This is a genomic window from Curvibacter sp. GW821-FHT01G03, from assembly GCF_059422285.1.
The window spans coordinates 1-55,119 of sequence record NZ_JBWKWP010000028.1; the positions used below are offsets into that span (position 1 = coordinate 1).

The 55,119-nt window shown below is 64.8% G+C and carries 42 protein-coding genes and 2 tRNA genes; 23 read left to right on the forward strand and 21 right to left on the reverse strand.

Translation table 11 applies throughout. The features are described from left to right. From AC07VS_RS26820 to AC07VS_RS26900, 17 genes are all read left to right on the forward strand, one after another. The coding region (locus AC07VS_RS26820) for an EF-Tu C-terminal domain-related protein (protein WP_494750434.1) at positions 1-106 on the forward strand (106 nt) is incomplete at its 5' end. Between the two features lie 9 nt (positions 107-115). Next, a tRNA-Trp gene (locus tag AC07VS_RS26825) sits at positions 116-191 on the forward strand. Between the two features lie 89 nt (positions 192-280). Next, the gene (secE, locus tag AC07VS_RS26830; protein ID WP_027477536.1) at positions 281-664 is read left to right on the forward strand and encodes a preprotein translocase subunit SecE; all 384 of its coding nucleotides are present in this window, start codon (positions 281-283) and stop codon (positions 662-664) included. Then, positions 664-1,251 carry a transcription termination/antitermination protein NusG gene (gene nusG, locus AC07VS_RS26835; protein WP_492350711.1) on the forward strand — a complete coding sequence of 196 codons (588 nt, stop codon included), beginning with the start codon at positions 664-666 and terminating at the stop codon, positions 1,249-1,251. Before secE ends, nusG begins: the two co-directional genes overlap by 1 nt. A gap of 127 nt (positions 1,252-1,378) precedes the next feature. After that, positions 1,379-1,810: a 50S ribosomal protein L11 gene (rplK, locus tag AC07VS_RS26840; RefSeq protein WP_019577992.1), complete on the forward strand. Its 432-nt coding sequence runs from the start codon at positions 1,379-1,381 to the stop codon at positions 1,808-1,810. Then, positions 1,810-2,505: a 50S ribosomal protein L1 gene (gene rplA, locus AC07VS_RS26845; RefSeq protein ID WP_492350712.1), complete on the forward strand. Its 696-nt coding sequence runs from the start codon at positions 1,810-1,812 to the stop codon at positions 2,503-2,505. The genes rplK and rplA overlap by 1 nt, the downstream gene beginning before the upstream one ends. Before the next feature lie 243 nt (positions 2,506-2,748). After that, entirely contained in the window at positions 2,749-3,267 is a 519-nt protein-coding gene (gene rplJ / locus AC07VS_RS26850) for a 50S ribosomal protein L10 (RefSeq protein WP_027477533.1), read from the forward strand. Between the two features lie 39 nt (positions 3,268-3,306). Further along, positions 3,307-3,681 (forward strand): 50S ribosomal protein L7/L12, encoded by a 375-nt coding sequence (rplL, locus tag AC07VS_RS26855; RefSeq protein WP_492350713.1) that lies wholly within the window; start codon positions 3,307-3,309, stop codon positions 3,679-3,681. Between the two features lie 288 nt (positions 3,682-3,969). Further along, a complete protein-coding gene (gene rpoB / locus AC07VS_RS26860) occupies positions 3,970-8,082 on the forward strand; it encodes a DNA-directed RNA polymerase subunit beta (RefSeq protein WP_492350714.1) in 4,113 nt (1,370 codons plus the stop codon). Positions 8,083-8,102: 20 nt separating this feature from the next. Then, the gene (rpoC, locus tag AC07VS_RS26865; protein WP_492350715.1) at positions 8,103-12,320 is read left to right on the forward strand and encodes a DNA-directed RNA polymerase subunit beta'; all 4,218 of its coding nucleotides are present in this window, start codon (positions 8,103-8,105) and stop codon (positions 12,318-12,320) included. A gap of 104 nt (positions 12,321-12,424) precedes the next feature. Continuing rightward, positions 12,425-13,003, forward strand: coding sequence for a LemA family protein (locus tag AC07VS_RS26870; protein ID WP_492350716.1), 579 nt, complete (start codon positions 12,425-12,427; stop codon positions 13,001-13,003). Beyond that, the gene (rsmB, locus tag AC07VS_RS26875) at positions 13,000-14,391 is read left to right on the forward strand and encodes a 16S rRNA (cytosine(967)-C(5))-methyltransferase RsmB (protein WP_492350717.1); all 1,392 of its coding nucleotides are present in this window, start codon (positions 13,000-13,002) and stop codon (positions 14,389-14,391) included. Before AC07VS_RS26870 ends, rsmB begins: the two co-directional genes overlap by 4 nt. 94 nt (positions 14,392-14,485) lie before the next feature. Beyond that, positions 14,486-14,989, forward strand: a complete 504-nt coding sequence (locus AC07VS_RS26880; RefSeq protein ID WP_494752493.1) for a DUF4390 domain-containing protein — start codon at positions 14,486-14,488, stop codon at positions 14,987-14,989. Then, positions 14,986-17,262: a sensor histidine kinase gene (locus tag AC07VS_RS26885; RefSeq protein WP_494752494.1), complete on the forward strand. Its 2,277-nt coding sequence runs from the start codon at positions 14,986-14,988 to the stop codon at positions 17,260-17,262. Before AC07VS_RS26880 ends, AC07VS_RS26885 begins: the two co-directional genes overlap by 4 nt. A 35-nt stretch (positions 17,263-17,297) precedes the next feature. Beyond that, positions 17,298-17,963 (forward strand): response regulator, encoded by a 666-nt coding sequence (locus tag AC07VS_RS26890; RefSeq protein ID WP_492350720.1) that lies wholly within the window; start codon positions 17,298-17,300, stop codon positions 17,961-17,963. 51 nt (positions 17,964-18,014) lie between these two features. Beyond that, positions 18,015-18,090: transfer RNA gene (locus AC07VS_RS26895), tRNA-Phe, on the forward strand. Positions 18,091-18,298: 208 nt separating this feature from the next. Beyond that, the gene (locus AC07VS_RS26900; RefSeq protein ID WP_492350365.1) at positions 18,299-18,676 is read left to right on the forward strand and encodes a hypothetical protein; all 378 of its coding nucleotides are present in this window, start codon (positions 18,299-18,301) and stop codon (positions 18,674-18,676) included. 19 nt (positions 18,677-18,695) lie between these two features. Here the strand turns inward: AC07VS_RS26900 and AC07VS_RS26905 are convergent, their stop codons facing one another. The 8 genes from AC07VS_RS26905 to AC07VS_RS26940 all read right to left on the reverse strand — a co-directional run bounded on the left by AC07VS_RS26905 (position 18,696) and on the right by AC07VS_RS26940 (position 27,463). Then, entirely contained in the window at positions 18,696-20,441 is a 1,746-nt protein-coding gene (locus AC07VS_RS26905; protein WP_494752495.1) for a methyl-accepting chemotaxis protein, read from the reverse strand. 216 nt (positions 20,442-20,657) lie between these two features. Next, the gene (locus AC07VS_RS26910; protein WP_492350367.1) at positions 20,658-21,422 is read right to left on the reverse strand and encodes an amino acid ABC transporter ATP-binding protein; all 765 of its coding nucleotides are present in this window, start codon (positions 21,420-21,422) and stop codon (positions 20,658-20,660) included. 53 nt (positions 21,423-21,475) lie between these two features. Beyond that, positions 21,476-22,126 carry an amino acid ABC transporter permease gene (locus tag AC07VS_RS26915; protein WP_492350368.1) on the reverse strand — a complete coding sequence of 217 codons (651 nt, stop codon included), beginning with the start codon at positions 22,124-22,126 and terminating at the stop codon, positions 21,476-21,478. A 12-nt stretch (positions 22,127-22,138) separates the two neighbouring features. After that, positions 22,139-22,795, reverse strand: coding sequence for an amino acid ABC transporter permease (locus tag AC07VS_RS26920; protein WP_492350369.1), 657 nt, complete (start codon positions 22,793-22,795; stop codon positions 22,139-22,141). A 209-nt stretch (positions 22,796-23,004) separates the two neighbouring features. Beyond that, complete coding sequence (locus AC07VS_RS26925; RefSeq protein WP_492350370.1) at positions 23,005-23,445, reverse strand: hypothetical protein; 441 nt, start codon at positions 23,443-23,445, stop codon at positions 23,005-23,007. Between the two features lie 171 nt (positions 23,446-23,616). Next, a complete protein-coding gene (locus AC07VS_RS26930; RefSeq protein ID WP_494752496.1) occupies positions 23,617-24,876 on the reverse strand; it encodes a phospholipase A in 1,260 nt (419 codons plus the stop codon). Continuing rightward, positions 24,873-25,355 carry a hypothetical protein gene (locus tag AC07VS_RS26935; protein WP_494752497.1) on the reverse strand — a complete coding sequence of 161 codons (483 nt, stop codon included), beginning with the start codon at positions 25,353-25,355 and terminating at the stop codon, positions 24,873-24,875. The genes AC07VS_RS26930 and AC07VS_RS26935 overlap by 4 nt, the downstream gene beginning before the upstream one ends. 50 nt (positions 25,356-25,405) lie before the next feature. After that, positions 25,406-27,463 (reverse strand): ATP-dependent helicase, encoded by a 2,058-nt coding sequence (locus AC07VS_RS26940; RefSeq protein WP_492350373.1) that lies wholly within the window; start codon positions 27,461-27,463, stop codon positions 25,406-25,408. A 193-nt stretch (positions 27,464-27,656) separates the two neighbouring features. Between AC07VS_RS26940 and AC07VS_RS26945 the strand changes: the two genes are divergently transcribed. Next, on the forward strand, positions 27,657-28,577 hold the full coding sequence (locus tag AC07VS_RS26945; protein WP_494752498.1) for an acid phosphatase: 921 nt from the start codon (positions 27,657-27,659) through the stop codon (positions 28,575-28,577). Between the two features lie 105 nt (positions 28,578-28,682). After that, positions 28,683-29,660, forward strand: a complete 978-nt coding sequence (locus tag AC07VS_RS26950) for an AEC family transporter (protein ID WP_494752499.1) — start codon at positions 28,683-28,685, stop codon at positions 29,658-29,660. Positions 29,661-29,677: 17 nt separating this feature from the next. On the opposite strand, the gene AC07VS_RS26955 is transcribed toward AC07VS_RS26950, so the two are convergent. From AC07VS_RS26955 to AC07VS_RS26985, 7 genes are all read right to left on the reverse strand, one after another. After that, entirely contained in the window at positions 29,678-30,430 is a 753-nt protein-coding gene (locus tag AC07VS_RS26955) for a M48 family metalloprotease (RefSeq protein WP_494752500.1), read from the reverse strand. A 178-nt stretch (positions 30,431-30,608) separates the two neighbouring features. After that, a complete protein-coding gene (priA, locus tag AC07VS_RS26960; RefSeq protein ID WP_494752501.1) occupies positions 30,609-32,720 on the reverse strand; it encodes a replication restart helicase PriA in 2,112 nt (703 codons plus the stop codon). Between the two features lie 1,452 nt (positions 32,721-34,172). Next, positions 34,173-35,315, reverse strand: a complete 1,143-nt coding sequence (gene hemE / locus AC07VS_RS26965; protein WP_494752502.1) for a uroporphyrinogen decarboxylase — start codon at positions 35,313-35,315, stop codon at positions 34,173-34,175. 136 nt (positions 35,316-35,451) lie between these two features. Further along, the gene (locus AC07VS_RS26970; RefSeq protein WP_494752503.1) at positions 35,452-35,772 is read right to left on the reverse strand and encodes a thioredoxin family protein; all 321 of its coding nucleotides are present in this window, start codon (positions 35,770-35,772) and stop codon (positions 35,452-35,454) included. A 32-nt stretch (positions 35,773-35,804) separates the two neighbouring features. After that, a complete protein-coding gene (locus AC07VS_RS26975) occupies positions 35,805-38,069 on the reverse strand; it encodes a protein-disulfide reductase DsbD family protein (protein WP_492350382.1) in 2,265 nt (754 codons plus the stop codon). A gap of 56 nt (positions 38,070-38,125) precedes the next feature. Further along, positions 38,126-38,881, reverse strand: a complete 756-nt coding sequence (locus AC07VS_RS26980) for an alanyl-tRNA editing protein (protein WP_492350383.1) — start codon at positions 38,879-38,881, stop codon at positions 38,126-38,128. Further along, entirely contained in the window at positions 38,878-39,843 is a 966-nt protein-coding gene (locus tag AC07VS_RS26985; protein WP_492350384.1) for a LysR family transcriptional regulator, read from the reverse strand. The genes AC07VS_RS26980 and AC07VS_RS26985 overlap by 4 nt, the downstream gene beginning before the upstream one ends. Before the next feature lie 113 nt (positions 39,844-39,956). Between AC07VS_RS26985 and AC07VS_RS26990 the strand changes: the two genes are divergently transcribed. Then, on the forward strand, positions 39,957-40,997 hold the full coding sequence (locus tag AC07VS_RS26990; protein ID WP_492350394.1) for a zinc-binding alcohol dehydrogenase family protein: 1,041 nt from the start codon (positions 39,957-39,959) through the stop codon (positions 40,995-40,997). Here the strand turns inward: AC07VS_RS26990 and AC07VS_RS26995 are convergent. The 3 genes from AC07VS_RS26995 to AC07VS_RS27005 all read right to left on the reverse strand — a co-directional run bounded on the left by AC07VS_RS26995 (position 40,953) and on the right by AC07VS_RS27005 (position 45,526). Beyond that, positions 40,953-44,030, reverse strand: coding sequence for a bifunctional diguanylate cyclase/phosphodiesterase (locus AC07VS_RS26995; protein WP_492350385.1), 3,078 nt, complete (start codon positions 44,028-44,030; stop codon positions 40,953-40,955). The genes AC07VS_RS26990 and AC07VS_RS26995 overlap by 45 nt on opposite strands. Then, a complete protein-coding gene (locus AC07VS_RS27000; protein ID WP_492350386.1) occupies positions 44,014-44,838 on the reverse strand; it encodes a transporter substrate-binding domain-containing protein in 825 nt (274 codons plus the stop codon). The genes AC07VS_RS26995 and AC07VS_RS27000 overlap by 17 nt, the downstream gene beginning before the upstream one ends. Before the next feature lie 214 nt (positions 44,839-45,052). Then, entirely contained in the window at positions 45,053-45,526 is a 474-nt protein-coding gene (locus AC07VS_RS27005; RefSeq protein ID WP_494658646.1) for an Lrp/AsnC family transcriptional regulator, read from the reverse strand. Between the two features lie 104 nt (positions 45,527-45,630). Here AC07VS_RS27005 and mdeB point away from each other — a divergent pair, with 104 nt between their 5' ends. Further along, the gene (mdeB, locus tag AC07VS_RS27010; protein WP_494752504.1) at positions 45,631-48,276 is read left to right on the forward strand and encodes an alpha-ketoglutarate dehydrogenase; all 2,646 of its coding nucleotides are present in this window, start codon (positions 45,631-45,633) and stop codon (positions 48,274-48,276) included. A 125-nt stretch (positions 48,277-48,401) separates the two neighbouring features. Here mdeB and AC07VS_RS27015 read toward each other — a convergent pair whose 3' ends face one another. After that, entirely contained in the window at positions 48,402-49,622 is a 1,221-nt protein-coding gene (locus AC07VS_RS27015) for a polyhydroxyalkanoate depolymerase (protein WP_494752505.1), read from the reverse strand. Between the two features lie 110 nt (positions 49,623-49,732). Here AC07VS_RS27015 and AC07VS_RS27020 point away from each other — a divergent pair, with 110 nt between their 5' ends. Then, on the forward strand, positions 49,733-50,389 hold the full coding sequence (locus AC07VS_RS27020) for a glutathione S-transferase (protein WP_494658643.1): 657 nt from the start codon (positions 49,733-49,735) through the stop codon (positions 50,387-50,389). Positions 50,390-50,444: 55 nt separating this feature from the next. Here the strand turns inward: AC07VS_RS27020 and AC07VS_RS27025 are convergent, their stop codons facing one another. After that, a complete protein-coding gene (locus tag AC07VS_RS27025) occupies positions 50,445-50,867 on the reverse strand; it encodes a cupin domain-containing protein (protein WP_494752506.1) in 423 nt (140 codons plus the stop codon). 275 nt (positions 50,868-51,142) lie between these two features. Between AC07VS_RS27025 and AC07VS_RS27030 the strand changes: the two genes are divergently transcribed. Further along, positions 51,143-53,473 (forward strand): xanthine dehydrogenase family protein molybdopterin-binding subunit, encoded by a 2,331-nt coding sequence (locus AC07VS_RS27030; protein ID WP_494658642.1) that lies wholly within the window; start codon positions 51,143-51,145, stop codon positions 53,471-53,473. A gap of 105 nt (positions 53,474-53,578) precedes the next feature. Here AC07VS_RS27030 and AC07VS_RS27035 read toward each other — a convergent pair whose 3' ends face one another. Then, positions 53,579-54,616 carry a porin gene (locus AC07VS_RS27035; protein ID WP_492350393.1) on the reverse strand — a complete coding sequence of 346 codons (1,038 nt, stop codon included), beginning with the start codon at positions 54,614-54,616 and terminating at the stop codon, positions 53,579-53,581. Positions 54,617-55,119 lie beyond the last annotated feature (503 nt).

Sequence of the window (55,119 nt, forward strand, 5' to 3'; positions counted from 1 at the left end):
TGTGAAGCTGATCAACCCCATCGCCATGGAAGAAGGTCTGCGTTTCGCCATCCGTGAAGGTGGCAAGACTGTGGGCGCCGGCGTGGTTGCGACCATTATCGAGTAATTGTCTCGGAGGGGTATAGCTCAATTGGCAGAGCGTCGGTCTCCAAAACCGAAGGTTGTAGGTTCGATTCCTACTGCCCCTGCCACCTGAAGGTGGCATCAAAAGCCCGTCAAGCCCTGACGGGCTTCTGTGTCTCAGGACACGCAACAAATTTGAAGCGGAATCCAGCCCATCATGGCAACTTCACAGGTTGAAACTGTCAACACAGGGGCCGACAAGGCCAAGCTCGTGGCTGCAGGCGCATTGGTGCTTGCGGCCTTGGTGGCGTTCTATCTGCTGACTCAACAGGGCGCGTTGGCGCAGTGGGCTGCACTGATTGTGGGTTTGGTCGCTGCAGGTGCTGTGTTCCTGACCTCGGAGTCGGGCCGCCAGTTGGTTGCATTCGGCCGAGAGGCTGTGCGTGAAGTGCGCAAGGTTGTCTGGCCTACCCGCAAAGAGGCCATTCAGATTACTGCGTATGTTTTTGGCTTTGTCGTGATCATGGCTTTGTTCTTGTGGTTCACCGACAAGACCCTTGAGTGGTTGTTCTACGACTTGATTCTGGGGTGGAAACGATAATGACTGACGCTGTTGACAACTCGGTGGCCCCGGTGGCTGCCACCCCCACCAATCCCGATCTGCGTTGGTATGTTGTCCATGCCTATTCGGGTATGGAAAAGGCGGTTGAACGCAACATCACAGAGCGTATCAACCGTGCTGGCATGCAGCACAAGTTTGGGCGCATTCTCGTTCCGACCGAAGAAGTGGTTGAAATGAAGAATGGCCAGCGCAAAACCACTGAGCGCCGCTTTTTCCCTGGCTACGTGCTGGTCGAGATGGTGATGGACGATGAGTCCTGGCATTTGGTGAAGCACACCAACAAGGTGACTGGCTTTGTGGGTGGGGCCAAGAACCGTCCTGCTCCAATCTCTGAAGAAGAAGTTCAGAAGATCGTCAGCCAGATGCAAGAAGGCACGGACAAGCCACGCCACAAGGTTGAGTTTGTGGTTGGCGAACTGGTTCGTGTCAAGGAAGGTCCTTTCACCGACTTCAATGGCTCGGTGGAAGAAGTGAACTATGAAAAGAGCAAGGTTCGTGTGTCTGTGACCATCTTTGGTCGTGCCACGCCTGTTGAGCTCGAGTTCACGCAGGTCGAAAAGACCTGAGTTTCTCCGGCTTGCCGGTTGTTGTGCCACCCGACTCGGTACAACGTCAAATTCAGAGTCGTTAACCCCGGGAAGCCATGTGCTGGTTGCTTGACCTGCATGGCGTTTGACCCGCAAGGAGTAAAGCATGGCGAAGAAAATCGTCGGTTTTGTGAAGCTGCAAGTGCCAGCTGGCAAGGCCAACCCGTCCCCACCGATCGGCCCGGCACTGGGTCAACGCGGCCTGAACATCATGGAGTTCTGCAAGGCGTTCAACGCTCAGACTCAAGGTGTTGAGCCAGGTCTGCCGCTGCCCGTGGTCATCACCGCGTTCGCTGACAAGAGCTTCACCTTCATCATCAAGACGCCGCCTGCGACGACTTTGATCAAGAAGGCCATCAAGCTGGACAAGGGCTCTGCTCGTCCGCACAGCGACAAGGTTGGCAAGATCACTCGCGCTCAGCTCGAAGAAATCGCCAAGACCAAGATGAAGGACATGAACGCAGCCAGCGTTGATGCCGCAATTCGTACCATCGCTGGTTCCGCACGCTCCATGGGCGTGACGGTGGAGGGTCTGTGATGACTAAGCTCACCAAAAAAGCAAAAGCCCTGCAAGGCAAGGTTGACAGCAACAAGCTGTACGCGCTGAACGACGCCATCACCCTGGTGAAAGAGCATGCTACCGCCAAGTTCGATGAGTCCATCGACGTGGCTGTGCAGCTTGGCATTGACGCTAAGAAGTCGGATCAAGTCGTTCGTGGCGCCGTGGTGCTGCCCAACGGTACCGGCAAGACCAAGCGTGTGGCTGTGTTCGCCCAAGGTGCCAAGGCTGAAGAAGCCAAGGCCGCTGGCGCTGACGTGGTTGGCATGGACGACCTGGCTGCCCAGGTGAAGGCTGGTGACATGCCCTTCGATATCGTGATTGCTGCCCCCGATGCCATGCGCATCGTCGGTACTCTGGGTCAGATCCTGGGCCCGCGCGGTTTGATGCCTAACCCCAAGGTGGGTACCGTGACCCCCGACGTTGCCACCGCTGTGCGCAACGCCAAGGCTGGTCAGGTGCAATTCCGCGTCGACAAGGCCGGTATCGTTCACTCCACCATCGGCCGTCGTTCGTTCGACACCGACAAGCTCCAGGGCAACCTGGCTGCTCTCGTGGATGCACTGAACAAGGCCAAGCCAGCGACCAGCAAGGGTGTTTACCTGCGCAAGGTTGCCGTGTCGTCGACCATGGGCGTGGGCGTTCGCGTCGACACCCAAACCATCGCAGCCTGATCGCTTCGAGCAAGAAATCGTCAGGGGACGTCAGTCCTCTGGTGTGGTGGGCCTGAGGTCTTGAAAGAGATCGCAGGGCCATCCAAGACCGCTGGTGTGGGGGCTGAAAGGCCATCACTTAATACCCGAGGGGCCAGCGCAGATGGCGATCCCGCTGCAGATGGAAATTTTCCAAAACAGTTGGTCGCTGCACTAAGGCGCGTCGAAGGAGTGATCCTGAGACGCATTTTGAAGGAGTAGACCTTGAGTCTGAATCGCAGTGAGAAAGAAGCGGTCATTTCCGAAGTGACCAGCCTCGCCGCTAAAGCTCAAACGCTCGTGATCGCGGAATACCGTGGCATCACGGTCGCTGACATGACCAAACTGCGCGTTGATGCTCGCAGCAAGGGCGTGAGCCTGAGTGTTCTGAAGAACACCCTGGCCCGTCGTGCTGTGGCTGGCAGCCAGTTTGACGTTGTCGCCGACCAGATGACTGGTCCGCTGATCTATGGCTTCTCCGAAGACGCTGTGGCTGCCGCTAAGGTGGTGGCCGATTTCGCGAAGACCAACGACAAGTTGGTGATTCGCGGCGGCGCTTTCGCAGGTAAAGCCCTGGATGTGAACGGCGTTAAGCAACTGGCCAACATTCCGTCGAAGGAAGTGTTGCTGGCCCAGTTGTGTGGCTTGCTGATGTCCCCGATCTCCCGCACCGCCGTGGTGCTGGGTGCTTTGGCGGCCAAAAAAGGCGAAGGCGCAACCGAAGAAGCTGCTGTGGCTGCTTGAGCCCACAGCAACCTTGAACCAATTGTTAGGAATTTAAAAATGGCATTCGATAAAGACGCATTTCTGACCGCTCTCGACAGCATGACGGTCCTCGAACTCAACGACCTGGTCAAGGCCATCGAAGAGAAGTTTGGCGTGAGCGCTGCCGCCATGGCCGCTCCTGCTGCTGGTGGCGGCGCTGCTGCTGCTGTCGTTGAAGAGAAGACCGAATTCAACGTCGTTCTGCTCGAAGCTGGCGCCAACAAGGTGTCCGTCATCAAGGCCGTGCGTGAAATCACCGGCCTGGGTCTGAAGGAAGCCAAGGACCTGGTCGACGGCGCTCCCAAGGCCGTCAAGGAAGGCATTGCCAAGGCCGACGCCGAAGCTGCCAAGAAGAAGCTGGAAGAAGCTGGCGCCAAGGTCGAACTCAAGTAATTGGGTCTCGCTCAGAGGCTGGAGTGCTCACAAAGGGCCTCCAGCCTTTGGTGCTTATTGGATGCGTCTCACAGAGCGCACCCAAAAGCTGCAGACTGGCAGCTTTTGAGTGTCTTCTGACCCCGACAGCAGAAGATGCCTTGGTCCGGGTGATGTGCAATGCATCGCCGTCAGCCATGGTTGGTAGTGGCCAACCGCCAAGCCCGCACGTGTGTGCCCAGCGTGCACCACCGTCCCGCGGGTCCAGTCGTCGAAGACCCAGGACTCATGTCTTTGCCCGGAGATTTCATGGCCTATTCATACACCGAACGCAAGCGAATCCGCAAAAGTTTCGGCAGCCGCGACAGCGTGCTCGAAGTGCCTTACCTGCTGCAGATGCAGAAGGATGCCTACACTGCATTCCTGCAAGCAGATGTTGCCCCCCAGAAACGCACCAACGAAGGTCTGCAGGCCGCTTTTCAGGCTGCCTTCCCCATCGTCTCGCACAACGGTTTCGTGGAGATGAAGTTTGTCGAGTACAACCTCGCCAAACCCGCGTTCGATGTTCGTGAATGCCAAACCCGTGGTTTGACCTTCGCATCGGCTGTGCGCGCCAAAGTTCAGTTGATCATTTACGACCGCGAATCTTCCAGCGCCCAGTCCAAGGTGGTCAAGGAAGTGAAGGAGCAAGAGGTCTACATGGGCGAAGTGCCCCTGATGACCGACAAGGGCTCGTTCATCATCAACGGCACTGAGCGCGTGATCGTGTCTCAGTTGCACCGTTCGCCTGGTGTGTTCTTCGAGCACGACAAGGGCAAGACCCACAGTTCGGGCAAGTTGCTGTTCTCGGCCCGCGTGATTCCTTACCGCGGCTCCTGGCTCGACTTCGAATTCGATCCCAAAGACCTGCTGTACTTCCGCGTGGACCGCCGTCGCAAGATGCCGGTCACGACTCTGCTCAAGGCCATCGGCCTGAACCCTGAGTCGATCCTGGCCAACTTCTTTGTCAACGACAATTTCCGCCTGATGGACAGCGGTGCACAGATGGAATTCGTGCCCGAGCGCCTGCGCGGCGAGGTGGCTCGTTTTGACATCACCGACAAGTCCGGCAAGGTGGTGGTGGCCAAGGACAAGCGCATCACGGCGCGCCACACCCGTGAGCTCGAGCAATCGGGCACCACCCATGTCAGCGTGCCTGAAGACTTCCTGATCGGCCGCGTTGTGGCTCGCAACATCGTGGACGGCGACACTGGCGAAATTCTGGCCAAGGCCAACGATGAGCTGACCGAAGCGCTGCTGAAGAAGCTGCGCAGCGCCGGCATCCTCGATCTGCAGTGCATCTACACGAATGAACTGGACCAAGGTCCGTACATCTCGCAGACCCTGCGCACGGACGAAACCAACGACGAGTTCGCTGCCCGTGTGGCCATCTACCGCATGATGCGCCCAGGCGAGCCGCCCACCGAAGACGCTGTGCAGGCTCTGTTTCAGCGCCTGTTCTACAACCCCGACACCTACGATCTGTCGCGCGTCGGGCGCATGAAGTTCAACGCCAAGATCGGTCGCGAAGAGTCGACGGGTCCGATGGTGCTGACCAACGAAGACATCCTGGCTGTGGTCAAGATCCTGGTGGATCTGCGCAACGGCAATGGCGAAGTCGACGACATCGACCACTTGGGCAACCGCCGCGTGCGTTGCGTGGGTGAACTGGCTGAGAACCAATACCGCACAGGTCTGGCTCGCATCGAAAAGGCCGTGAAGGAACGTCTGGGTCAGGCTGAGCAAGAGCCGCTGATGCCGCACGACCTGATCAACTCCAAGCCGATTTCCGCGGCTCTCAAGGAGTTCTTCGGTGCCTCGCAGCTGTCGCAGTTCATGGACCAGACCAACCCGCTGGCCGAAATCACCCACAAGCGCCGTGTGTCGGCCCTTGGCCCGGGTGGCTTGACCCGCGAACGCGCCGGCTTCGAAGTGCGTGACGTGCACGTGACCCACTACGGTCGCGTCTGCCCGATTGAAACGCCTGAAGGTCCGAACATCGGTCTGATCAACTCCCTGGCGCTGTACGCCCGCCTCAACGAGTACGGTTTCATCGAAACCCCGTACCGTCGCGTGGTGGACGGCAAGGTGACCGACCAGATCGATTACCTGTCGGCCATCGAAGAAGGCAAGTACGTGATCGCCCAGGCCAATGCCACTCTGGACGCCGAAGGCCGTCTGACGGGTGACCTGGTGTCGGCCCGTGAAAAGGGTGAATCGACCTTGCTGAGCGCCGAGCGCGTGCAGTACATGGACGTGTCGCCCGCCCAGATCGTGTCGGTCGCTGCCTCGCTGGTTCCGTTCCTCGAGCACGATGATGCGAACCGCGCTTTGATGGGTGCCAACATGTCGCGTCAGGCCGTGCCGGTGCTGCGTCCCGAGAAGCCCATGGTGGGGACCGGGATCGAGCGCGTGGCAGCTGTCGACTCGGGCACCGTGGTCACTGCCACCCGTGGTGGCGTGGTGGATTACGTCGACGCTACCCGCATTGTGGTGCGTGTGAACGACGACGAAGCCGTGGCCGGTGAAGTGGGTGTGGACATCTACAACCTCATCAAGTATCAGCGTTCCAACCAGAACACCAACATCCACCAGCGTCCGATCGTCAAGCGTGGCGACAAGCTGGCCAAGGGTGACGTGATTGCTGACGGTGCCTCGACCGACCTGGGTGAAATTGCCATCGGCCAGAACATGCTGATCGCTTTCATGCCCTGGAACGGCTACAACTTCGAAGACTCGATCCTGATCTCCGAACGCGTGGTGGCCGACGACCGCTACACCTCGATCCACATCGAGGAACTGGTGGTGATGGCCCGTGACACCAAGCTGGGCGCTGAAGAAATCACCCGTGACATCCCGAACCTGTCTGAACAGCAGCTGAACCGCCTCGACGAGTCGGGCATCATCTACGTCGGCGCCGAAGTGCAACCCGGCGACGTGCTGGTGGGCAAGGTCACCCCCAAGGGTGAAACCACGCTGACGCCTGAAGAGAAGCTGCTGCGTGCCATCTTCGGTGAGAAGGCTTCCGACGTGAAGGACACTTCGCTGCGTGTGGATCAGGGCTCGCAAGGCACCGTGATCGATGTGCAGGTGTTCACCCGTGAAGGCATCACCCGCGACAAGCGTGCCCAGCAGATCATTGACGATGAACTCAAGCGCTTCCGCCTGGACCTGAACGACCAGTTGCGCATCGTTGAGGCCGACGCTTTCGACCGTATCGAAAAGCTGCTCACCGGCCGCGTTGCCAATGGCGGCCCGCAAAAGCTGGCCAAGGGCACCAAGCTCGACAAGGCTTACCTGAGCTCGGTCGAGAAGTTCCACTGGTTCGATATCCGTCCGGCTGAAGACGAAGTCGCCACCCAGCTCGAATCCATCAAGAATTCGCTGGAGCAGACCCGTCACAGCTTCGACCTGGCTTTTGAAGAAAAGCGCAAGAAGTTGACCCAGGGCGACGAACTGCCTGCTGGCGTGCTGAAGATGGTCAAGGTGTACCTGGCCGTCAAGCGTCGTCTGCAGCCGGGTGACAAGATGGCCGGCCGTCACGGTAACAAGGGTGTGGTGTCCAAGATCGTTCCGGTCGAAGACATGCCCTACATGGCCGACGGCACCCCTGCCGACATCGTTCTGAACCCGCTGGGTGTGCCTTCGCGGATGAACGTGGGTCAGGTGCTTGAAGTCCACTTGGGCTGGGCCGGCAAGGGCATTGGCCAGCGCATCGGCAACATGCTGCAGGCTGAAAGCCGTCTGGCTGAACTGCGCAAGTTCTTCGAAGAGCTGTACAACGCACATGGCCGCAAGGAAGACCTGTCCCAACTGAGCGACCAAGACGTCATCGAGATGGCCGAGAACCTCAAGACTGGCGTGCCTTTCGCCAGCCCGGTGTTCGACGGTGCCGCCGAAGAGGACATCCGCGCCATGCTGAAACTGGCCTACCCGGACGACATCGCTGCCACCAAGGGCCTGACCGCTGCACGCACCCAGGCCAACCTGATCGACGGCCGCACAGGTGAACCGTTCGAGCGTCCGACCACCATCGGCTACATGCACTTCTTGAAGCTGCACCACTTGGTCGACGACAAGATGCACGCCCGTTCCACCGGCCCGTACTCCCTGGTCACGCAGCAACCGTTGGGCGGCAAGGCCCAGTTCGGTGGTCAGCGTTTCGGGGAAATGGAAGTGTGGGCGCTGGAAGCTTACGGCGCCGCCTACGTTCTGCAGGAAATGCTCACCGTCAAGTCCGATGACGTGCAAGGTCGTACCAAGGTGTACGAAAGCATCGTCAAGGGCGAACACGCCATCGAAGCCGGCATGCCGGAGTCGTTCAATGTGCTGGTCAAGGAAATCCGTTCCCTGGGCCTGGACATCGAACTCGAACGTTCTTAATTTGAAAAGGAAAGAGTCACATGAAATCGCTACTCGACCTGTTCAAGCAATTCACGCCCGATGAGCATTTCGATGCCATCCGCATCGGCATGGCTTCGCCTGAGAAGATCCGTTCCTGGTCTTTCGGTGAGGTGAAAAAGCCAGAAACCATCAACTACCGCACCTTCAAGCCCGAGCGTGATGGCCTGTTTTGCGCCAAGATCTTCGGCCCCATCAAGGACTACGAGTGCCTGTGCGGCAAGTACAAGCGCCTCAAGCACCGTGGCGTGATCTGCGAAAAGTGCGGCGTTGAAGTCACCCAGACCAAGGTGCGTCGTGAACGCATGGGTCACATCGACCTGGCCGCGCCTTGCGCCCACATCTGGTTCCTGAAGTCGCTGCCATCGCGTCTGGGCCTGGTGCTCGACATGACGCTGCGCGACATCGAACGCGTGTTGTACTTCGAAGCCTACGTGGTGACCGACCCCGGCATGACCCCGCTGAAGAAGTTCAGCATCATGTCCGAGGACGACTACGACGCCAAGCGCAAGGAATACGGCGATGAATTCATCGCCAAGATGGGCGCCGAAGGCATCAAGGATCTGCTGGAGGCGATTGACATCGACACCGAGATCGAACGCCTGCGCGGCGACCTGACCGGCTCTGAAGTCAAGGTCAAGAAGAACGCCAAGCGCCTCAAGGTGCTCGAAGCCTTCAAGAAGTCGGGCATCAAGCCCGAGTGGATGGTGCTCGAAGTGCTGCCCGTGTTGCCGCCGGACCTGCGTCCGCTGGTGCCGCTGGATGGTGGCCGTTTCGCCACCTCCGACCTGAACGACCTGTACCGCCGCGTCATCAACCGCAACAGCCGTCTGCGTCGCCTGCTGGAGCTGAAGGCCCCTGAAATCATCGCCCGCAACGAAAAGCGGATGTTGCAGGAAGCCGTCGACTCGCTGCTCGACAACGGCCGCCGTGGCAAGGCCATGACCGGTGCCAACAAGCGTGCTCTCAAGTCGCTGGCCGACATGATCAAGGGCAAGAGCGGTCGTTTCCGTCAGAACTTGCTGGGCAAGCGCGTCGACTACTCGGGTCGTTCGGTCATTACCGTGGGCCCGACCCTGAAGTTGCACCAGTGCGGTCTGCCCAAGCTGATGGCGCTGGAACTGTTCAAGCCTTTCATCTTCTCGCGCCTCGAGGCGATGGGCATTGCCACCACCATCAAGGCAGCCAAGAAGGAAGTTGAATCCGGCACGCCGGTGGTTTGGGACATCCTTGAAGAAGTCATCAAGGAACACCCGATCATGCTCAACCGTGCGCCTACGCTGCACCGTCTGGGCATCCAGGCCTTCGAACCCATCCTGATCGAAGGCAAGGCCATTCAACTGCACCCGCTGGTCTGCGCGGCCTTCAACGCCGACTTTGACGGTGACCAGATGGCTGTCCACGTCCCGCTGTCGGTGGAAGCCCAGATGGAAGCCCGCACGCTGATGCTGGCCTCCAACAACGTGCTGTTCCCCGCCTCGGGCGAACCCTCGATCGTGCCCTCGCAAGACGTGGTGCTGGGTCTGTACTACACGACCCGTGACCGCATCAACGCCAAGGGCGAAGGCCTGGTGTTCTCCGATGTGCCCGAAGTGCAACGTGCCTTTGATGCAGGCCAGGTCGAGCTGACCGCCCGCGTCACCGTGCGTATCACCGAGTGGAACAAGGACAAGGCCACCGGCGAATTCGTGCCTGACACCAAGCTGGTCGAGACCACTGCTGGCCGCGCACTGCTGTCCGAGATCCTGCCCAAGGGCCTGCCTTTTGCCAACATCAACAAGGCGCTCAAGAAGAAGGAAATCTCGAAGCTGATCAACGTCTCCTTCCGCAAGTGCGGTCTGAAGGAAACCGTGGTCTTCGCCGACAAGCTGCTGCAAAACGGTTTCCGTCTGGCCACCCGCGCCGGCATCTCGATCTGCATCGACGACATGCTGGTGCCACCAGAGAAGCAAGGCATCATCGAGCGCTCCGAGCGCGAGGTGAAGGAGATCGAACAGCAGTACGTCTCCGGTCTGGTGACCGCTGGTGAACGCTACAACAAGGTGGTGGACATCTGGGGCAAGTCGGGTGACGAAGTCTCCAAGGTCATGATGGCCCAGTTGGCCAAGCAAAGGACCATTGACCGTCACGGCAAGGAAGTCGATCAGGAATCGTTCAACTCGATTTACATGATGGCTGACTCCGGCGCCCGTGGTTCTGCCGCCCAGATCCGTCAGCTCGCAGGGATGCGGGGTCTGATGGCCAAGCCTGACGGCTCCATCATCGAGACCCCCATCACGGCGAACTTCCGTGAAGGTCTGAACGTGTTGCAGTACTTCATCTCCACCCACGGTGCCCGTAAGGGTCTGGCGGATACGGCGCTGAAGACGGCTAACTCGGGTTACCTGACCCGTCGACTGGTCGACGTGACGCAGGATCTGGTGGTCACCGAAGACGACTGCGGCACCACCAATGGTTCGCTGATGCGCGCCATCGTCGAAGGCGGTGAAGTCATCGAATCGCTGCGTGACCGTATCCTGGGCCGCACCGCTGCTGAAGACGTGCTGCACCCGGAAACCCGCGCTGTGCTGGCTGTGGCTGGCAGCATGCTGGACGAAGACCTGATCGAAGACCTCGAAGCCGCTGGCGTCGACGAAGTGAAGGTTCGCACCGCCCTGATCTGCGAAACCCGCTACGGTCTGTGCGCCAGGTGCTATGGCCGCGACTTGGGCCGTGGCGGCCTGATCAACCTCGGCGAAGCCGTGGGTGTGATTGCTGCCCAGTCCATCGGTGAGCCGGGTACCCAGCTGACCATGCGTACCTTCCACATCGGTGGCGCCGCTTCGCGTGCTGCCATCGCCTCCAGCGTGGAAGCCAAGTCCAACGGCATCATCGGCTTCAATGCCACGATGCGCTACGTGAGCAACACCAAGGGTGAACTGGTGGTGATTGCACGTTCGGGTGAAATCATCATCCAGGACGAGCATGGCCGCGAGCGTGAACGCCACAAGGTGCCTTACGGCGCGACCCTGACGGTGAAGGCCGACCAGACCATCAAGGCTGGCACCATCCTTGCCAATTGGGATCCGCTGACCCGCCCGATCATCACCGAGTTCGCCGGTCAGGTGAAATTCGAGAACGTCGAAGAGGGTCTGACCGTTGCCAAGCAGGTCGACGAAGTGACCGGTCTGTCCACCCTGGTGGTGATCGATCCCAAGCGTCGTGGCTCGGCCAAGGTGGTGCGTCCGCAGGTCAAGCTGATTGATGCCCAAGGCCAGGAAGTCAAGATCCCGGGCACCGACCACTCGGTGACCATCGGCTTCCAGGTCGGCGCTCTGATCCAGGTGCGCGACGGCCAGGACGTGGGTCCTGGCGAGGTGCTGGCCCGTATCCCAATCGAAGGTCAGAAGACCCGCGACATCACCGGCGGTCTGCCGCGTGTGGCCGAACTCTTCGAAGCCCGTACCCCCAAGGACAAGGGCACCCTGGCCGAAATGACCGGTACCGTGTCGTTCGGCAAGGAAACCAAGGGCAAGGTCCGTCTGCAGATCACCGATCCGGAAGGCCGTGTGTTCGAAGAGCTCGTGCCCAAGGAAAAGAACATCCTGGTGCACGAAGGCCAGGTGGTCAACAAGGGCGAATCGATTGTGGACGGCCCGGCCGACCCGCAAGACATCCTGCGCCTGCTGGGCATGGAAGAGCTGGCCCGCTACATCGTCGACGAAGTGCAGGACGTGTACCGCTTGCAAGGCGTGAAGATCAACGACAAGCACATTGAAGTGATCGTTCGCCAGATGCTGCGTCGTGTGGTCGTCGAGAACACTGGCGAGTCGAACTACATTGCCGGCGAGCAAGTCGAGCGCTCGGAAATCCTCAACACCAATGAGGCCCTGCAGCGCGACAACAAGGTGCCTGCCACCTACAGCAACCTGTTGCTGGGGATCACCAAGGCCTCGCTGTCGACCGACTCCTTCATCTCGGCCGCGTCGTTCCAGGAAACGACCCGCGTGCTCACCGAGGCTGCCATCATGGGCAAGCGCGACGAGCTGCGTGGCCTGAAGGAAAACGTCATCGTGGGTCGCCTGATCCCGGCCGGTACCGGTTTGGCTTACCACCAGGCTCGCAAGGCCAAGGACGCCATGGACGAAGCCGAGCGCCGCTCCATTGCAGAAGCCGAAGCCGCTGATCTGGCTGCCAGCCAGGACGCCAGCGCCGAAGCCGAGGGTGCTGCCTCGGAGTAATCACGCTCTTTGACGCGTGAGCGATCAGCGCCCCAGCCCCATTCAACGATGGGACTGGGGCGTTTTTCATCTGACACTAGCCTTTGGAATGCGTGGAGCCTGCCATGTCCTTGGAAGGGTTGCTTGACCTGCCGATCGGGGTCTGGATCACGGTTGCCGTGCTCCTGTTCTGGGCCGTCGGTGCCTACAACCGCCTGGTGCGCCTGCGTGTGGCCGCCGTTCAGGCATTCAGTTTGCTTGAGTCGCAGTGGCTCAAGCACCTGGCATGGATCGAAGTGCAATGGCTGCACAGCCCCCAAGATGCGCCGGCCCCCGCAGCGGCCGCCGACGCCGCCGAACAGGGGCGGCCCGATTTGCACATCCTCCAGCCCGCCGTGGCCCAGTTTCGCGCCTGCCTGCAGGCGGCCAAGCTCGGTCCCCTGAACTCTGAGCCGCTGGGCTCACTGTCATCCGCCTGGACCGTCTTTCGCATGGCGATCCGACAGGTGCTGGCCGATGACGACGCTGGCGTGCCGCGCCTGCCCCAGGTGCTGAGTGCCCACTGGGAACAGATGCTGCTTCAGGATCAGGCCGCCGTGGATGTTTTCAACGAAGCGGTGCAACGGTACAACCAAGCCATCCGCCAGTTTCCGGCGATATTGCTGGCCTGGGTTTTTGCCTACAGGGCAGCACGGTCTTTATGACAAGCAACTACAAAAAAATTGATTTGAATGCCAGCCTGAAGTCAGGCGACTACAGCGGCTCCGTCCCTCTGTGGCAGCAGCTGCAGGCCGTCGCCGTGGCCTTGGCCGAGGTTCGCTCAGGCGCCTCGGCCACCACGGCCATCGAGGCGGTGCCAGCCGAGTTGCGTCCGGGCGTGCAGGCGCTGCTGTTCCATGTGCTGCGCTGGCTGGGCCAGGCTGAAGCCTTGCGACGCAAGCTCGCCCCGCGAAACCCCCCGGCGCTGGCCGATGCCCTGTTGTGCACGGCGCTGGCCTTGGGCTGGCGCGAGCAGGACGCCCCCTACGAAATGTTCACGCTGGTCGATCAGGCCGTCGAGGCGGCCAAGCGCCTGCCGGCCATTCGGCCCCAATCGTCCTTCATCAATGCCTGCCTGCGCCGATTCCTGCGTGAGCGCGATGCCTTGGTCGAGGCCACAGCCCGCGAACCGATGGCGCAATGGAACCATCCACGATGGTGGATCGACCGCCTGCGTCAGGATCACCCCCGTCACTGGCAGGAGATCCTGCGCACCAATGCCACCCAGGCGCCCATGACCTTGCGCGTCAACCAGCGGCATACCACTGTGTCGGCCTACCTGCAGCGCCTGGCCACCGCAGGCATTGCGGCCGAGGCCCTGGGCGGCCCCGCCGTCATGTTGGAGCAGGCCCGCCCTGTGACCGAGGTGCCCGGTTTCGATGCGGGTGATGTGTCGGTGCAGGATGCCGGAGCCCAACTGGCGGCTCCCTTGCTGCTGGACGGCTTGGCACCCGCTCACGCGGGGCAGCGCCTGCGTCTGCTGGATGCCTGTGCCGCCCCAGGCGGCAAGACGGCGCACCTGCTCGAGCTGGCCGACTGTGACGTCACGGCCCTGGACATCGACGCCCGTCGCTGTGAGCGCATCCACCAGAACCTGTCGCGCCTGGGCCTGCATGCCCGCGTGGTCGCCGCTGACGCACGCGATCCTGAACTCTGGTGGCCGGAAAACGGCCAGAAACTGCCATATGACGGCATCTTGCTGGACGCGCCTTGCACCGCGTCGGGCATTGTGCGACGTCATCCCGATGTGCGTTGGCTGCGCCGCGAAAGCGACATCGGCCAACTCGCCATCATCCAGGCCGCCTTGTTGTCCTTGCTGTGGCCGCTGGTTCGCCCCGGTGGCCGCCTGCTTTATTGCACCTGCTCCGTCTTCCGCGCCGAGGGCGAATTGCAGATTCAAACGTTTCTTGCACACAACACCGACGCCGCTTTAAGCCCATCGCCCGGGCATTTAATTCCCCGCACGGCGCGTAAGGGGGATCCCGTCCGGGACAATGGGCTCCGTGACCACGACGGATTTTTCTACGCCTTGCTCGAAAAACGCGCAGATTGACCGGATCGTCTTTCTCGCGGGATGGCTGCTGGCTGCCTTTTTTTGGTGCATTCGGCCGGCTTGGGCCGACACGCCCGAGATCGAAGTCGCCCAAATGCGGCTGGACCGCACCGAAGAGGGGCTTTTCCTGTCGGCCAACGTGCGTTTTGACCTGCCCCAGTTGGTCGCCGATGCGGCGGCCAAAGGCATCCCGCTGTACTTCGTGGCCGAGGCCGAAGTGCTGCGGGATCGCTGGTACTGGTATGACCAGCGCGTCGTCGGCGTGGCCCGGTACATGCGCCTGGCCTACCAGCCCCTGACGCGCCGCTGGCGCCTGCAGATGGCGCCCACCCCGATTTCCAATTCTGGCCTGGGTGTGAGCCTGGGCCAGAGCTTCGAAGACCTGGACGAGGCGCTTGGCGCTGTGCAACGCATTTCCCGTTGGCGCATCGCCGATGCGGCCACCCTCGACAACGACGCCCGCCACAGCGTCGACTTCCGTTTCCGCCTCGATGTCTCGCAATTGCCCCGCCCCTTTCAGCTGGGCGTGACCGGTCGGACCGACTGGAACCTGGCCACCAGCCGCCACCAGCGCCTGCTGACGGAGCCCGCCAAATGAGCACCGTGCCCAGGCCGGGCCTCGACAGACACTCCCTGTTCAGTACCCGCACCGCCCGTTGGACTGTCGGCATCGGCATTGCCATGATGGTCATCATCGGCATCCTGCTGCTGTTCCTGCTCACCCAGGCGACCAACAACCGGGCTCTGTACGAGCGCAACTACCTGCGCCTGTTCGTGATCAACCTCATCGTGGCGGGCGCCTTGCTGTCCGCCATCCTGTGGATCGCCCTGCGCCTGTATCAGCGGCTGCGGCGCGGGCGCTTCGGCAGCCGGCTGCTGGTCAAGCTGGCTGCCATCTTTGCCCTGGTGGGCTTTGTGCCTGGCGTGCTGATCTATGTCGTGTCCTACCAGTTCGTATCGCGTTCGATCGAAAGCTGGTTTGATGTCAAAGTCGAAGGCGCGCTGGATGCCGGCGTGAGCCTGGGGCGTGCCACGCTCGACACCCTGTCCAACGATCTGGCCAACAAGACCCGGGCCGCGGGCTCCCAGCTCACCGATGTTCCCGACGCCACCGCCGGTCTGGTACTGGAGAAGATCCGGGACCAGTTGGGGGCCAGCGACGTGGTGCTCTGGAGCGCCTCGGGGCAACTGGTGGCCAGCGTGGGGCAGTCGCGCTTCCAGCTCAACCCCGAGCGCCCCTCGGTGCAGAACATCCGCAACGTGCGCAAGCAGCGCGCCGTGGCCCAGATCGAAGGCCTGGACGACCCAGCCAACGATGCCGCCATCAACAATGCCCGCATCCGCGCCATGGCGCTGGTCAACTCCTCCAGCCTGGGTCTGTTGTCCGAATCGCGCTTTCTGCAGGTCTCCGTGCCCTTGCCGCCGACCTTGGTGGCCAATGCACTGGCCGTCCAAGAGGCCTACCGCGAGTACCAGGAGCGTGCCCTGGCCCGATCGGGCCTGCGCCGCATGTACATCGGCACCCTCACGCTGAGCCTGTTTCTGGCGGTGTTTGGTGCCGTGCTGCTCGCCGTGCTGCTGGGCAACCAACTGGCCCGACCCCTGCTGGTGCTGGCCGAAGGCGTGCGCGAAGTGGCGGCCGGCAACCTCAGCCCCAAGGCCGTATTGCAAGGCCGCGACGAGTTGGGCGGGCTTACCCGTTCGTTTGCCGACATGACCCAGCAATTGGCCGATGCCCGTGCCACGGTTGAAAAAAGCATGCGGCAGGTCAGCACCGCCCGGGCCAATCTGCAGACCATCCTGGACAACCTCACGGCTGGGGTGATCGTGCTGGACGCACAAGGGCAGATCCAGTCTTCCAACCCAGGCGCGACCCGCATTCTCAAAGTGCCACTCGCTGCCTACGAAGGTCGCCCGCTGGCCGCCGTGCCCAGCCTGGAAAATTTTGCCCAGCGTGTGCAGAGTCAGTTCGACGCTTTTCTGGGCGAAAACGCCCAGCAGCACGGGCTGGACCACTGGCAGCAATCCTTTGAACTGCCCGACGGACAAAACGGTGCTGCTGCCGGCATGATCACCTTGGTGGCCCGGGGGGCTGAGATGCCCGGGTCGGCTCGTTTGCTGGTGTTTGACGACATCTCTGAAATCGTTTCGGCCCAGCGTGCCCAGGCCTGGGGCGAGGTGGCGCGCCGCCTGGCCCATGAAATCAAGAACCCGCTGACCCCCATCCAGCTGTCGGCCGAACGCCTCGAAATGAAGCTCAACGGCAAGCTGGCCGCGCCCGAGCAGGCCGTGCTCACCAAATCCGTCAAGACCATCGTGGACCAGGTGGACGGCATGAAGCGCCTGGTCAACGAGTTCCGCGACTACGCCCGCTTGCCCGCCGCCGAGCTCAAGCCCCTGGACCTCAATGCCCTGGTGCAGGACATCCTGCACCTGTATGGCCCTGAGAATGCCTCCGTGCCCGTGCGTGCTGAACTCGATCCGCGCTGCCTGCCTGTGTTGGGTGACGCCCAGCAGCTGCGCCAGGTCATCCACAACCTGTTGCAGAATGCGCAGGACGCTACCGAGGGCGTGCCCGTCGCGGACCGACAGCCGGTTGAGATCCGCACCCGTTGGGGCGAAAGCTCGCGCCGGGTGCGCTTGCTGGTGCGCGATCATGGCACCGGCTTTCCTGACTACATCCTCAAGCGGGCCTTCGAGCCCTATGTCACCACCAAGTCCAAAGGCACTGGCCTGGGACTTGCAGTGGTCAAGAAAATCGCAGACGAGCATGGCGCACGGATCGATCTCTCCAATCACATGAGCGGCGACAACATCGCCGGGGCTCAAGTGTCGCTATCATTCGCCACTGCGCCGGCATCCGCTGCCTGACGCAACATCTTCCCTGGAACCGCTTTCTTTCAATCATGGCAAACATACTGGTGGTCGACGACGAACTGGGCATCCGGGATCTGCTGTCCGAAATCCTCAACGATGAGGGCCACAACGTCGAACTTGCCGAAAACGCTTCGCAAGCCCGCAACGCACGGCAGCGCGATGAGTTCGACCTGGTCCTGCTCGACATCTGGATGCCTGACACCGACGGCGTCAGCCTCCTCAAGGAGTGGGCGGCCGGAGGCCTGTTGTCCATGCCCGTGATCATGATGAGCGGCCACGCCACCATCGACACCGCCGTCGAGGCCACCCGCATCGGGGCTTTCTCCTTTCTCGAAAAGCCCATCACCTTGCAAAAGCTGCTGAAGGCGGTGGAGCAGGGCCTGGCCCGCAACCAGTTGCGCAAGACCGCAGTCCCGGTGGTCAACGCGCCAGAACCCAGAATCGAAGCCCAGGCCCACCCCGTCACCCTGATGGTCGAAGTGCAGACCCAGGCCCAGCAGTTGTTTGATCTGGACAAGCCCCTGCGCGAAGCGCGCGATGGCTTCGAGAAAGCCTATTTCGAATTCCACTTGCTGCAAGAAAACGGCTCCATGACCCGCGTCGCCGAAAAGACCGGGCTTGAGCGCACCCACCTGTACCGCAAGTTGCGCCAGCTCGGCGTCGACCTGTCGCGCAGCAAAAAAAATGCAATTTGAGGGTTTTTCGTTTTTGCCTCAAAAAAGCTTGCTATAATTTATCTCTCAGCAGGCCCGGTAGCTCAGTTGGTAGAGCAGCGGATTGAAAATCCGCGTGTCGATGGTTCGATTCCGTCCCAGGCCACCAAGACATCAAAAAAGCCCTAAGCACTCAAACGCTTAGGGCTTTTTTCGTTTTGATCCTCACCCATGCAGCCATCCTGCCGGATGGCTTTTTGTTTTTCTGCGTCGGCCCTGTGCCGTCTTCAGCCCCGTTGGCTGTTGTGGCATCTCAGTCGGGCCTGTCGGCCTGGCTGGTGGGATTGCCAGCCGTCGCGCCTCCAAAAGGACACCTCATGGTCGTCGTCGATACCCTTTCCATCCAGGACCACGCCCAGGCACTGCAGGGCATGCTCAGCACCCGCACCCTGAATGATTTCGCGGCGGAAGCCCGGCTGGATGGCGAGAGCCTGAGCCAAGCGGTTGAGCGCTATGAGATTGACTATGCCTGGAGCATTCTGGGTTCCGAGCGGCTGCTGGGTGAAACCTTGGCAGTACTGGCGCTGCGCTTGCAGGCGCCGCCGAGCGAGCCGCAGACGGCCCGGGTGGCAGCGGTCTTGCAGGCAGCGGCAGCGGCGCAGCCGCCCGAGGCGCTGATGAGCTTTGACAACGAAGTGCCCCAGCAATTGACCGGCCTGCTGTGGCCTGCTGTGGCGCCAGCGCACAGCGCCTGAAATTCAGCGCCTCAGGGCCTCAGGCCTCCGTGGGAGGGGTACAAAAACTCTCCCAGTCGTCGTTCCCTTTGCTGTGGCTGAGCGCAGGTGACGGAGCCGACGCCGGGGCAGGCACTTTGGGCTGACTCAGCTTGGCCATGGCCGGGCCCCGGCTGACTGGTCGGGGGCTGGTGGGGGTTGCCTGGGGTTGGGGCGCTGTCTTGGCACGTGTCAGGTCGTTGGTGATCTTGAACTGCGCCACGGCCTCCACCAGTTCGGCGGCCTGAGTGCGCAAGGCATTGGCGGCGGCCGACATCTCTTCCACCATGGCTGCGTTCTGTTGAGTGGCCTGGTCCATGTGGGTGATGGCCTCGCCCACCTGAGCCACGCCCGAGCTCTGCTCGGTACTGGCGGCGCTGATCTCGCCCACGATGTCGGTCACCCGGCGGATCGAGCTCACCACGTCGGCCATGGTGGCGCCGGCTTTGTCGACCAGGGTGCTGCCATGGCCCACCCGCTCCACGCTGTCTGAAATCAGCGCCTTGATCTCCTTGGCTGCTTCGGCCGAGCGGCCGGCCAGGCTGCGTACTTCACTGGCCACCACGGCAAAGCCCCGTCCCTGCTCACCGGCCCGAGCGGCCTCCACCGCGGCATTCAGGGCCAGGATGTTGGTCTGGAAGGCGATCCCGTCGATCACGCTGATGATGTCGGAAATGCGGCGCGAGCTGTCATTGATGCCACGCATGGTGTCGACCACCTCCGACACCACCTGCCCACCCTGGCTGGCCACGTGGGAGGCGCTCTGGGCCAGCTGATTGGCACCGCGCGCATTGTCGGCGTTGTGCTTCACGGTGGCGTTCAACTCTTCCATCGAAGCCGCCGTTTGTTCGAGGGCGCTGGCCTGCTGCTCGGTTCGGTTGGACAGATCCTGATTCCCCATGGCAATTTCTGCGCTGGCGCTGGACACCCCCTCGGCATTGCTGCGCACCCGCTGCACGATCAGGCTGAACTGGTCGCGCATGTGGGCCATGGCTTTGAGCAGCACGCCGGTTTCGTCTTGGCCAGACACATCAACCGCCACCGTCAGGTCGCCGGCGGCCAGGTGCTCGGCCACGCTCACCGCCTGGGCCAGGGGCCGCACGATGGCCCGGGTCAGCAGCACCCCCAACATCACCGCCAGCACCAGCGACAGCGCCACGGCCACCGCCACCCACACCAGGGTCTGCGTGTAGCGATCTTGCGATCGGCGGAACGAGTCATCCGCGCCCTTCAGATTGATGTCGGCGAGCTTTTGCACGTCGGCAAAGGTGGCCTGCATGGTGCTGCGGGCTTCGCCATTGAAATAGACCCGCGTGTCGGCCAGCTTGTCCTCACCCTGGCCGGACAAGGCCGCCAGCTTTTCAGAGCTGACCAGGTAGCTTTGGCGGTGTTGCTGGTACTCGGCGTAAATCGGCCTTTCTGGGGGCGTCAACATGGCCTCGTAGCGCTTTTCCTGTTCGCCCAGGGTCTGGACCAGCTTGCGCATCCTTTCTTCCTGGGCCTTCTTTTCTTCGGCTGCGGTGGCAATCACATGCTGGCCTTCAGCCCGTCGGATCTGGCCGAGGGTGTCCTGTATCTCGCCCAGCACCCGTATCGAGGGCAGCCAGTTGCTGGCCAGATCGACCACGTTGTTGTTGATGGCGCCCAACTGGCTCCAGGCAAAAATGCCCAGAGCCATCGTCATCACGACGATGGCGGCGAATGCGGCGCCCAGTTTGGCGCCAATCCTCAGGTCGGACAACTTCATTGACAACTCCGATCGCGAAATGAACACGGCCACGGACAGAACACGGGTGGGGTCAGAAGGTGACGGCACCCGCCAAGGAGAGCGCGGAAAGGGGGCGCGCGCTCTCGTATCAAAAAGTTTCAATGCTGTCCGTGTTTGTGACACGGTTGTCGACGGTTGGCAAGTGTCACGTGTCGGACGGTCGTGACAGACCCAGGGGAGGGCGCCTGAGGCGGATCAGCCCATGGCCGACAGGAACTGGCGCAGCTCGGGGGTTGCCGGCTGGCTGAACAAGGCTTCTGGCGGGCCCTCCTCATGCACCTTGCCCTGGTGCATGAAGATGATGCGGTCGCTCACCTTGCGGGCAAAGTTCATCTCGTGCGTGACCATCACCAGGGTCATGCCCTGCTCCGCCAGGCTTTCCACCACCTGCAGCACCTCGCCCACCAGTTCGGGGTCCAGGGCAGAGGTCACCTCATCGCACAGCAACACCTCGGGGTCCATGGCCAGCGCGCGGGCAATGGCCACTCGCTGCTGCTGACCGCCGGACAGTTGCTCCGGCAGGCTGTCGAACTTGTTGCCCAGGCCCACGCGCTCCAGCAACAGCTCGGCGCGTCGGCGCGCCTCGGCCTGCGGCAGGCCCTTGACCAGGGTGGGGGCCAGCATCACATTGCGCCCGGCGCTCAGGTGGGGGAACAGGTTGAAGCTCTGGAAGATCATGCCCACGTTCTGACGCAGCTCACGCATGGCCTGGGCGTTGTCGGGCTGCAAGGGCTGGCCGTGCACTGTCAGCGCGCCCTCCTGAAACACCTCCAGGCCGTTGATGCAGCGCAGCAGGGTGCTTTTGCCCGAACCGCTTTTGCCGATGATGCACACCACCTCGCGGCGATGGATCTGCAGGTCGATGCCTTTGAGCACCTCGTTGTCGCCGTAGCGTTTGCGCAGCCCACGGATGTCGATCAGGGGCAGGGTGGAGTTGGTGGCGGTCTCTGGCAGATTCATGGCGGGGATCCGGTGGGGCGGCAAGAGCGTGAAGCGTGAGTGTGGAGAGGGCTTCAGCGCTTGGGGCGCAGGGCGCGCTCGATGCGCCGGCTCCACCATGACAGCGGAAAGCACAGCGCAAAATACATCAGGCCCACGCAGCTGTAGACCAGAAACGGTTGGTAGGTGGCATTGGCAATCATCTGGCCGGCCTTGGTCACCTCCACAAAGCCGATCACCGAGGCCAGGGCTGTGCCTTTGATCACCTGCACCAGAAAGCCGACGGTGGGTGCGATGGCCAGGCGTGCGGCCTGCGGCAGGATCACATGGCGCAACTGCTCGCCAAAACTCATCGCCAAGCTGGCGGAGGCTTCCCACTGGCCGCGCGGGATGGATTCCACACAGCCGCGCCAGATCTCGGTCAGGTAGGCACTGGCGTACAGGGTCAGGCACAGCGAGGCCGCCGTCAGCGGCGTGGTCTCCACACCCAGCATGGCCAGGCCGAAATAGGTCAGAAACAGCTGCATCAGCAGCGGCGTGCCCTGGAACAACTGCACATACAGCGCCACGCCGCGCTGCGCCCCGGGCCAACGGGCGGTGCGAGCCACCAGCAGGGCCAATCCGACCGCTCCGCCGCCGACAAAGGCAATCAGCGACAGGCCGGCTGTCCAGCGCAGGGCCAGCAGCAGGTGCCGGGCGATGTCCCACAGAGAAAACTCAACCATCGCAGCGACTCCTCAGCGGCCAAAGATGAAACGCGGCCCGAACCAGTTCAGCAGGTGGCGCAGGGCCACCGCCAGGGCCAGGTAGGCCCCGGTGACCAGGATGTAGGCCTCGAAGTTGCGGAAGGTGCGGCTGGCGATCAGGTTGGCGGCGAAAGAGAACTCCTCGGTCGAGATCTGCCCGCACACCGACGAACCCAGCATCACGATGATCATCTGGCTCACCAGCGCGGGCCAGACGCGGGCCAGGGCGGGTGGCAGCACCACCCGCGTGAAAATCTGCCAGCGGTTCATGGCCAGACTCAGGGCTGCTTCGATCTGCCCCTGGGGCGTGGCCTCAATGCCGGCGCGCGCGATCTCGCTGGCGTAGGCGCCCAGGTTCAGCACCATGGCCAGCGCGCTGGCCACCTCGGGCGACAGGCGCAGGCCCAGCGAGGGCAAGCCGAAAAACAAAAAGAACAGCTGGATGATGAAGGGCGTGTTGCGCACCAGTTCCACATAGGTCGCCACCCCGGCCCGCAGCCAGGCCGGGCCGTGCGCGCGAAGCCAGGCGCACAGCACCCCCAGGGCCACGCCCAGGGGCGCGGTCAGCAAGGTCAGCAGGCAGGTCAGCGCCAGGCCCTTGAGCAGCAGCGGCCACTGCGCCAGCACGATGGAGAAGTCCAGGATCATGGGTGCTCCCCCGCGTGCCGGGCCATCCGCCGGCCCCAAGGGGCTTCAGTGCCGCTGGCCTGGCGGCCCGGCAGTGCCATGTAGGGAAGAAGGGTGTTGGGCATGCCAAAGCCATAGCAAGATGCATGCTAGGCCCTGTGCTGACCTCGGTGCGTCGGCACCAGGGGCCCGCCTTCAGGGGGGGGCAGCCCGAGGGGAGGCCGGGGTTGTCAGTGGGTGTTGCGGTTGCCCGTCGACGACTTGCCGTAGGCCGACTGCGGCTGGCTGAACGGGCCTTGGCGGGGCGGCGTGGCCTTGGGAAACTTGCCGTGGGGCAGGGCATGCAGGCGATGGAACAGGCGCCGGCAGTAGCCCTGGATCCCGATGCACTTGTTGATTTCCTCGACAGGCAGAGGGCCCGACACCACCACGATGTCGTTGGCAATGTCGATGGCGCCTGCTGCCCGCAGCCGCCGCCGTGCACCGGTGGCCCACGACTGGATGCGGGTCGGGCTGCCGTGCTGGTGCAGTTCGCCGGTGCTGCGGTCAAAAGCGATGGCCACGGTGTCCGTCTTCAGGCGAAAACGCCGTTCACCCGTGTACGGGCTGGGCGGCTCCTTCATGTCGTACAGATAGTAGCTGCCGGCTTTGAGTTGGTATTGCAGATCCATCGGTGTGTCCTCTTGATCTGATTGTGGTGTGCGCGCTTCGGTTTGATGGCTGGAAAAGGCCGGTAAAACCCCCCGTAAAACACGGGGTGCCTCGGGCCGCTGCTGGTTGGCGCGCAAGCGTACACCAGCCAGCCCTTCCCGGGGCTGACGATCACCACGCCTTGATCTGGCTCAGAAGTCGACCAGGCTCAGGCCCACGCTGAACACCACCCGACGGCGGTTGTAGTCGACCAGGCTGTCCCCGTAGCCGCTGAACAACTGGGTGTGCAGGCGCAGCCCGCTGTGCCCGCCGGTGGCCGGGCCGTTGCCCAGCGCCTTGAGCCATTCCAGCCGCACCGAGCCCCGCGCCTGCGAGCCCAGCGAATGCCGTGCCGTGGCAATCAAGGTGTTGTCCAGGTCCTTGTTCCAGGCCAGCGACAGCTCGCCGCGCCCGATGGTGTTGCTGATGCCGGGGTTGTCGTCATTCGCCGCACTCTCCGAGATGCGCCGCCACAGCCGGCCCTGCAGGCGCCAGCGCGAGTCCAGCTCGGCGCCCGCCATCCAGTAATAGCGGTTCCAGCTGCGCGACAGCGGCAGGCTCTGGCCATTGGACTGGTGCACCAGCCCCAGCCCGTTGTAGCGCAGGCGCCAGCCGCCGGGCAAGGCCAGGGTGCTCGGGTACACATACACCAGCTCGGGCTCGTGGTCCGTGGTGCGGAAGGGGCGCGAGATCTCGGGGCTGAACAACTGCCAGTACGACTGCTGGGTGTAGCCAAACCACAGCGAGTCTTTCAGGGTGGGGTGGCCCTGTGTCAACAGGCCCTGCGCGATCTTGGTGCGCACCGACAATTGAAGCCGGGTCTCGGTGCGCCGGTAATCGATGGCCGTGGTCTGGGTGTGGCCCTCGCTGGGGGAACTGGGCTGGGTGTTGACGCTGTCCGAGGCGATCACCGACAGGCTGATCGGGCGGTAGCCCCGGAGGCCGAAGGTGCCGCAGTCGCTGCCCGCCTCCAGCTCCCAGAAGCGCGACAGCTCCGAGTACTGCGGGTCGTGGCAGCCGGCGTCGCTGCCCACGGTGATGATGCGTGTGGCCGGCAGGGTGGTGTCGACCGGTCGGGTGCTGGGCTGCTGGCTGGCCAGTGCGCCGGGTGACACCGTCAGCTCGCGCGACACCGCGGCCGCGCCTGTGCTGCTGTCGCTTGGCTTGGCCGCCAGGCTGGGGGCCGGGGCCGTACGCTGGGCAGCCCAATCGTCAAAGCAGGCCAGACGGGCGGCCGGGTCGTGCGCCAATGCTTTGCAGGCCTGCCAGCCGGTGGCGGGGCTGCCGCCCGGGGGGGCAGGCTCGACCTGCGCCTGAGCCTGAAATGGGCCGGCCAGGCCCATCATCAGCAGCGCAGGCACCGAGGCCGCGGCCCGGCGCAAGACGAGAAGGAGGGGCGTGGGCCACCTCATCGGGCGACCTTGCGGAGCACAAAGTGCAGCGGTTTCTGAGTCTGTGTTTCGGAGGTCCATGTGCCTTTGATTTCCCGTCCGCAGCTTTCAGGGCTGATTTCACCGAGCCAGGTGGCCGAGATGTTGCGCCCGTTGGCGGATTCTTCGAGCGTGAAGTCGCCATTGTCCACGTCGCCGCTGACCCAGGCCCGCACGCCTTCGCGCTGCAGCAAGCCCCGCACGCTGCCCGCCAGATCGGGGTGGCGCTCCAGCAGCACGGTGGCCGGGGTGGCCTGGGGTTCGAACTCGGCCCGCCACAGACCGTACAGGTCCGAGGCCTGCAATTCGTCGGGTTGGGGGCAGGGTGTGGCCTGAGGCACCAGGGGCGCGGCGGCCTTGGCTTGGGGGGGCTCTGCGGAGTCGGCCGCCAGCGCCTGCAGGCCGGCCGTCAGGGCTGCCAGCACCAGGGCGTTCTTCAAGGGACGAGAGGGTCGAAGCATGGCAATCTCTAGCGCATCGGGCCCCGTATGTCGGGGGCCGTCGGCGCGGGTCAGTTGGGGGCGGCCCCGGCCGCCGCCCGCTTGGCAAATTCGGCGCGCAAGGCCTTGAGCTTCTCGCGCGGGTCTTCCTTCACGGTCTTCTGGTCCAGGGCCATTTCGGCAATGAAGCGGCTGGGCAGGGCCGCGACCATCTCGCGGCCTTTTTTGCGCCGGCGTGTCCAGCTCACGGCCAGCGTGCGTTGGGCGCGGGTGATGCCCACGTACATCAGGCGTCGTTCCTCCTGCAGGCGCAGCGCCAGGCTTTCGCCACTCTCGGCGCTGCCGGGCTCCTGGTCCATCTTGAAGGGCAGGATGTTCTCGTTCACGCCCACCAGCATCACATGAGGCCACTCCAGGCCTTTGGAGGCATGCAGGGTGGACAGCGTGACCACGTCCTGCTCCTGTTCTCGGTCGCTGATGGTGGACAGCAGGGCGATCGTCTGCGCCACCTCGAGCAGGTTCTTCTTCTCGGTGCTGGTGGTCACGCCCGCGGTGTCATCGATCTGGCCGCCACAGCGTCCGGCCATCCAGTCGCAGAACTCCATCACGTTGGTCCAACGGGTGGCGGCTGCCTTCTCGCTGTCCTCGTTGTCATACAGATGCTGCTCGTAGCCGATCTCTTTGAGGAACTCATTGAGAAAGGCGCGCGCATCTTCTGCGCCCAGGGTTTGCTTGGCCCGGTATTCCAGGTCATTCACGTAGCGGCCGAACTCCTGCAGCCCGGCCGATGCCCGTGCCGGCAGCACGTTTTGCAGCGATGAGCTGAACAGCGACTCGAACAGGCTCAGCTTGTACTGGTCGGCGTACACCCCCAGTTGCGCCAGGGTGGTGTGGCCGATGCCACGCTTGGGCGTGGTGATGGAGCGCAGGAACGCGGGGTTGTCGTCGTTGTTGATCCACAGCCTGAACCAGGCGCAAAGATCCTTGATTTCGGCCCGGTCGAAAAAGCTCTGCCCGCCCGACACCTTGTACGGGATCTGCGCGCGGCGCAGCGCCTGTTCGAACATGCGGGCCTGGTGATTGGCGCGGTACAGGATCGCAAAATCCTTCAGGTTCTTCCATTGCGAGGTGGCGCGCAGGCTCTGGATGCGGGCCACGGCCCGCTCGGCCTCGTGCTCTTCGTTGTCGGCGTCCACCACGCGCACCGGCTCGCCCTCGCCCAGTTCCGAGAACAGGGTTTTCGGGAACAGCTTGGGGTTGGGCTGGATCACGTTGTTGGCCGCGCGCAGGATGGCCGAGGTGGAGCGGTAGTTCTGCTCCAGCTTGATCACCTTCAGCTGCGGAAAATCGATCGGCAGCTTGCGCAGGTTGTCCAGTGTGGCGCCGCGCCAGCCATAGATCGACTGATCGTCGTCGCCCACCGCGGTGAAACGGGCTCGCTCACCCACCAGGGCCTTGAGCACCTCGTACTGGGTGGCGTTGGTGTCCTGGTACTCGTCCACCAGCACGTGGCCCAGGGTGTTCTGCCATTTCTCCCGCACCTCGGGGAAGTCGCGCAACAGCTTCAGTGGCATGCCGATCAGGTCGTCAAAGTCGACGCTCTGGTAGGCCGTCAGGCGTTCCTCGTAACGCGCCATGATCTCGGCGATTACCCGCTCGTGGTCGTTCTCGGCCTGGGCCATGGCATCGGCCGAGTTCATGCCCTGGTTCTTCCAGGCGCTGATGGTCCATTGCCACTGGCGTGCCGTGGCCATGTCGGGGCTGCCGCCACAGTCTTTCAGGATGCCGGTCACGTCGTCGGCGTCCAGGATGCTGAACTGCGGTTTCAGCCCCAGCGCCTGGCCGTCTTCGCGCATCAGGCGCACACCCAGGGCGTGGAAGGTGCAGATCACCAGGTCTTTGGCGTTGCGTCCAATCAGGCTCTTGGCTCGCTCGCGCATTTCGGCAGCGGCCTTGTTGGTGAAGGTGATGGCGGCAATGCGCTTCGGGGGCATGCCTGCCTCGATCAGCCGCGCGACCTTCATCGTGATCACCCGCGTCTTGCCCGAGCCAGCACCCGCCAACACCAGGCAGGGGCCTTGCAGGTAGTTCACGGCTTCAAGTTGGGCGAAATTCAGACCGGCAGACATGGGGAGATGGAAGGCGCCTGTGACAGGCTGATGAGCGGCGGGGAGGCCAGCGGGGCCCGCAATGATACCGGCACCGGCCAGCGCACGCTGGTGGGGCCCCGGCTGGCGCCGGCGCGCTGGCTGGCCCGGAAGCCGGCACCTGCCTGACAGGGCCGGCTTCGTTCACATCGCTTCCGATCAGGAGACAACGTCCATGTTTTTGCTGTCCCGCCACCTTATTCCCTTCAAGGCCTGCTCAACCCGCGGGTCACGTCTGAGCCCGCTGATCCTGGGCGCGGCCCTGGCCGTGCCGCTCGCGGGCCTGCTGTCCGGCTGTGGCGGTAGCCACGCTGGCTCTGCCCAGGATCCGTCCGAGCCGCCCACCACCTTGACCGAGGTCGGCGAAACCCGGCCTGGCTCCGGCGTCATGCGCGGGTACCTGGCGGCCGACCAGTACCCCGACAGCCTGGCCCTGCTGCCGGCGCCGCCCGCGCCGGGCTCCGCGGCGGCCCAGGCCGATCAGGCCGCATTTGAAAACACCCGAGCCTTGGCCCAGGGGCCCCGCGGCGTGCTGGCGCGCCAGGATGCCAACCTGAGCTTTCCGGCCTCGGCCAATGCCTTTGCCTGCACCACGGGCTTCGAGTTCGATCCCCAGCTCACCCCCCACCTGACCACGCTGATGCGGCGCAGCTATGTCGACGCAGGGCTGAGCACCTACAAGGCCAAGGTGTTCTACCAGCGCCAGCGCCCCTTTGTGGTCAACAACACCGGCACCTGCACCCCCGACGATGAGCCCGCGCTGCGGGGCGACGGGTCTTACCCCTCGGGCCACACGGCCATCGGATGGGCCTGGGCCCTGGTGCTCACCAGCCTGATGCCCGAGCGCACCGATGCGCTGCTGGCGCGGGGCTATGCCTTCGGGCAAAGCCGCGTGATCTGCGGCGCGCATTGGCAAAGCGATGTGGAAAACGGCCGTGTCGTGGCGGCCTCGGCGGTGGCTCGCCTGCAGGCCGATCCGGTCTACCAGGCCCAGTGGAAGCGTGCGGCGGCCGAAGTGGCGGCCCTGCGCCAAGCCGCGCCGCCCCTGACGCGCGACTGCGCGGCGGAAGCCCAGGCCCTGGCTCTGAAGCCTTGAGCGCCTCTGCAAACCTGGCAGCAAAGCCGGCAGAATAGGCCGCTTGCCGTGGCAGAGGGTCCGCCCGGCACCCTGTGCCGGGCTGCCGGCTGAAAGCGTTTGGCCGTGCTCTCGATTCTGCAAGTCACCTTTCCCTTCTTTGCCCTGGTTCTTTGCGGCTACTTGGCCGCGCGTCGGCGGATGTTGCCTCTGGAGGCCATTGGTGGCTTGAACGGCTTTGTGCTGTTCTTTGCCCTGCCCTGCATGCTGTACCGCTTCGGGGCCAGCACCCCGATCGCCCAGATGCTGGACGCCACCCTGTTCGCCGTCTACCTGCTGTGCTCGCTGGCGCTGGTGGGCTTGACCGTGCTCAGCACCCGCCGCGGCCCGATGGCCACCCGGCTGGGGTGGAACGACACCGCTTTCGGCGCCCTGGTGGCGGCGTTTCCCAACACCGGCTTCATGGGCGTGCCCTTGCTGGTGGCCCTGCTGGGGGCCCAGGTGGTGGGGCCCACCATCGTCACGCTGGTGGCCGACATGGTCTTCACCTCGTCGCTGTGCATCGCCTTGTCACGCCTGGATGGCGCCGGCCAGCATGGGGTGGCGCAGGCCCTGCGCAATGCCTTGCGTGGGGTGGTGGCCAATCCCATGCCCTGGTCCATCCTGCTGGGGGGGCTGGCGTCGGTGCTGGGCTTCAGCCTGCCGGCGCCGCTGCAGAAGACCGTTTCGCTGCTGGCCGATGCCGCCTCGCCCGTGGCCTTGTTCACCATGGGGGCGGTGCTGGCCCGTTCGCAGATGCTGCCCTCGCGTCAGGCCGCGACCCAACGGGGCTGGGGCGATGTACCGCGTATCGCGCTGTACAAGCTGGTGTTGCACCCCTTGCTGGTGTGGGGTGCCGGCCATGCCGCGATGGCCGCTGGCCTGCCGCTCGACCCTTTTGCCCTGACCGTGGTGGTGTTGCTGGCCGCCCTGCCGAGCGCCAGCAATGTGTCCATGCTCACCGAGCGCTTTGGCGCCGACACAGGGCGTGTGGCACGCATTATCCTGGTGTCGACCGTGGTGGCCTTTGTCAGTTTTCCGGCGGCCGTGGCCTGGCTGCGCTGAGCGCGAACCGGCGCTGCTCAGCCTTTCAGCTGTGATTCAACCTGCTTGGCCCGTTCGCCCGGAGCGGGGTGGCTTGAGAACATGCTGTTCTCGCCGCCGCCCAGGTCTTGCAGTTTGCGCAGGGCGCTGCTGGCGGCCTGGGTGTCGTATTGGCGCTTTTGCATGAAGCGCACGGCGTACGCATCGGCATCGCTTTCCTGGCTTTGCGAGAACTGGGCGTGGATCAGTTTTTCCGCCAGATCCCCCAGCGCTGACTGGCTGAGCACCGCCACCGCGGCATTGCCCGATGCGGCGACCGCATCCCGCGCAGCAGAGGCCGCATAGGCGGCCTGCAAGGCTTTTTTGCTGTGGCCCAATTTCACGTGGGCGATTTCGTGGCCGATGACGAAGCGGAGTTCGTTGTCGTTCATCTTCTCCATCAGGCCGCTGTAGACCCGAACGGTGCTATCGGCCATGGCAAAGGCATTCACCTCGGGGTTGAGGTAGACCTTGAAGTTGAGCTTCAGCCCGTCTTCGTTCTTCAGACCGGCGGCCAGCCGGTCCAGGCGCGCCGCCTGTGTTGAGCCGGCCGCGGCGACCTTGTTGCGCTTGTCCTCGGCTGCGCTGACCTGACGCGCCACATCGGCAACCTCGGCATCGCTCAGGGTGGCGGCCTTGAGGCCCTTGCCGGCCGCGCTGACGGCGCTCCCGAGATCGAATGCGTGTGCCAGGCCGCCGGTGAGGGTCAAGGCGGCGACCAGTGTGGCGCTGGGCCAGAAACTGCGTGTCATGAGTGAACTCCCTGTTCATCGTTGTTCGCCCTGCGTCAAGACCCGGGGCCTGTCCTTGGGCCTCGCAGAGCCTGCGCAGTGTCGGGCCCGGGGGTGGCCTCAAGACCTCGATTTTTCGCTTTGAGAGCTTTGTAACCAGGCCGATCGCGTGAGTGGCGCAGCTTCGGGCGCAGGAGGTTCAGATCATCAGTGGGTCGACATCGATGGCCCAGCGGATCAGGCCTTTGTGCTCGGGCTGGGCCCGGATGGCGTGCAGCACGCCTTGCCAGGCGGCCAGAAAGCGCTGCAGCGCGGCGCGCGAATCCGACTCGATGAGCATCTGGGCACGCTCGATGTTGGCCACGCGCTGCACCGTCATGGGCACGGCCGGAAAGCGGAACACCTGCTCGGCCCCGGGCAGGGCCTCGCCTGCGGCACTGGCCGCATTCAGAAACGCCTGGGCCACGTCCTGGCTGCGGGCCTCGGCGCGCACCAGGGCCTGGAACGAGAAGGGCGGCATGCCCGCCTGTTCACGCTCGCGCAACTGTTGCGCGGCAAAGGCCGGGTAGTCGTGCCGTTTCAGGGCCTCGAACAGCGGGTGGTCGGGGTGGAAGGTTTGCACCCACATCTCGCCTTCGCTGTTTTGCGCACTCACGAAGGCGGCGTCGCGGCCGGCCCGGCCGCCAGCCTGCATCAGCAGGGCAAACAGGCGCTCGGGCGCCCGGAAGTCGCTGGAGAACAAGGCCCCGTCGGGGTTGATGGCCGCCACCAGGGTGACGCGGCGGAAGTCATGCCCCTTGGCAATCATCTGGGTACCCACCAGCACATCGACTTCGCCGGTGTGCACCTGGGCCAGTTGCGACTCCAGGGCGCCCTTGGCCCGGGTGCTGTCGGCGTCGATGCGGGCGATGCGCACCGGCTGGCCATCGGGCCGCAGCGTGCCTTCGAACAATTCAGCGAGTTGCTCTTCGAGTTGTTCGGTGCCCCGGCCCAGCGGCGAGATGTCCAGATTGCCGCATTCGGGGCAGGCGCGGGGGACGGGCTGGGTGAAGCCGCAGTGGTGGCAGCGCAGTGTGCGATCGATCTTGTGAAAGACCCGGAATGCGCTGCAGTGCGGGCACTCGCTTTTCCAGCCGCAGTCGCGGCAGTGCAGCACCGGCGAATAACCGCGCCGGTTCAGGAAGATCATCACCTGCTCGCCACGGGCCACTCGCTCACGCAAGGCGGCACTCAGCGGTGCCGAGAACACGCTGCCACGGGGTTGGCGGTTCATGTCCACCCGTCGCACCCGGGGCAGGCCGGCAGCGGCCGCGGCGCCCACGCGCGTGGGCATCAGCAGGCGCTGGTAGCGCCCGCCTTCCGCGGCAGGGCGGCTGTGGTGCCAGCTCTCCAGCGAGGGGGTGGCCGATCCCAGCAGCACCTTGGCGCCCTCCTGTTGGGCTCGGTACACCGCCAGGTCACGTGCCGAGTAACGGGCCCCCTCCTGCTGCTTGTAGCTGGGGTCGTGCTCTTCGTCCACGATGATCAGGCGCAGGCCCGGCAGCGAGGCGAAGATGGCCATGCGCGTGCCCAGCACGATGCGCGCCACGCCCCCGTGCGCCGCCAGCCAGCTTTTCAGGCGCTGCGGGTTGGTCATGCCGCTGTGCATCGAGACCACCGCTTGTGGGCCCCAGCATGGCGCAAAGCGGGCCTGGAAGCGCTCCTCCAGTTGCGGGGTCAGGTTGATCTCGGGCACCATCACCAGGGCCTGAGCCGTGGGGTCGCGCTCCAGCAGGGCCTGCACACTGCGCAGGTACACCTCGGTCTTGCCGCTGCCGGTGGCGCCAAACAGCAAGAAAGGGCCGCTGCCCTCTTCAATGGCCTGGGTCACAACCCGCTGTTCTGCGGTCAGTTCGGGCAGCGCCGCCGCGCTGGCATGGTTGTCGGCACTGTCGTCGGCCTGCGGCTGGCGCTTGAGCCGCCGCGCCAACTGCTCGGGGCCCAGTTCACGCAACTGGGGCGGCAGGGCCGCCAGCGCCACTTCGCCGAGCGAGCGCTGGTAGTACCGGGCCGAAAAACTCACCAGCCGCATCCAGGCCTGGCCCAGCGGTGGCACGCCTCCCAGCACGCCTGCGATCTGACGCTCGGCCACGCCTGCGCTGTCCAATTCGGCCTCGGCCACGGGCCAGACCACGCCCAGGGTTTCGCGCTTGCCCAGGGGCACGCGCACCAGGGTCCCCGGAGCCACGGGCTCCGGACTCAGGTAGGTGAGGGGCCCCGAGAGGCCGCTGTGGGCCGGCGTCTGGACCACGACGGCAATCCGGTGGGTCATGGGGCTGGATTGTGCGTCAGCGCGCCGGGGGGCAGACCCGAGTCATCGCTTCCGGGGCCGCAGCGATCTGTGGATAAGTTTGTTGACAGATGGCCGCGCAAGGCCGCTGGGTGTGGCCTGCGCCGCTCATTGAGCCGCTGGACCGGGGTCTCATGGCTGAAGACAATTTGAACAAGGACAAGGACTTAGCCGATTTTTGGTGGCATTCCTGAGGGGGGCTTTCCATGGGCCAGGACGTGCCCCAGTTTTGTGCATAACTTCGCTCAGCGAACGCCCTGCCGTGCCGAAGAGACTTGTCCCCAAGGCCAAGCCAACTGTCCACAGACTTGTCCGCACCCGCCCCGGCGTCATCACTTTTCCGCAAGTGCTTGATTTGTTTGAATTTTTCACATCAGCGCCGGTTTTCTGTGGATAACTTTGGGGATAGCCTGTCGCCAGCCGTGCCAAAGCCTTGTCTCACAAGGCTTTCAACAACTTGCCTGTTTATTTGGCAATTTAAAAACCTCAATAAAATCAATGGGTTGTCAATGCAGGAAAAGCCGGGGGCGGCGAAGGCATGTCCCACCGCCCAAACAAGCTGGGGGCTTGCTGCTGTGCACAAGTTCCGGATCGTGCAATGCCCCAAGCGGCCATGGCAGAAGGGTTGGCGGTGTGGACGCGGCCCGGTGACTTTCCGACTATCGGTCATTGCCTGCCGTTCAGTTCATCCTGCCCCGAGAAAACCGCGCTAAGTGCTTGATGCCAAAAGGGGTTTTTCAGGTGTTCACAGAAGCTGTGGATAACTTTGTTGATATCCAGCGCGCATGGGCTGCAAACCCTTGCCAAACAAGGGTTTGCTTACGTTGCCCACAAAATCGGCAGAGAAAAAAATCCATATAAATCAATGTCTTATTCTTTTTATAAGAAATTCTGTCCAGGACTGTCCGTGTTGCGATGCATCAGAAATTTTGTGCATAAGTGCTTGACGGTCTTCGCGTTTTCGGTTCCTGGTTGAGGCTGATGGCCTTGCGCTGGCAGAAAACGCAGGGCGCCGCCTGGGTGTTCGCACGGCGATCGCACCGCGTTCTCAGGCACCGCTTGAGAAAAATAGAGTAAGTCCTTGTCGGGATAGCGATTTAACAAAAATTCACAGATCCTGTGGATAACTTTGTTGATATCCCACTCGTGAACCGTCAAAACCCTTGTGCCACAAGGCTTTGCTTAGGTTGCCTGCAAAATTGGCAGAACACAAAACCTATATGAATCAATGACTTGCAAATTTGTTGTGGCGAGATCGTCAGGGTGCTCAAGGGTTGCGGTGCATCAGATGATTTGTGCATAAGAGGCTTGACGAGCCTGCCGATGTGGGCTCCAGCGTGGCGTGAGAAGGCGAAAAAAAACGCCCGCATCGGGCGTTTGGGGGCAGGGCGGCCTGTGAGGGCTTCTGGCGGCCTTCGACGGCCTGTGATGGCCTCAGAGCCCGCGCTGGCGCCTGGAGTGGGTGTGCACGGCCTCGACCAAGGCGCTCACGTGCTCGGGCGGGGTGTATTGGCTGATGCCGTGACCCAGGTTGAAGATGTGGGTGGGGCCGGTGGTCAGCGGGTCCAGGTGCGGGGTGCCGAAGCTGTCCAGCACGCGGGCCACCTCTTGTGCAATCTGCTGGGGTGGCGCAAACAGCACGTTGGGGTCGATGTTGCCCTGCAAGGCCTTGCCCGGGCCGCCGACAGCGCCGCCAACGCGGGCGCGGGCCTGACCCAGGTTGACGGTCCAATCCAGGCCCAGTACCTCGCAGTCCAGGGCCGCCATGGCGTCCAGCCACAGGCCTCCCCCCTTGGTGAAGACGATGCGTGGAATGGCCACGCCCTCATGTTCACGCTTGAGTTGCTGCAACACGCGGGCCGTGTAGGCCAGGCTGAACTGCTGAAACGCGCCATCGGCCAGCACACCGCCCCAGCTGTCAAAAATCATCACCGCCTGGGCGCCCGCCTCGATCTGGGTGTTCAGGTAGGTGGCCACGGCGTCGGCGTTCACCTCCAGCATGCGGTGCATCAGGTCGGGACGGCTGTACAGCATGGTCTTGACCAGGCGGTAGTCATCACTGCCCTTGCCTTCGACCATGTAGCAGGCCAGCGTCCAGGGGCTGCCAGAAAAGCCGATCAGCGGCACCCGGCCCTTCAGGGCGTGGCGGATGCTGGTCACGGCATCGAACACGTAGCGCAGCTTGTCCATGTCGGGCACCTGAAGGGCCGCCACGGCGGCCTCGTCGCGCACCGGGGTGGCAAAGCGCGGGCCCTCGCCTTGGGCAAAGGACAGGCCCAGGCCCATGGCGTCGGGCACGGTCAGGATGTCGGAGAACAGGATGGCCGCGTCCAGCGCGTAGCGCTCCAAAGGCTGCAGCGTGACCTCGGTGGCGAAGTCGGTGTTGGTGGCCAGCCCCATGAAGCTGCCGGCCCGGGCCCGGGTGGCGCAGTATTCAGGCAGGTAGCGGCCGGCCTGGCGCATCAGCCACAGCGGCGTGTGGTCGGTCGCCTGGCGCCAGCAGGCGCGCAGAAAAGTGTCGTTTTGCAGCGGCGCGAAGCGGCTGGCGGCGGGATGGGGGGCGGCAGAGGTGCTCATCCCTGGATTGTCGCAGCACCGTGCGTTCTGGCTGCAACGCAGGAGGCCCGGGTTTCTTGCCGTAGATCAATTTTGATGCGGGCGCATGGCGTGCTGCCTCCGCTGGCCCCGCAGTTCAGGGCGTGTTGTCTCCAGTTCAGTTTGCAGCCAGCAACTGCAGCACCGCGGCGGTTTCGGTCGGGCGCACCAGCCGGGCCTTTTCCTGGCCATCGACCAGCAGGATCAGGGTGGGCCACAGCTTGACGCCGTAGACACGCCCCAGCGGACGGCCGGGGCCGTCTTCCACCAGCAGGTGGCGCAACCCCGGGTGGGCAGCCAGCGCTTCGGTCACCGGACCCTGGGCGGCGCGGCAGTGGCCGCACCAGTCGGTGCCGAACTGCAGCAGGGTGCGTCCGGGCAGGGCTTCGACTTCGGCCTGCGAGGGGGCTTCGGGTTCATACAGTGGAAAGGCGGGCATGGTGGTTCGTTCAAGGGAAGGGGCCGGGGCGCTCAGGAGCCCGGCAGGTTGAGGGCCTGGCGCACGTCGCGCACGCTCAGCAACTCGGACAGCACCTGGGGCGGCTGGCCCGGCCGGTAGGCCACGTAGACGGGCACGCCGCTGCGGCCCAGGGCGCGCAAGGCGGTGGTGATGGCCGGGTCCTGCCGCGTCCAGTCGGCTCGCAGCAGGGCCACCTTGTTCTGGGCCATGTCGGCCAGCAGCGCCGTGTCGGACAGGGTGCTGCGCTTGTTGACCTGGCAGGTCACGCACCAGGCCGCGGTGAAGTCGATGAACACCGGCCGGCCTTGGGCCACCAGGGCCTGCACCTGGGCTTCAGACCACGGGGCCCAGGTCGCGTCGGCCTGGGCGCTGCTGGGGGTCGGTTCAGCCAGGTGGGTCACCTGGGGCCCCAGGCTCCAGCCCAGCCACAGCAGCAAGGCGGCAAAGGCGGCACCCAGCACCAGCCGGGCGCGGTGGCGCAACGTCAGCGCCCAGACGGTGGCGCTCAGGGCCACCAGCAGGGCCAGCAGGGCACCCGCGCCGTCGATGCCGCTTTGCTGGCCCAGCACCCAGACCAGCCAGGCCACGGTGCCGAACATGGGGAAGGCCATCAGCTGGCGGAACACCACCATCCAGGGGCCGGGGCGGGGCAGGCGCCGTGCCAGCCCGTGGCTCAGACCGGGTACCAGGGCCACGGCCAGGTAGGGCAGGGCCATGCCCAGGCCCAGGGCGGCGAAGATGGCCAGCGCTTGGGTGGCCGGCAAGGCGACGGCAAAACCCAGCGAGGCGCCCATGAAGGGCGCGGTGCAGGGCGAGGCGATGGCCACCGCCAGCACGCCCGACAGGCCGGCATCGATGACCGGGTGGCGGGCCTGCACACTGGCCAGCCCGCTGGGCAGCCAGGCGCCAAATTCGAACACGCCGGCCAGGTTGAGCCCGACCAGGGTGAACAGGGCCGCCAGCAAGGCCACCACGCCGGGCGACTGCAATTGAAAACCCCAACCCAGCTGCGCTCCGCCCGCGCGCAAGGCCAGCATCAGCGCGCCCAGGGCCAGAAAGGACAACACCACGCCGCCGGTGTAGGCCAGGCCTTGCAGGCGCAGGTGGCGGGCCCCGTGCTCGCCGCTGTGGCGCGAAAAGCCCAGCAACTTGATCGCCAGCACCGGGAACACACAGGGCATCAGGTTCAGGATCAGCCCCCCCAGCAAGGCGCCCAGCAGGGCTGGTAGCCAGGCCGAGCCTGAGCCGCTTGTGGTGACCGGCGCCGCTTGGGCCGCGGCCTGGTTGGCCGCCAGCGCGGCACTCAGCGCGGGCGAGACCTCGGCCTTGCCCGCCACCGGTGTGGCCGGCCAATCGCCGTGCACGGGCAATTCGATGCGCCAGGCCGGCAGGGCCGTGCCTTCGCGCTGCAGCACCACGGCGATCTGGGCGGTCTGGCCGCTGCGCTGGGCCGACAGGGGCACGCGGGTGGTCCAGGTGTCGCCGTCCCAGTGCGATTCGGCGGGGGCGGCGATGTCAAGCAGCTCCGGGGTTTCGGGGTACAGGTTCAGGGGCTGGCCGCGCCAGGCGGCAGGCAGGCCGGCAATGCGCAGGCTCAGGCCATCGGCCGACACCTGGGCCGCACTGTGGCTGGTTGGGGCACCCGCCAAGGCCTGAGGCTGGGCGGCCCGAGCGGCCTCAAAGGCGGGCAGGCTGGCGGCCGTGGAGCTGCCCACGGGCAGGTCCAGGCCCAGCTCGGCTTCTTCGGGAATGCATTCCTGGCGGCACACCAGCCAGCTGGCCTTGAGGCGGATCGGCAGCGTGCCCGAGGCCGTCGTCCAGCCCGGCGCCACGGTCACCGGCACCGGCAGCAACACCGTGCCTTCGTAGCCCAGGTTGGCCAGGGCACCGATGCGGATCTTGTGCGGCACAGGCCAGGCGATCTCGCCCGCACTCAGGCCGGCGGGCAACTGCCAGCTCAATTGGGTGGGCAGGCCGGAGTCCCCCGGGTTCTTCCAGTAGGTGTGCCACTCGGGCTGGTGGGTGATCTGCAGGCCCAGCCACAGCGGCTGGCCCGGGCCCACGCCCTGGGGCGCCAGCGCCAGCAACTCGGCCCGCACGCGCGGGGTGCTGACACTGCTGGGGGGGGCAGCCGGGCTGGACAAGGCCGGCCGGCCGGCCCCGGCACCTGTGCGCAATTCAATCTGGGCCGGGGCGGTGGCGGGCAGCAGGCTGGCCGCGCCCAGCAGGGCGGCAGCCAGCCGCCAGGGGCGGAGCAGGGGCGAGAAAAAGGACATGGCCGCTCTGGGAGCGGATGGGGCGGCCGAAGTTCCGCCGACCGGGGGCTGCTGCGTCACGCCGCAAACCCCAGCACCACGCGGCGCGAGTTGGCGCTTTTCTTCTCGATCTTGGTCACCACCATGGCACCGATCTCGGCCGTGTTGGCCACATGGGTGCCGCCACAGGGCTGCAGATCCACCAGGGCGGTGCTGCCGGGCAGGGCCGCAATGCCGATGGTGCGCACCTGGCCGCTGCCCCGCGGGGGTTGCACCGACATGCTTTTGACCAGGTCGGGGTTGGCATCCAGTTCGGCATCGCTGATGGCCCCCACCGTCACCGGCAGCGCCGCGGCCACCAGGCGCGCCAGGCCAGCGCTCAGGGCCTCCTTGTCCAGGGGCTCGGTCATGTGGAAGTCGAGCCGGGCGTAGTCGGGCGTGATGGAGCAGCCGTTCACTGGTTGCGCCACCAAGTGGCACAGCAGGTGGGTGGCGGTGTGAAAGCGCATCAGCCGGTGGCGGCGCTCCCAGTCGATGCGCGCCGTGAGCTCGCTGCCCGGCTGCAGCCGGGCCAGCAGGGCCTCTTGCCCGGGGGCCGGCACGTGCACGATGTCGGCGGTGGGCTGGCCCTGTTCGTCCTTGCCCTTGCGGGTGTCGATGATCTGAAGCACGCTGCCATCGGCCAACAGCAGTTGCCCGGTGTCACCGGCCTGGCCTCCGCCCAGCGGGTAGAACACGCTGCGGTCCAGCACCACGCCGGCTTCGGTCAGGGCGGTCACATGGGCGCTGCACTCACGCAGCCGGGCATCTTGGCGGAACAGGTCTTGGGTCATGGGCTCGATGGTAGCGAAGCGGGCCCGCCCGCGTGCGTCAAGGGGGTAGGCAATCCCATGCCGGAGGCTTCGAAGCGCCGGGCCAGGGTGTCGACCAAGGCCCGCACCCGGGCCGGCACGAAGCGGTTGCTGGGCAGCACCGCGTGCAGGGGCATGGTGATGCCCTGCCAGTCCGGCAGCAGGCGCACCAGGGCGCCGCTGGCCAGGTGGGCGTGCACGTCGATTTCGCTCTTGCACAGGATGCCGTGGCCCGCCAGGGCCCAGCGGTGGGCAATCTCGGCGTCATCTGCGCTGCGCCGACCGTGCACGCGCACGCTCAGCGTTTCTTGCCCGTCGTTGCGTTCAAACGGCCACTGCAGCACCCGCCGACCTCGGATCACGAAGCTCAGGCACTCGTGCCGGGCCAGCTCGCTGGGGTGCTGGGGGGCACCATGGCGGGCCAGGTAGGCGGGGGCCGCGCACACCACCCGCCGCGTGGTCAGCAGGCGCCGGGCCACCAGGCGCGAGTCGTCCAGCTCGCCATAGCGCAGGGCCAGATCCACCTGATCGCGCACCACGTCGGTCAGGGTGTCGCTGACGGCCAGCTGCAGTTCGACCGCCGGGTGCTCTTCCAGAAAGTCGTCCAGCCAGTCGAGCAGCACGCGCCGCGTCAGGTCGCTGGAGGCGGCCAGGCGGATGGTGCCTACGAGCTGGGCCCCATCGTCGTGCAATTGCGCTTGGCCCTCGTCGAGCAGGTCGAGGGCGCGCCGGGCGTACTGGCAGAACAATTCGCCCCCCGGCGTGATGCGCATGCTGCGCGTGCTGCGCTCGAACAGGCGCACGCCCAGGCGGAACTCCAGCTTTTTGAGGGCGGCACTGGCCGCCGCCGGGGTGATGTGCAGGCGTTGTGCGCTGCGCGTCAGACTGCCCGTGTCGGCGCAGGCCAGGGCCACGCGCAGTTCGTCGATGTTTTCAAGTTTCATTTGAAACTGATGCTGTTTTTGGGTGGTTTATCAAATGATCAGGCAGGCCTAGATTCTCGTCTTCATCACACATTCTTGTCAGAAGGACGATTGCCATGACCACTTCTCCCCTTATGAAAGCGGTGGGTTACCACCAGGCCTTGCCCATCGAACACCCCGAGTCGCTGCTCGATTTGCAACTGCCCGCGCCGCAGGCGCAGGACCTGGCGCCGCACGACCTGCTGGTGGCCGTGTCGGCGGTGTCGGTCAACCCGGTGGATACCAAGGTGCGGCGCAGCCGCGCTCCGGCCCCGGGCCAGGCCGAGGTGTTGGGCTGGGACGCGGTGGGCACGGTGTTGGCCGTGGGCCCGGCCGTCACGCTGTTCCAGCCTGGTGACCGGGTCTGGTACGCCGGCAGCATCACCCGCCCCGGCAGCAATGCCGAGCGGCAGGTGGTGGATGAGCGCATCGTCGCGCGGGCGCCCAACAGCCTGAACGACGCACAGGCCGCTGCCTTGCCGCTGACGGCCATCACCGCCTGGGAGCTGTTGTTCGATCGACTGGGGGTGCCTTTGCAGGCCGACGGGCAGGGGGGCGCCGGCCAGACTTTGCTGGTGCTGGGGGCCGGTGGTGGCGTCGGTTCCATCTTGCTGCAACTGGCCCGGCGGCTCACGGCGCTGACCGTGGTAGCCACGGCATCGCGCCCCGAGACGCGCCAATGGTGCGAGGCCTTGGGGGCCCATGCGGTGATCGACCACGGCCAACCCTTGTTGCCGCAGCTGCAGGGCCTGGGCCATGCCGAGGTGGCGCTGGTGGCCTCGCTGACCCACACCGGCGACTACTTCCCGCAACTGGTCGAGTTGCTGGCGCCTCAGGGGCGGCTGGGCCTGATTGATGACCTGGCCCCCGGAGAATTGGATGTGATGGCTCTCAAGCCCAAGAGCCTGAGCCTGCACTGGGAGATGATGTTTGCGCGCAGCCGCTTTGCCACGCCTGACCAGATCGAGCAGCACCGCCTGCTGAGCCGCGTGGCCGAGCTGGTGGACGCTGGCCAGTTGCGCAGCACCGAGGGCGAGCACATGGGGCCCATCCATGCGGCCAACCTGCGCCGAGCCCATGCCCACGTCGAATCAGGGCGTGCCCGTGGCAAGGTCGTGCTGCAGGGCTGGGTCTGATCCCGGGGGGGCGCCCGGCGTTTCGGTGGGCCAGCGTCGACCCAGCCAGACCGCCATGGCGGTGGCGGGCATGGGGCGGGCGAACAAAAAGCCCTGCAGCGTGTCGCAGCCCATGTCGGCCAGCAGGCCGGCCTGGGCCTGGGTCTCCACGCCCTCGGCCACCACATGCAGCTTCAGGGTGGCGGCCATGGCCACGATGGCTGCCACCAGTTGCTGGTTGCCGGCATCCTGATGCACCTCGGCCACAAAGGAGCGGTCGACCTTGAGCGTGTCCACCGGGAACTGGCGCAAGTAGCTGAGGCTGGAGTAGCCGGTGCCGAAGTCATCCAGCGCGACCTGGATGCCGGCCGCCTTCAGTCGGCGCAGGGCTTCGCGGGTCTGCTCGGGGTGGCTCATCAACGAGGCCTCGGTGATCTCCAGCTCCAGCAGGGCTGGGTTGATGTGCTGGCGCTCGGCCTGGGCGAGCACCTGTTCGACAAAGCCGGGGGCGGCGAATTGCAGCGGTGACACGTTCACGCACAGCCGCTGCACCGGCAGCCCCTGGTCCTGCCATTGGCGCAATTGGGCACAGGCCTGCTCCAGCACCTGTTCGCCCAGGGCCACGATCAGGCCGCTTTCTTCGGCCACCGCGATGAACTGCCCCGGGCCCCAGCACGTGTCAGGCCCGCGCTGCCAGCGCACCAGGGCTTCGGCCCCGATCACGGCGCCATCGCGGGCCCGCACCAGAGGCTGGTAATGCACGATGAATTCGCGCGTGGCAATGCCCCGACGGATGTCCTGCTCCAGTTGCAGGCGCACGGTGGCGGCCTCGTCCAGCGCGCGCGAGAAGAAGTGGTAACGATTGCGGCCCTCGCGCTTGGCCCGGTACATGGCGGTGTCGGCGTGCTTCATGAGCAGCTCCACGTTTTCGCCGTCGGCCGGGAACAGGGCCAGGCCCAGGCTGACCGACATGTTCATGTCCCGGCCAGCGATCAGGCAGGGGCGCGCCACCTCGGACAGCACCTTCTCGGCCACCGCCCCCAGGTCCTGGGGGCTCTGGATATCCCCCACCAGCATGACGAATTCGTCGCCCCCCAGTCGGCAGATGGTGTCGCAGGTGCGCAGCGTGGCCTTGAGCCGGCGCGCCATTTCGCGCAGCAGCTCATCGCCAGCGGCATGGCCCAGTGAGTCATTGACATGCTTGAAGTGGTCCAGGTCGAGAAACATCACGCCAAAGCCACCGCCTTCACGACGGCTGCGCTCGCAGGCCTGCTGGATGCGGTCTTGCAACAGCACGCGGTTGGGCAGGTCGGTCAGGGCGTCGTGGTGGGCCAGGTGGGCCATGCGCTGCTCCAGGGCGCGGGCCTCGCGCACGTCCTGGAACACCATCACCGCGCCACGCAACTGGCCGAGCGGATCGAAGATGGGTGACACCGCGTGCTGGATCGGGTGTTGCTGCCCCGACAGGCCCCGCATCAAGGCTTCGCGGGGCAGGCCGGAGCCGCGTCCGGTGCGCAGGCAGCGCAGCACCGGGTTATCGATGCGCAAGCGGGTTTCGGGGTCGAGCAGGACCAGGGTCTGGTCAAAGGCATGGCCTTGTGCACTCTGGCGCTGCACGCCCAGCAAGGCCTCGGCCACGGGGTTGAGGTACTGGATCCGGCCCTCGGCATCACAGGCCACCACCCCATCGCCGATGGAGTGCAGGGTCACTTCGATGAACTCGCGCTGGGCCGCGAAATGGGCCAGGCGTTGGTTCTCCGTCACATCCTCGATCACAGCCAAGGCCCGCGTCGGCTGGCCACGGGCGTTGCGTTCCCACACGGCGGACAAGCGCGACTCGATCAACTCGCCCCGGCCGGTCACCCAGCGGCAGGCGACATCGCGGCACTGGCCACGCTGCAGCAGCTCAGGCAGCACATGGGCCTGGATGTACTGGGCCGACTCGGCCGGCATGAAGTCGGTGAAGGGCTGGCCCAGCACCTCGGGGCCCGAACGCCCGAGCTTGTTCAGCCACAGATCACTCACGCTCAGCAGGCGGCCGTCGGGCAAAAACGACATCATCAGCGCGGGGGTGTGGCTGTACAGGGTGCGCAGCCGGCGCTCGCTGGTGCGCAGTTCGCGCAGGCTGCGGCGGTAGCCCTCCATGGCACTGGCCAGCAGGGTGGGGGGCACCACCACGGCCAGGATGGGCAGGTAAAACAGCACATGCTCCCAATGCAGCGTGGTGGGCGGTGGGATCAGCAGCCCCAGGCCGATCTGGGCCCCGGTCAGGATCGACACCAGCAGGCTGGCGCTGGCCGTCACGGCAAAGCCGCCACGCAGGGCGGCCAGGGCCAGCGGCAGGGTGACGTAGACAAAGGGAAAGGGCACGCTCACGGGCACCACCAGGGCCACGGCCGCACTCAGCAGCAGCAGCGAGCCGTTTTCGAGGCTGCGCAGTTGGTGTAACAGGACACGCGCACCGTGCATCAGAACGAACAGCACCAGCGGAAGCATGGAGATGGCGCCGATCAGGCTGCCCTCCAGCCAGCGCGGCCACAGGAAGCCGAAGCTGGCTGCGGTGCTGCCCGCCAGCATGGCTGCCCCCAGCGTGGCGCCAATCAGCGCGGGCACCAGCCCGGCATTCAGCACGATCAACAGCAGTCGGGCCGGGCTGCTCAGCAGATCGATGTCCCCCTTCACCCGCCGCAGTGCCTGGGCTGCCAGGGTCACCTCGATCAGGTTGGGCAGCACAAAGGCCACGGCCGCGTGCCAGTCTTCGACCAGCAGCAGATTCGCGCCCAGGTTGCCCAGGGTCAGGGCGGGCAGCAGCACCCAGGCGTCGCGCGCGGGCCGGCGCGCCACCAGCAAGGCACCGGGCATGTTGGCGAACCACAGGGTGGCCACACTGCCCGGCAGGCGCGACAAAGCGATGCTCATCCCGGCCAGCAGCGCATACAGCACGGCACCGAACAGGGCCGCACCCCACACGCTGTGGCGTTGCACAGGCGGGCCGGAGGGGTCTGATTCCAGTTCGCTGGAGGCGTAGGCGTCGGGCTCAGAGGGCGTCGTCATCCGGGCTCCTGCGCACCAGGGTCACCGCCAGGCCCAGCACGGCCACCCCGGCCAGGCCCAAGCCGATACGCCGCAGCCAAACCGCGCGCGGATCGTCACTGCTCTGTTGGCGCCCGTCCAGCCAGCGCTGGCGCAGCGTCTGGCGCCGGGTTTCCGGCAGGCGCAGCAAGCTCTCCTCCAGTACCCGCCCGATGTCTGGGCGGGATTTGGGAAAGGCAAAACTCAAGGGGTATTCGAAGCCGATGGCCGCATTCACCTGCACGGCCCGCAGGCCCAGGCGGTCGGCTGCAAAGTGCACGCTGGCCACATCGGCCACCACCGCTCCCACCTGACCCGCGCGCAGCAGGCGCAGCCCCTCGCTGTCGTCATCCACCGGCATCCATTGGACCTCGGGGTACTTCTCTCGAACAAAGGATTCCACCGCGTAGCCCCGGCCCACGGCCACCGGCCGGCCACGGAAGTCCCCCAGCGACTGGGGGTCGCGGCTGGGCAGGGTGACCAGCACGGCAGGCACCGTGACATAGGGGCGGGTGAAGCCGAGAAATTCGGCCCGTTCCGGGGTGGGGCGCAGTGAGGAGATCAGGTCAACCTGCCCCTGCCGCGCGGCCTCCAGGATGGAGGCCAGGGGTTGGGCCGGCAGGGTGTCGATCCGAAGTTCGCCCTGGGTGGCCATGGCGTTCAGAAAGTCGGCCGACAGGCCTTCCACCTGCCCCTCGTCGGTCAGGTAGATGAACGGACCGTAATCCTTCTCAGGCGCAAAGCGCAGGCGCAAGGCCTCGCCGGCCCAGCCCAATTGGCCGAGGGCCATCAGCCCCCAGGCCAGCAACGCATGCCGCAGCCCAGCCCGCAGCCTGTCGCCTGGACGATGATTTTTTTGAACTCCCCTGCCCTGCATGATTGGCGGCCTTCCTGGAACGGATCCGACGAAACCGGTTTGGACAGCCCCATTCTGGGTGAATCAAAAAATTGTTACAAGATGAATTTGAGGGGTGTGTCAAGGTCATTTGTCTCGTATCGACGGATCAGCGACCCATGGAGGGCAATGGAAGCGCAGTTTTGTAACGCACCTGCTTGAGGGCAAAGCTGGAGCGGATCTTTTCCACCCCGGGAATGGGCGTGAGCTGTTCGAGAATGAAGCGCTCCAGGGCGGCGATGTCGGTCACGGCCACGCGGATCAGGTAGTCGCTGTCGCCCGTCATGAGGTAGCACTCCATGACCTCGTCGTGCTCGCAGATGCGCTGCTCGAAGTCGGCCAGGGCGGCCTTGCTTTGGGTGCGCAGACTGATCGAGATGAACACATTGAGGCCCAGGCCCAGCGCCGCCGCACTGGCCAGCGCCACGTAGCGCGAGATGACGCCTGCCTGCTCCATCGCCTTCACGCGGGCCAGGCAGGGCGACGGTGACAGGTGCACGCGACGGGCCAATTCGACGTTCGACAGCGCGCCATCGGCCTGCAGTTCGGCCAGGATGCGAAGGTCCAGTGTGTCCAGCTTCATATGCGCGAATTTATTAAATAAGCCGCATATTGTGCTGAGATTGCTTGTTTTTGAGGCTTGTTTTGGCGACTCATTCTGTGGTGATTTCCCTAAAGTACTGAACCATGAACGCACCTGCCGATCCCCGCTTCCTGCAGCTCATCGATGGCATCCCCGATGCTGACCCGACCGAGACCGCCGAATGGCGTGAGGCCTTCGAATCCCTGGTGCAGACCCAGGGGCCGGAGCGAGCCCGTTTCGTGCTGGACGAACTGGCCCGCCTGGCCCGGGCGCATCAGACGGGATGGCGCCCCGGCTTGAACACAGCCTATGTGAACACGGTGCCGGTGGGGCAGCAACCCGCGTTTCCGGGCGATCTGGCGATCGAAGAGCGGCTGGCGTCGCTGATGCGCTGGAACGCGCTGGCCATGGTGGTGCGGGCCAATCAGGTGGAAACCGGTGGCTCGGCCGAGCTGGGCGGCCACATCGCCAGCTATGCCAGTGCGGCCGATCTGTTCGAGGTGGGCTTCAACCACTTCTTCCATGCCCGCCAGGGCCTGGGCCCGGGCCAGCATCGCGGGGACCTGGTGTTCTTCCAGCCGCACAGCGCCCCGGGGGTGTATGCGCGCGCCTTCCTCGAAGGGCGCCTGCAGCAAGCCGACCTGATGCACTACCGGCAGGAAATTTCGGCCCCGGCGGCAGGTGCCCAAGGGCTGAGCAGCTACCCCCACCCGTGGCTGATGCCCGAGTTCTGGCAGTTCCCCACCGGCTCGATGGGCCTGGGGCCGATCAGCTCGATCTACCACGCGCGCTTCATGCGCTACCTGTCGCACCGCCAGTTGCTCGATTGCAGCGCGCGCAAGGTCTGGGGCGTGTTCGGCGACGGCGAGATGGACGAGCCCGAAAGCATGAGTGCCCTGACCCTGGCCGCCCGCGAGGGGCTGGACAACCTGGTCTGGGTGGTCAACTGCAATCTGCAGCGCCTGGATGGCCCGGTGCGCGGCAATGGCCGCATCATCGACGAGCTGGAGCGCCTGTTTGCCGGCGCCGGCTGGAACGTGGTCAAGCTGGTGTGGGGCAGCGACTGGGACGGCCTGTTTGCTCGCGACATCACCGGCGCCCTAGCCCGCGCCCTGTCGGCCACGGTGGATGGCCAGATGCAGACCTTTGCGGCCAAGGATGGGCGTTTCAACCGCGACAATTTCTTCGGCCAGAACCCTGAGCTGGCCGCGCTGGCCATGGGGCTGACCGACGAGCAGATCGACCGCCTCAAGCGCGGCGGGCACGATCTGGTCAAGATCCACGCCGCCTATGCCGCGGCGGCTGCGCACCGTGGCCAGCCCACGGTGATCCTGGCCCACACCAAGAAGGGCTATGGCATGGGCACGGCCGGTCAGGGCAAGATGACCACGCACAGCCAGAAGAAGCTCGACGAAGACGACCTGATCGAGTACCGCAACCGCTTTCAATTGCCGCTCAGCGATGAGCAGGCCAAGTCGCTGACCTTTTACAAACCCGCGCCCGACAGCGATGAGATGCGCTACCTGCATCAGCGCCGCGCCGCGCTGGGGGGCTTTCTGCCGCGCCGCGAGGCCGCCTGCGAGGTGGTGCCGGTGCCCGAACTGAGCCGCTACGGCCAGTTCGCCCTGCAGCCTGATGGCAAGGAGATGAGCACCACCATGGCCTTTGTGCGCATGCTGGGCAACCTGCTGAAAGACCCGCAACTGGGCCCGCGCATCGTGCCCATCGTGGCGGACGAGGCGCGCACCTTCGGCATGGCCAATCTGTTCAAGCAGGTGGGCATCTACAGCAGCGTGGGCCAGCGCTATGCGCCCGAAGACATCGGCTCGGTGCTGAGCTACCGTGAGGCGCTGGACGGCCAGATCCTCGAAGAGGGCATCAGCGAGGCCGGGGCCATCGCCAGCTGGACCGCTGCCGCCACCAGCTACAGCGTGCACGGGCTGGCCATGCTGCCCTTCTACATCTATTACTCGATGTTCGGCTTTCAGCGGGTGGGCGACGCCATCTGGGCCGCGGCCGATCAGCGCGCCCGCGGCTTTCTGCTGGGTGCCACCTCGGGCCGCACCACGCTGGGCGGCGAGGGCCTGCAGCACCAGGACGGCAGCAGTCACCTGGTGGCGGCCACCATCCCCAACTGCAAGGCTTACGACCCGGCCTACGCGGGCGAACTGGCCGTGATCATCGACCAGGGCATGCGCGAGATGCTGGTCGAGCAGCAAGACGTTTTTTATTACCTCACCCTGATGAACGAGAACTACGCCCAGCGCGACCTGCCCGAAGGCGCGTCTGCAGGCGTGTTGCGCGGCGCCTACCGGCTGCAGCGCATCCCCGGCGCGGCCACCCACAAGGTGACCCTGCTCGGCTCGGGCGCCATCCTCACCGAGGTGGTCAAGGCGGCCCAACAACTGGCCGCCGAGGGGTTCACCGTGGACGTGATCAGTGTCACCAGCTGGAGCGAACTGGCCCGCGATGGCCAGGCCTGCGAGGCCCGGGCCCTGGCGGGTGAGCCTGACCCAGGAACCCCTTGGCTGACGGACTTGCTGGCCGACACCGAAGGCCCGGTCATTGCGGCCACCGACTATGTGCGCGCCGTGCCCGAAAGCGTGCGCGCCTGGATGCCGGCCGGGCGCCGCTATGTCACCTTGGGCACCGACGGCTTCGGCCGCAGCGACACGCGCGCCGCCTTGCGCGCTTTCTTTGGCGTGGACGCCGCCCAGGTGGCGCGGGTGGCGCGGCAGGTGGCCGGCTGAGCACATGAGCTCTCAACCTTGAGGGCTTCACAAGGTCTGAGGTTGACGTGCAAATCTTGTGTGGAGGACGCAGTGGTGACAGAACTTCAAGCGCCAGTTCAACGCAAGCACCTGGGCACTGCGCCTCAACCCAGGCTGGCGTGGATGCTGTCACGCACCCGCGGGTAGATCTGCTGGTTCCACTTGCGGCCGCTGAACACGCCATAGTGGCCCACGCCGGTCTGCACGTGGTGGTTCTTCAGGTAGGGGCGCACGCTTTTGCACAGGTCTTGTGCGGCCACGGTCTGGCCGATGGCGCAGATGTCGTCGCGCTCGCCTTCGACGGTGAGCAGTGCCGTGCGCCGGATGGCGGCCGGGTTGACGCGGCGGCCCTGGTAGTGGAGCTGGCCCACGGCCAGATCGTAGGTCTGGAACACTTTCTCCACCGTTTCCAGGTAGAACTCGGCGGGCAGGTCGTTCACCGCCAGGTACTCCTCGTAGAAGGTCTTGATGGTCTCGGCCTCGTCGAGGCGGCCCTCCAGGAGGTGCTGGTAGAGGTGTTCGAACGATTGTTGATGGCGTTCCAGGTTCATGCTCATGAAGGCGCTGAGCTGCACAAAGCCTGGGTACACGCGGCGCATGAACCCCCGGTGCGGCAGGGGCACATGGCTGATCAGGTTCTTTTCAAACCATTCGATGGGTTTGCTGGTGGCCAGTCGGTTCACCTCGGTGGGGTTGACCCGGCAGTCCACCGGGCCGGCCATCAGGGTCAGGCTGCGCGGCTGGGCCGGGTCATCGTCTTCGGCCAGCAGGGCGGTGGCGGCCAGGGCCGCCACGCAGGGCTGGCACACGGCCACCAGGTGGGTGCCAGGGCCGATGTGCTGCAGGAACAGCATCATGTAGCGGATGTAGTCGTCCAGCCCGAAGGCGCCTTCGCGCAGGGCCACGTCGCGGGCGTTGTGCCAGTCGGTGATGTAGACATCGTGGTCCTGCAGCAGGGTGCGCACGGTTTCGCGCAGCAGGGTGGCAAAGTGGCCCGACAGGGGGGCGGCCAGCAGCACGGGCGGTTGGGTGGGCAGGCCGGCGGCCGGGTCTTTGGCAAAGTGCAGCAGGGTGCCGAAGGGCAGGGTGTGCGCCACCCGTTCGGTGATGGCCACGCGCTGCTCACCGATCTGCACCGCATCGATGCCATAGGCCGGCCGACTGTGCGTGAGCCGCAGGCGCGAGAACACCTCGCCAGCCGCGGCCATCTGGCGCAGCACCGTGCGTTCGGTGCCGGGCACCATGAACGCCGAGCCCATGGCCTGCGCCATCAGGCGCAGCGGGGACATCAGGTCAGACTGGAGTTGGTAGGCCTGATACAGCATGGCAATCTTTCGGTGGGTGTTGCCGGGGCGAAGGCAAGTTGCGGGCCAAGGCCTGGCGCTGGCGGCATGGCACGGGGCTTGCACAGCCGCTGCACCTACAGGAGCAAGCCATGGCCAAAGCGGTTTTGACGATCAGCAGCAAGAACTACGGTGCCTGGGCCTTGCGTGGCTGGCTGATGGCGAAGCTGGCGGGCTTGCCGTTCAGCGAAAAGGTGATTTCTCCCGATGACCCTGACATGAAGGCCGAGATGCTGCTGTTGTCGGCCTCGATGCGGGTGCCCGCCCTCGACCATGACGGACTGCATGTCTGGGACACCCTGGCCATTGGCGAGTACCTCAACGAGATCCGGCCTGATGCCGGCCTGTTGCCGGCGGATCGTGCTGCCCGGGCCCATTGCCGAGCCATCTGCGGTGAGATGCACTCGGGCTTCAGCGCCCTGCGCTCGTCCCTGCCCATGAACATCAAGGCGCATTTCCCGGGGTTCAAGCTGTGGTCGCGTGCACAGACCGACATCGATCGCATCACCACCATCTGGACCGAGTGCCTGCAGCGCTACGGCGGCCCCTATTTGTTCGGCGCCCAGCCCTGCATCGCCGATGCGATGTTTGCGCCGGTGGTGACCCGCTTCCAGACCTACGATGTGGCGCTGGATCCGGTGTGTGCCGCGTATTGCAAGACCATCATGGCCCTGCCCGCCATGAAGGAGTGGGTGGCCGCCGCGGCCTTGGAGCCCGATGAAATCGACGAACTCGACGCTGAGTTCTGAGAACGTCAACACGTTCTCGGTGGTGCACCCGCCCCATGCGGGTGCATGGCCTGTGTCAGACCCAGGGCGTGGGCGCCGGAATGGGGCACACCGCGGGCACGTCCACGGTCTTGAAGTCGGCCGGTGAGACGATCTCAAGGTATTCCATGTCGGGCGAGTAGTCGAACAGGTAGTGCCGGATGCCCGGGCGTTGGTGCACGCAGTCGCCGGCCTGCACCAGGGTTTCCTGGTCTTCGTACATGAAGCGTGCCCAGCCCTTGAGCATGATCACGATCTGAAAATCGGCCTCATGCCGGTGCCACCCGGTGCCCGCTTCAGGGGCCATGTTGGCTTTCACCAAGTGGGCGATCACCTTGCCGTGCGTGGCGGCGGCCACGCCCAGGTCTCGGTACAGGAAGAAGTCGCGCAATCCGCCACTGACGTAATCGTTGTCGCCAGGCTTGACGTGGGAAAACAAGGTTGAGCTTCGGTCCAGCATGAAGGGCTCCTGTCGAGGGTTGGGAAAGAGGCCAGAAGACCCCACGTGACGGCGGGTCACAGGGGTATTGCTGCGGTGCAGCATCAAGCATGAAACATTCCCGGTTTCAGGGGGCTTTGGGCGCCAGATCGGTGCCCACAAGACAGGCGGGTCCGGGCAACGTGAGTTCGGCGACAGCAGCCGAGGCGGGAATTGGCTAGAGTGTTTGGCGGTACCCAGCCCGTTCCCTGTTTCCCGTTTTCCGTTTCCAAAGCTCCAACCAGCGAGACAAATCCGTGAACACCCCATCTTCCTTTGCCCGATTTGGCAGCGGCCAGGCTGTGCTGCGCCTCGAAGACGAAGGTCTGCTCAAAGGGGCAGGCCGTTATGCCGATGACTTCAGCCTGCCTGGACAGGCCCATCTGGCGTTTCAGCGCTCGCCTTACCCGCATGCACGCATCGTGAGCATCGACCGCTCGGCGGCCCTGGGCCTGCCCGGGGTGCTGGGCGTTTACACCGGGGCCGATCTGGCGCAGGCCGGCGTCAAACCCATGCCCGGCAATGCCGGCTTCAAGCGGGCCGATGGTGTGGCGGCCTCGCCTTCACGCCACCCGCTGGCCCAGGAGCGGGTGCGCTATGTGGGCGAAGCCGTGGTGGCGGTGGTGGCCGACACGCCACAGCAGGCGCGTGATGCGGCCGAGGCGGTGTTTGTCGAGTACGAAGAGTTGCCCATGGTGGTGAACCTTGACGACGCCACCCACCCTGGCGCCCCCGCGTTGTGCCCTGAGGCCCCCGACAACGTGGCCGCCGAGATGCAGCACGGCAACGCGGTGGCCTGTGCCGCGGCATTTGCCCAGGCCACCCATGTGGTGGCGCTGGAGGTGGTCAACCAGCGCCTGGCGGCCCTCACGCTGGAGCCGCGCACCGTGTTGGCCTACCCCGATCCGGCCGATGGGCGCCTGACCCTGCGCATGAGCACCCAGATGCCCTCGGGTGTGCGCGACACCTTGATCGCCGTGCTGGGTCTGCCGCGGGAGCGGCTGCGGGTGGTGGTTGGCGATGTGGGCGGCGGCTTCGGCATGAAGACCGGTGCCTACCCCGAAGACATGGTGGTGGCCTGGACGGCCCAGCACCTGCAGCGCCCCGTGAAATGGGTGGCCGAGCGCAGCGAAGAGTTCCTGTCGTCCAGCCATGGCCGGGACCTGCAGACCCGTGCCGAACTGGCGCTGGCGGCCGACGGCAAGATCCTCGGCTTGCGCTTGCGCTCACTGGCCAATGTGGGGGCGTATGCCACGGGCACGGGGGTGGCCATCCAGCTGCTGATCGGCCCCTGGGTGCAGACCAGTGTGTATGACATCCAGACCATCGACTTCCACTTCAAGGCGGTGCTGACCAACACCGCACCCACCGGGGCCTACCGCGGCGCCGGGCGGCCCGAGGCCATTTTCACGATGGAACGCCTGATGGATGAGGCAGCCCGGCAGACTGGCATCGACCGCGTGGCCTTGCGCCGCCGCAACTTCATCCAGCCCGAGCAAATGCCCTACAAGAACCCCATGGGGCAGACCTATGACACCGGCTGTTTTGAGAAGGTGATGGACCAGGCCCTGGTGCAGGCCGACTGGACCGGCTTTGAGGCCCGGGCTGCGGCCTCGCGCCAGAAGGGGTTGCTGCGTGGCCAAGGCATTGCCACCTTCCTGGAGTGGACCGGTGGCAATGTGTTCGAGGAACGCGTCACCGTCACCGTGCTGCCGGATGAGACCATCGAAGTGTTCTCCGCCGTCAACGCCATGGGCCAGGGCATTGCAACCACGCTGGCCCAACTGGTGGTGGATGTGTTCGGGGTGCCGATCGCGCAGGTGCGCGTGGTGCTGGGTGACACCGACCGCGGCGACGGCTTCGGCAGTGCGGGCTCACGCTCCTTGTTCACCGGCGGCTCGGCCGTGCGGGTGGGGGCCGAACGCACCATCGAGCACGCCAAGACCCTGGCGGCGGCCGAGCTGGAGGTGGCCGCCGAGGACATCGCCTATGAAGGCGGGCGCTTCAGTGTGAAAGGCACCGATCTGGGGATCGACCTGTTTGCGCTGGCGCGGGCCCAGCGCGAGCAGCGCATCCACATCGATTCGACCAGCACGGTATCGGGTCCCACCTGGCCCAATGGCTGCCATGTTTGCGAGGTCGAGCTGGACCCTCAGACGGGCGATGTGCAGGTGGTGGCCTATTCCTCGGTCAATGATGTGGGGCGGGTGGTCAACCCCCTCATCGTGCGCGGCCAACTGGACGGTGGTGCTGTGCAAGGGTTGGGGCAGGCCCTGTGCGAGCACCTGCTGTACGACCGCGAAACCGGGCAACTGGTCACCGGCAGCCTGATGGATTACGCGGCCCCGCGGGCCGACCTGGCGCCCGAGTTCCACACCACGATGGACGAGTCCACCCCTTGCAAGAACAACCCGCTGGGGGTCAAGGGCGTGGGCGAGCTGGGCACCATTGGCGCCACCCCCACCCTGGTCAATGCCGTGGCCGATGCCCTGGCCCGGGCAGGCCGGGCCGGCACGGCGCCGAGGCTGCAGATGCCGCTGTCGTCAAGCCGGCTGTGGGCCCTGCTGCAGTCAGGCGCGCCGGCGTGAAGCCATGAAAAAAGCCCCTGGCGTGAGCAAGGGGCTTCAACTTGGAGAAACCAGAGACCAGAGGGGCCGGGCAGCGACCCTCCCTGGTCAGATCGAGGGGGCCGATCAGAAGGCGTGACGCACGCCCAGCATCAGGTTGGAGCGGGTGCTCAGCGTCGAGGCGGCGCCAAACAGATCGGAGCCGGCGGTGATCGCGGTGGCCGAGTAGCCGCTGTTTTGCTTGGAGCGGTCCACATAGGTGTAGACCATGGTGCGCTTGCTCAGCGTGTAGGTCAGGCCCAGTGCCAGGGTGTTGCGGCTGCCGTCCACATTGGTGGTCGACTTGGTCTTGTCGTTGTAGTAAGCACCGATCAGGCCCACCAGCGGGGTCACTTCGTAGTTCACGCCCAGGGTGGCGATGTCGCTCTTGGCGCCGGTGCTCAGCTTGGTGTCCATGTAGTTGAAGAACACGCGGGCCGGGCCGAAGCCGTAGTTGGCGCCGATCATGGCGTTGGAAGTGCTGCCCAGGTTGGTGCTGGCCGAGGCGTTCACGTCAAACTTCTGGTAAGCCGCGCCGACCAGCAGGGGACCGGCGGTGTAGTTGGCTTGCAGACCATTGAGTTGGCCGGCCGAGGTGGAGCCCGACACGTTGCCAAAGCCGTGCATGGCGGCGAAGTTCACGCCAGCGATGTTCTTGGCGTAACGCACGGCGTTGTTCTGGCGGAACGTGCCGTAGGCCAGGTAGAAGCCCGATTCGTTGACGTTGGAGATGCCCCACAGCGGGTCAAAGTTGCCGTAGTGCTCGAACAGCGGGGTGTACTGGCGGCCCACGGTCAGTTGGCCAAAGTCACCACCCAGGCCCACGAAGGCCTGACGACCGAAAGCCAGTCCGCCTTGGCCACGGCTGCCGTCATTGGGGTTGAAGCCGGCTTCCAGGGTGAACAGCGAGTACAGACCGCCGCCCAGGTCTTCCTTGCCCTTGAAGCCGTAACGGCTACCGCTGATCGAACCCGAAGTCACAGCGTTCAGGCTTCCGCCGGTGGCGGTCGCGTTGGTCTGGTGTTGGTAGGCGGTGTCGATCACGCCGTACAGGGTGACGCTCGATTGGGCGTAGGCAGAGCCCAGGCTCAGGGCCAGGGCGGTCATCAGAAATGTCTTTTTCATTGCAAGTCCTGTGTTCAGGTGGGGCAGGGGTGAGTCAGAAGGGCCGCATCGCGCCACGTCTGGGTGCATCCGACCAGGAAGGCACCAAGATGAGGCGAAATGGTTTTTCGCCCACAAATAAATGTCATTGACGACAGGTCGCGGATTTTAGGGACATGTTTGCATTTCGTAACTTTTTGGTGTGGGGTTTTTGTGACACCCGTATGCCAATTAGTGCGCTTCATGACTCATCAATTTTTCTGATGAATCTCCTGGGGATCGAATCTTGCTGATTGAGGCTGGAGCGTTCGTTGCCTGCGGATCGATCGTTCATGCGGTGGGACGTTCTATTAATCAGGCTGCTGGTACATGAATCGAATTGATGGAGAGGGGCTTTAAGGGCATCTCCCGACAAAGCTGGCCCGGAAATTGAAATACCTTCCACCGCCGCCTTCTATCGGCGTTTATTACTGATTCGGAGTTCATCCATGCAATTGAAGTTGACACTTACCGCTGTTGCTGCA

Excerpts from the sequence above, each read along its gene's own strand:
- AC07VS_RS26995 (WP_492350385.1), bottom strand. The coding sequence starts at position 44,030 with ATGACGACGCCCTCTGAGCCCGACGCCTACGCCTCCAGCGAACTGGAA.
- AC07VS_RS26985 (WP_492350384.1), bottom strand. The coding sequence starts at position 39,843 with ATGAAACTTGAAAACATCGACGAACTGCGCGTGGCCCTGGCCTGCGCC.
- AC07VS_RS26920 (WP_492350369.1), bottom strand. The coding sequence starts at position 22,795 with ATGATCCTGGACTTCTCCATCGTGCTGGCGCAGTGGCCGCTGCTGCTC.
- AC07VS_RS26970 (WP_494752503.1), bottom strand. The coding sequence starts at position 35,772 with ATGCCCGCCTTTCCACTGTATGAACCCGAAGCCCCCTCGCAGGCCGAA.
- priA (WP_494752501.1), bottom strand. The coding sequence starts at position 32,720 with ATGACCCACCGGATTGCCGTCGTGGTCCAGACGCCGGCCCACAGCGGC.
- AC07VS_RS27020 (WP_494658643.1), top strand. The coding sequence starts at position 49,733 with ATGGCCAAAGCGGTTTTGACGATCAGCAGCAAGAACTACGGTGCCTGG.
- AC07VS_RS26980 (WP_492350383.1), bottom strand. The coding sequence starts at position 38,881 with ATGACCCAAGACCTGTTCCGCCAAGATGCCCGGCTGCGTGAGTGCAGC.
- rplL (WP_492350713.1), top strand. The coding sequence starts at position 3,307 with ATGGCATTCGATAAAGACGCATTTCTGACCGCTCTCGACAGCATGACG.
- nusG (WP_492350711.1), top strand. The coding sequence starts at position 664 with ATGACTGACGCTGTTGACAACTCGGTGGCCCCGGTGGCTGCCACCCCC.
- AC07VS_RS26955 (WP_494752500.1), bottom strand. The coding sequence starts at position 30,430 with ATGACACGCAGTTTCTGGCCCAGCGCCACACTGGTCGCCGCCTTGACC.
- AC07VS_RS26930 (WP_494752496.1), bottom strand. The coding sequence starts at position 24,876 with ATGAGGTGGCCCACGCCCCTCCTTCTCGTCTTGCGCCGGGCCGCGGCC.
- AC07VS_RS27025 (WP_494752506.1), bottom strand. The coding sequence starts at position 50,867 with ATGCTGGACCGAAGCTCAACCTTGTTTTCCCACGTCAAGCCTGGCGAC.
- AC07VS_RS26870 (WP_492350716.1), top strand. The coding sequence starts at position 12,425 with ATGTCCTTGGAAGGGTTGCTTGACCTGCCGATCGGGGTCTGGATCACG.
- AC07VS_RS26885 (WP_494752494.1), top strand. The coding sequence starts at position 14,986 with ATGAGCACCGTGCCCAGGCCGGGCCTCGACAGACACTCCCTGTTCAGT.
- rplA (WP_492350712.1), top strand. The coding sequence starts at position 1,810 with ATGACTAAGCTCACCAAAAAAGCAAAAGCCCTGCAAGGCAAGGTTGAC.
- rpoB (WP_492350714.1), top strand. The coding sequence starts at position 3,970 with ATGGCCTATTCATACACCGAACGCAAGCGAATCCGCAAAAGTTTCGGC.
- AC07VS_RS26935 (WP_494752497.1), bottom strand. The coding sequence starts at position 25,355 with ATGCTTCGACCCTCTCGTCCCTTGAAGAACGCCCTGGTGCTGGCAGCC.
- AC07VS_RS27035 (WP_492350393.1), bottom strand. The coding sequence starts at position 54,616 with ATGAAAAAGACATTTCTGATGACCGCCCTGGCCCTGAGCCTGGGCTCT.
- rpoC (WP_492350715.1), top strand. The coding sequence starts at position 8,103 with ATGAAATCGCTACTCGACCTGTTCAAGCAATTCACGCCCGATGAGCAT.
- AC07VS_RS26915 (WP_492350368.1), bottom strand. The coding sequence starts at position 22,126 with ATGGTTGAGTTTTCTCTGTGGGACATCGCCCGGCACCTGCTGCTGGCC.
- AC07VS_RS26945 (WP_494752498.1), top strand. The coding sequence starts at position 27,657 with ATGTTTTTGCTGTCCCGCCACCTTATTCCCTTCAAGGCCTGCTCAACC.
- AC07VS_RS26910 (WP_492350367.1), bottom strand. The coding sequence starts at position 21,422 with ATGAATCTGCCAGAGACCGCCACCAACTCCACCCTGCCCCTGATCGAC.
- rsmB (WP_492350717.1), top strand. The coding sequence starts at position 13,000 with ATGACAAGCAACTACAAAAAAATTGATTTGAATGCCAGCCTGAAGTCA.
- AC07VS_RS26975 (WP_492350382.1), bottom strand. The coding sequence starts at position 38,069 with ATGTCCTTTTTCTCGCCCCTGCTCCGCCCCTGGCGGCTGGCTGCCGCC.
- AC07VS_RS27005 (WP_494658646.1), bottom strand. The coding sequence starts at position 45,526 with ATGAAGCTGGACACACTGGACCTTCGCATCCTGGCCGAACTGCAGGCC.
- AC07VS_RS26880 (WP_494752493.1), top strand. The coding sequence starts at position 14,486 with ATGCGGCTGGACCGCACCGAAGAGGGGCTTTTCCTGTCGGCCAACGTG.
- AC07VS_RS26905 (WP_494752495.1), bottom strand. The coding sequence starts at position 20,441 with ATGAAGTTGTCCGACCTGAGGATTGGCGCCAAACTGGGCGCCGCATTC.
- AC07VS_RS27015 (WP_494752505.1), bottom strand. The coding sequence starts at position 49,622 with ATGCTGTATCAGGCCTACCAACTCCAGTCTGACCTGATGTCCCCGCTG.
- AC07VS_RS26900 (WP_492350365.1), top strand. The coding sequence starts at position 18,299 with ATGGTCGTCGTCGATACCCTTTCCATCCAGGACCACGCCCAGGCACTG.
- AC07VS_RS26925 (WP_492350370.1), bottom strand. The coding sequence starts at position 23,445 with ATGGATCTGCAATACCAACTCAAAGCCGGCAGCTACTATCTGTACGAC.
- hemE (WP_494752502.1), bottom strand. The coding sequence starts at position 35,315 with ATGAGCACCTCTGCCGCCCCCCATCCCGCCGCCAGCCGCTTCGCGCCG.
- AC07VS_RS26990 (WP_492350394.1), top strand. The coding sequence starts at position 39,957 with ATGAAAGCGGTGGGTTACCACCAGGCCTTGCCCATCGAACACCCCGAG.
- AC07VS_RS26940 (WP_492350373.1), bottom strand. The coding sequence starts at position 27,463 with ATGTCTGCCGGTCTGAATTTCGCCCAACTTGAAGCCGTGAACTACCTG.
- secE (WP_027477536.1), top strand. The coding sequence starts at position 281 with ATGGCAACTTCACAGGTTGAAACTGTCAACACAGGGGCCGACAAGGCC.
- mdeB (WP_494752504.1), top strand. The coding sequence starts at position 45,631 with ATGAACGCACCTGCCGATCCCCGCTTCCTGCAGCTCATCGATGGCATC.
- AC07VS_RS27000 (WP_492350386.1), bottom strand. The coding sequence starts at position 44,838 with ATGGCCCTCGGCCAATTGGGCTGGGCCGGCGAGGCCTTGCGCCTGCGC.
- rplK (WP_019577992.1), top strand. The coding sequence starts at position 1,379 with ATGGCGAAGAAAATCGTCGGTTTTGTGAAGCTGCAAGTGCCAGCTGGC.
- AC07VS_RS26890 (WP_492350720.1), top strand. The coding sequence starts at position 17,298 with ATGGCAAACATACTGGTGGTCGACGACGAACTGGGCATCCGGGATCTG.